Source organism: Arthrobacter ginkgonis (assembly GCF_039540195.1).
Classification (GTDB): domain Bacteria; phylum Actinomycetota; class Actinomycetes; order Actinomycetales; family Micrococcaceae; genus Zafaria; species Zafaria ginkgonis.
Window position 1 is genome coordinate 208,299 of the sequence record NZ_BAABEO010000011.1, and the last position, 54,467, is coordinate 262,765.

At 70.3% G+C, this 54,467-nt stretch carries 42 protein-coding genes, 2 pseudogenes and 1 riboswitch; of the genes and pseudogenes, 22 read left to right on the forward strand and 22 right to left on the reverse strand.

Features of this window, described 5'->3' with window-relative positions:
• Positions 1-167: 167 nt before the first annotated feature.
• Positions 168-1,250, forward strand: a complete 1,083-nt coding sequence (locus ABD912_RS09470; RefSeq protein WP_345150304.1) for an LLM class flavin-dependent oxidoreductase — start codon at positions 168-170, stop codon at positions 1,248-1,250.
• Positions 1,251-1,459: 209 nt separating this feature from the next.
• Here ABD912_RS09470 and ABD912_RS09475 read toward each other — a convergent pair whose 3' ends face one another.
• Positions 1,460-2,650 (reverse strand): NAD(P)-dependent malic enzyme, encoded by a 1,191-nt coding sequence (locus ABD912_RS09475; protein ID WP_345150306.1) that lies wholly within the window; start codon positions 2,648-2,650, stop codon positions 1,460-1,462.
• A gap of 367 nt (positions 2,651-3,017) precedes the next feature.
• On the opposite strand from ABD912_RS09475, the gene ABD912_RS09480 reads away from it, so the two are divergent.
• Positions 3,018-3,440, forward strand: coding sequence for a helix-turn-helix domain-containing protein (locus ABD912_RS09480; protein ID WP_345150308.1), 423 nt, complete (start codon positions 3,018-3,020; stop codon positions 3,438-3,440).
• Between the two features lie 21 nt (positions 3,441-3,461).
• On the opposite strand, the gene ABD912_RS09485 is transcribed toward ABD912_RS09480, so the two are convergent.
• Entirely contained in the window at positions 3,462-5,375 is a 1,914-nt protein-coding gene (locus ABD912_RS09485) for an alpha/beta hydrolase fold domain-containing protein (RefSeq protein WP_345150310.1), read from the reverse strand.
• A 148-nt stretch (positions 5,376-5,523) separates the two neighbouring features.
• Here ABD912_RS09485 and ABD912_RS09490 point away from each other — a divergent pair, with 148 nt between their 5' ends.
• Both ABD912_RS09490 and aroD read left to right on the forward strand, forming a co-directional pair.
• On the forward strand, positions 5,524-6,888 hold the full coding sequence (locus ABD912_RS09490; protein ID WP_345150312.1) for an MFS transporter: 1,365 nt from the start codon (positions 5,524-5,526) through the stop codon (positions 6,886-6,888).
• A 117-nt stretch (positions 6,889-7,005) separates the two neighbouring features.
• A complete protein-coding gene (gene aroD, locus ABD912_RS09495; RefSeq protein WP_345150313.1) occupies positions 7,006-7,797 on the forward strand; it encodes a type I 3-dehydroquinate dehydratase in 792 nt (263 codons plus the stop codon).
• 16 nt (positions 7,798-7,813) lie between these two features.
• On the opposite strand, the gene ABD912_RS09500 is transcribed toward aroD, so the two are convergent.
• From ABD912_RS09500 to ABD912_RS09520, 5 genes are all read right to left on the reverse strand, one after another.
• Entirely contained in the window at positions 7,814-9,241 is a 1,428-nt protein-coding gene (locus ABD912_RS09500; protein ID WP_345150314.1) for an aspartate ammonia-lyase, read from the reverse strand.
• Between the two features lie 45 nt (positions 9,242-9,286).
• Positions 9,287-10,462, reverse strand: a complete 1,176-nt coding sequence (locus tag ABD912_RS09505; protein ID WP_345150315.1) for a M20 family metallopeptidase — start codon at positions 10,460-10,462, stop codon at positions 9,287-9,289.
• Positions 10,452-11,123, reverse strand: a complete 672-nt coding sequence (locus ABD912_RS09510; protein WP_345150316.1) for a DUF1028 domain-containing protein — start codon at positions 11,121-11,123, stop codon at positions 10,452-10,454. Before ABD912_RS09510 ends, ABD912_RS09505 begins: the two co-directional genes overlap by 11 nt.
• Entirely contained in the window at positions 11,120-11,539 is a 420-nt protein-coding gene (locus ABD912_RS09515; RefSeq protein WP_345150317.1) for a RidA family protein, read from the reverse strand. Before ABD912_RS09515 ends, ABD912_RS09510 begins: the two co-directional genes overlap by 4 nt.
• Positions 11,540-11,624: 85 nt before the next feature.
• Positions 11,625-12,926, reverse strand: coding sequence for a flavin-containing monooxygenase (locus ABD912_RS09520; protein ID WP_345150319.1), 1,302 nt, complete (start codon positions 12,924-12,926; stop codon positions 11,625-11,627).
• Between the two features lie 115 nt (positions 12,927-13,041).
• On the opposite strand from ABD912_RS09520, the gene ABD912_RS09525 reads away from it, so the two are divergent.
• Positions 13,042-13,965 carry a LysR substrate-binding domain-containing protein gene (locus ABD912_RS09525; RefSeq protein WP_345150320.1) on the forward strand — a complete coding sequence of 308 codons (924 nt, stop codon included), beginning with the start codon at positions 13,042-13,044 and terminating at the stop codon, positions 13,963-13,965.
• On the opposite strand, the gene ABD912_RS09530 is transcribed toward ABD912_RS09525, so the two are convergent.
• Together ABD912_RS09530 and ABD912_RS09535 are read right to left on the reverse strand one after the other, a co-directional pair.
• Positions 13,962-14,573 (reverse strand): TetR/AcrR family transcriptional regulator, encoded by a 612-nt coding sequence (locus ABD912_RS09530; protein ID WP_345150321.1) that lies wholly within the window; start codon positions 14,571-14,573, stop codon positions 13,962-13,964. The genes ABD912_RS09525 and ABD912_RS09530 overlap by 4 nt on opposite strands.
• A 95-nt stretch (positions 14,574-14,668) precedes the next feature.
• Positions 14,669-16,612 (reverse strand): primary-amine oxidase, encoded by a 1,944-nt coding sequence (locus ABD912_RS09535; protein ID WP_345150323.1) that lies wholly within the window; start codon positions 16,610-16,612, stop codon positions 14,669-14,671.
• A gap of 598 nt (positions 16,613-17,210) precedes the next feature.
• Between ABD912_RS09535 and ABD912_RS09540 the strand changes: the two are divergent.
• The 4 genes and pseudogenes from ABD912_RS09540 (at position 17,211) to ABD912_RS09555 (ending at position 23,603) form a co-directional block, all read left to right on the forward strand.
• Positions 17,211-18,700: pseudogene (locus ABD912_RS09540) on the forward strand (aldehyde dehydrogenase family protein).
• Positions 18,701-18,940: 240 nt separating this feature from the next.
• Positions 18,941-20,434, forward strand: coding sequence for an APC family permease (locus ABD912_RS09545; protein ID WP_345150324.1), 1,494 nt, complete (start codon positions 18,941-18,943; stop codon positions 20,432-20,434).
• Positions 20,435-20,476: 42 nt separating this feature from the next.
• Positions 20,477-21,883 (forward strand): purine-cytosine permease family protein, encoded by a 1,407-nt coding sequence (locus tag ABD912_RS09550; protein ID WP_345150325.1) that lies wholly within the window; start codon positions 20,477-20,479, stop codon positions 21,881-21,883.
• On the forward strand, positions 21,873-23,603 hold the full coding sequence (locus ABD912_RS09555; RefSeq protein ID WP_345150326.1) for an amidohydrolase: 1,731 nt from the start codon (positions 21,873-21,875) through the stop codon (positions 23,601-23,603). The genes ABD912_RS09550 and ABD912_RS09555 overlap by 11 nt, the downstream gene beginning before the upstream one ends.
• Positions 23,604-23,664: 61 nt before the next feature.
• On the opposite strand, the gene ABD912_RS09560 is transcribed toward ABD912_RS09555, so the two are convergent.
• Positions 23,665-24,648, reverse strand: coding sequence for a LacI family DNA-binding transcriptional regulator (locus tag ABD912_RS09560; RefSeq protein WP_345150327.1), 984 nt, complete (start codon positions 24,646-24,648; stop codon positions 23,665-23,667).
• Positions 24,649-24,943: 295 nt separating this feature from the next.
• Between ABD912_RS09560 and ABD912_RS09565 the strand changes: the two genes are divergently transcribed.
• From ABD912_RS09565 to ABD912_RS09590, 6 genes are all read left to right on the forward strand, one after another.
• Positions 24,944-25,816: a shikimate dehydrogenase gene (locus tag ABD912_RS09565; RefSeq protein ID WP_345150328.1), complete on the forward strand. Its 873-nt coding sequence runs from the start codon at positions 24,944-24,946 to the stop codon at positions 25,814-25,816.
• A 3-nt stretch (positions 25,817-25,819) separates the two neighbouring features.
• Complete coding sequence (locus ABD912_RS09570) at positions 25,820-27,673, forward strand: bifunctional sugar phosphate isomerase/epimerase/4-hydroxyphenylpyruvate dioxygenase family protein (protein WP_345150329.1); 1,854 nt, start codon at positions 25,820-25,822, stop codon at positions 27,671-27,673.
• 114 nt (positions 27,674-27,787) lie between these two features.
• The gene (locus ABD912_RS09575; RefSeq protein ID WP_345150330.1) at positions 27,788-28,456 is read left to right on the forward strand and encodes a GerMN domain-containing protein; all 669 of its coding nucleotides are present in this window, start codon (positions 27,788-27,790) and stop codon (positions 28,454-28,456) included.
• A 131-nt stretch (positions 28,457-28,587) separates the two neighbouring features.
• On the forward strand, positions 28,588-29,871 hold the full coding sequence (locus ABD912_RS09580; protein WP_345150331.1) for an aminotransferase-like domain-containing protein: 1,284 nt from the start codon (positions 28,588-28,590) through the stop codon (positions 29,869-29,871).
• A 179-nt stretch (positions 29,872-30,050) separates the two neighbouring features.
• Entirely contained in the window at positions 30,051-30,653 is a 603-nt protein-coding gene (locus ABD912_RS09585) for an NAD(P)-dependent oxidoreductase (RefSeq protein ID WP_345150333.1), read from the forward strand.
• Positions 30,654-30,777: 124 nt separating this feature from the next.
• Positions 30,778-31,392, forward strand: coding sequence for a flavin reductase family protein (locus ABD912_RS09590; RefSeq protein ID WP_345150334.1), 615 nt, complete (start codon positions 30,778-30,780; stop codon positions 31,390-31,392).
• A gap of 103 nt (positions 31,393-31,495) precedes the next feature.
• Here ABD912_RS09590 and catA read toward each other — a convergent pair whose 3' ends face one another.
• The 8 genes from catA to ABD912_RS09630 all read right to left on the reverse strand — a co-directional run bounded on the left by catA (position 31,496) and on the right by ABD912_RS09630 (position 40,124).
• The gene (gene catA / locus ABD912_RS09595) at positions 31,496-32,365 is read right to left on the reverse strand and encodes a catechol 1,2-dioxygenase (RefSeq protein ID WP_345150335.1); all 870 of its coding nucleotides are present in this window, start codon (positions 32,363-32,365) and stop codon (positions 31,496-31,498) included.
• A gap of 159 nt (positions 32,366-32,524) precedes the next feature.
• The gene (catC, locus tag ABD912_RS09600) at positions 32,525-32,803 is read right to left on the reverse strand and encodes a muconolactone Delta-isomerase (protein WP_345150336.1); all 279 of its coding nucleotides are present in this window, start codon (positions 32,801-32,803) and stop codon (positions 32,525-32,527) included.
• Positions 32,804-32,920: 117 nt separating this feature from the next.
• The gene (locus ABD912_RS09605) at positions 32,921-34,024 is read right to left on the reverse strand and encodes a mandelate racemase/muconate lactonizing enzyme family protein (protein ID WP_345150338.1); all 1,104 of its coding nucleotides are present in this window, start codon (positions 34,022-34,024) and stop codon (positions 32,921-32,923) included.
• Positions 34,021-34,914 (reverse strand): LysR substrate-binding domain-containing protein, encoded by an 894-nt coding sequence (locus ABD912_RS09610; protein WP_345150339.1) that lies wholly within the window; start codon positions 34,912-34,914, stop codon positions 34,021-34,023. The genes ABD912_RS09605 and ABD912_RS09610 overlap by 4 nt, the downstream gene beginning before the upstream one ends.
• Positions 34,915-35,195: 281 nt before the next feature.
• Positions 35,196-36,668: a dihydrolipoamide acetyltransferase family protein gene (locus tag ABD912_RS09615; protein ID WP_345150340.1), complete on the reverse strand. Its 1,473-nt coding sequence runs from the start codon at positions 36,666-36,668 to the stop codon at positions 35,196-35,198.
• Positions 36,669-36,677: 9 nt separating this feature from the next.
• Entirely contained in the window at positions 36,678-37,652 is a 975-nt protein-coding gene (locus tag ABD912_RS09620; RefSeq protein WP_345150342.1) for an alpha-ketoacid dehydrogenase subunit beta, read from the reverse strand.
• Entirely contained in the window at positions 37,649-38,770 is a 1,122-nt protein-coding gene (gene pdhA / locus ABD912_RS09625) for a pyruvate dehydrogenase (acetyl-transferring) E1 component subunit alpha (RefSeq protein WP_345150373.1), read from the reverse strand. Before pdhA ends, ABD912_RS09620 begins: the two co-directional genes overlap by 4 nt.
• 232 nt (positions 38,771-39,002) lie before the next feature.
• Positions 39,003-40,124: a histidinol-phosphate transaminase gene (locus ABD912_RS09630; RefSeq protein WP_345150343.1), complete on the reverse strand. Its 1,122-nt coding sequence runs from the start codon at positions 40,122-40,124 to the stop codon at positions 39,003-39,005.
• A gap of 189 nt (positions 40,125-40,313) precedes the next feature.
• On the opposite strand from ABD912_RS09630, the gene ABD912_RS09635 reads away from it, so the two are divergent.
• The 4 genes from ABD912_RS09635 (at position 40,314) to ABD912_RS09650 (ending at position 45,992) form a co-directional block, all read left to right on the forward strand.
• On the forward strand, positions 40,314-41,723 hold the full coding sequence (locus ABD912_RS09635) for an MFS transporter (protein ID WP_425548042.1): 1,410 nt from the start codon (positions 40,314-40,316) through the stop codon (positions 41,721-41,723).
• 3 nt (positions 41,724-41,726) lie between these two features.
• Positions 41,727-44,003 carry a molybdopterin oxidoreductase family protein gene (locus tag ABD912_RS09640; protein ID WP_345150345.1) on the forward strand — a complete coding sequence of 759 codons (2,277 nt, stop codon included), beginning with the start codon at positions 41,727-41,729 and terminating at the stop codon, positions 44,001-44,003.
• Entirely contained in the window at positions 44,000-45,520 is a 1,521-nt protein-coding gene (locus tag ABD912_RS09645) for an FAD-dependent oxidoreductase (protein ID WP_345150347.1), read from the forward strand. The genes ABD912_RS09640 and ABD912_RS09645 overlap by 4 nt, the downstream gene beginning before the upstream one ends.
• A gap of 61 nt (positions 45,521-45,581) precedes the next feature.
• Positions 45,582-45,992: a phage holin family protein gene (locus ABD912_RS09650; protein ID WP_345150349.1), complete on the forward strand. Its 411-nt coding sequence runs from the start codon at positions 45,582-45,584 to the stop codon at positions 45,990-45,992.
• A gap of 126 nt (positions 45,993-46,118) precedes the next feature.
• Here the strand turns inward: ABD912_RS09650 and ABD912_RS09655 are convergent, their stop codons facing one another.
• The 4 genes from ABD912_RS09655 to ABD912_RS09670 form a co-directional block, all read right to left on the reverse strand.
• Positions 46,119-46,484: a cupin domain-containing protein gene (locus ABD912_RS09655; RefSeq protein WP_345150351.1), complete on the reverse strand. Its 366-nt coding sequence runs from the start codon at positions 46,482-46,484 to the stop codon at positions 46,119-46,121.
• Positions 46,481-47,752 carry a flavin monoamine oxidase family protein gene (locus ABD912_RS09660; protein ID WP_345150353.1) on the reverse strand — a complete coding sequence of 424 codons (1,272 nt, stop codon included), beginning with the start codon at positions 47,750-47,752 and terminating at the stop codon, positions 46,481-46,483. The genes ABD912_RS09655 and ABD912_RS09660 overlap by 4 nt, the downstream gene beginning before the upstream one ends.
• A gap of 21 nt (positions 47,753-47,773) precedes the next feature.
• Positions 47,774-49,144, reverse strand: coding sequence for an MFS transporter (locus tag ABD912_RS09665; RefSeq protein ID WP_345150355.1), 1,371 nt, complete (start codon positions 49,142-49,144; stop codon positions 47,774-47,776).
• A 231-nt stretch (positions 49,145-49,375) separates the two neighbouring features.
• On the reverse strand, positions 49,376-50,848 hold the full coding sequence (locus ABD912_RS09670) for a PucR family transcriptional regulator (RefSeq protein WP_345150357.1): 1,473 nt from the start codon (positions 50,846-50,848) through the stop codon (positions 49,376-49,378).
• A 244-nt stretch (positions 50,849-51,092) separates the two neighbouring features.
• Positions 51,093-51,188, forward strand: a riboswitch (glycine riboswitch).
• A gap of 149 nt (positions 51,189-51,337) precedes the next feature.
• On the opposite strand from ABD912_RS09670, the gene gcvT reads away from it, so the two are divergent.
• The 3 genes and pseudogenes from gcvT to ABD912_RS09685 form a co-directional block, all read left to right on the forward strand.
• Entirely contained in the window at positions 51,338-52,480 is a 1,143-nt protein-coding gene (gene gcvT, locus ABD912_RS09675) for a glycine cleavage system aminomethyltransferase GcvT (RefSeq protein ID WP_345150358.1), read from the forward strand.
• 109 nt (positions 52,481-52,589) lie between these two features.
• Positions 52,590-54,035, forward strand: a complete 1,446-nt coding sequence (locus tag ABD912_RS09680) for an L-serine ammonia-lyase (protein ID WP_345150359.1) — start codon at positions 52,590-52,592, stop codon at positions 54,033-54,035.
• 82 nt (positions 54,036-54,117) lie between these two features.
• Positions 54,118-54,467, forward strand: a pseudogene (locus ABD912_RS09685) (lipoyl synthase); the annotation flags it as partial.

The window sequence follows — 54,467 nt, forward strand, 5'->3', positions numbered from 1 at the left end:
GTCGTCGTTTCGGCGCCCCACGCAGAGCCTTCACACGCAAGGCCATCCCACTTACCGGAACACCCGAGCACCGTCCCGCGTACACCGCGGCTAGGCTGGCGGGCGAACCTCCACCACGCAGCGCTATGCTTGAAGGAACAACTAACAGCTTCCGAAGGATCCCCGTGATGGCACCGAACCCCTGCACGCTGGAACGCTCCCCCGCCGCGCGGGACCGGCACCACCGGCCGGGGAAGCCGTTCCGGCTCGGGTTCTTCACCCACGCCGCCCACCGTCCCGGCCAGCGCACCGCGGAGCTGTACGCGCAGCTGGTGGACACGGTGGTCGCGGCGGAGGAACTCGGCTACCAGAGCGCGTGGATCGGCCAGCACCACTTCGGCCTGGGCAACGGTTCCCTGCCCTCCCCGCTGGTCCTGATGTCCCACTTGGCGGCCCGCACCAAGACCATCCACCTCGGCACGGCCGTGACCACCCTGCCGCTGGAGGACCCGATCCGGCTGGCCGAGGACGCCGCCGTGCTGGACAGCCTCTCCGGCGGGCGGGTCCACCTGGGCCTGGGCAGCGCCGGCGGGGACCGCGCCTCCTTCCCCGCGTTCGGGCGCGCGCACGCGGACCGGCGCAGCATTTACGCCCGCAACCTGTCCGTCCTGCACCGCCTCCTCGACGGCGGGGCGGTGGGCGGCCCGGAGAACCCGGTGGGGCTCTTCCCGCCCGCGCCGGGGCTGCGCGGCCGGCTGTGGCAGGCGGCCGGCACCGTGGAGCGCGCCCGCCAGGCGGCCCGCGACGGGGACGGGCTGATGATCGGCTCGCTCCACGACCGTCCGGCCGAGGACCAGCTGCCGCGCGTGCTCGCCTACCTGGACGAGTGGGAGGCGGCGCAGGGCCCGGGGCGCGCCCCGCGCATCGCCGCCATGCGTTTCGCCTACTGGGGCCGCGACAAGGAGGACGTGCTGCGCCAGGTCGGACCCGAACTGGCCCGCCGGCAGGCCGGATCCGGGGCGGTGGACCCGCGGCTGCCGGGCCTGGATCCGCGGGCGTACCTGGAGCGCCTGGCCTGCTTCGGCTCCCCGGAGGACGTCACGGCCGGCTTCCTGGCCGACCCGGCGCTGCTGGGGTACGTCACCGACTTCCTGCCCAGCGTGGGCCTCTACCCGGCGGCCGGGGACGGGACGCCGGGCGCGGACCTGGACATCGCCCGACTGGCACGCTTCGCCCGGGACATCGCCCCGTCCCTGGGCTGGGGCGCGTAGGAATCCCTTCCCGGCGCGCTTTCCCCGTTCCGCATGCTCCTGCGTCGCGTGCATGGCGACGCGTCGGCCGTTATCGACGCACGGGCATGCATCCGGCGCACGGCACGGCTCTGCACACATCGCGGAGGACAGCACGACGCCGGCCGGTTCCGTCCACGGGGAACGGAACCGGCCGGCGTCGTACGTGTGCGGCTTGCGCGTGCGGTTCGCTAGGCCTTGGACGCCTCACCGACGGCGGCGGCCACGGCCCCGGCAACGCGCGGGTCCAGCGGGGAGGGCACGATGTACTCGGCGCCCAGTTCGCTCGCGTCGACCAGCGAGGCGATCGCGGTGGCCGCGGCGATCTTCATCTCCGGGGTGATCCGGCGGGCCCCGGCATCCAGCGCACCGCGGAAGATGCCCGGGAAGGCCAGCACGTTGTTGATCTGGTTCGGGAAGTCCGAACGCCCGGTGGCCACCACGGTCGCGTACTCGCGGGCGGTCTCCGGCATGACTTCCGGGTCCGGGTTGGACAGGGCGAAGATGATCGCGCCCTCGTTCATGCCGGCCAGGTGGTCCACCTCGACCTTCGAGGAGGAGACGCCGATGAACACGTCCGCGCCCTCGAGGGCCTCGCGGGTGCCACCCATGAGGTCGTCCTTGTTGGTCTTGGCCGCGTACTTGGCCTTGATGGCGTTCAGGTCGTCGCGGTTGCGGTGGATGATGCCCTTGGAATCGAGCAGCAGCACGTCGCCCAGGCCGGAGTTGATCAGGATCTCGGCGATCGCGATGCCGGCGGCGCCCGCGCCGGAGATGACGGCGCGCATCTCGGAGAAGTCCTTGCCGACCACCTTCGCGGCGTTGGTCAGCGCGGCGAGGACCACGACGGCGGTGCCGTGCTGGTCATCGTGCATCACCGGGCAGTCGAGGGCCTCGATCAGGCGCTCCTCCAGTTCGAAGCAGCGCGGGGCGGAGATGTCCTCCAGGTTGACCGCACCGAAGCTGGGGCGCAGGCGCACCAGGGTCTCGATGATCTCGTCGACGTCGGTGGTGTTCAGCACCAGCGGGATGGAGTCCAGGCCGCCGAAGTTCTTGAACAGGGCGGACTTGCCCTCCATGACCGGCAGCGACGCGGCCGCGCCGATGTCGCCCAGGCCCAGCACCGCGGTGCCGTCGGAGACGACCGCGACCAGGCGGGAGGCCCAGGTGTGGGTGGCGTGCATTTCCGGGTGCTCGGCGATGGCGCGGGAAACCTGGGCCACTCCCGGGGTGTAGGCGATGGAGAGGGCCCGCTTGGAGTCCAGCGGCATGGTGCAGGCCACGGAGAGCTTGCCGCCCTCGTGTGCGGCGAAGATTTCCTCGGTGGTGATTGCGGTCGAGTCGAGGCCGGAAGCGGAGTTAATGGGGGTGTCGATAGACATGGCTGTCTCCTGGAGAAAGTTTCTGAGGACGGTACAGGCATGACCGGAAACCGGTGCACTGATCCCCGTGGCGAATGCGATGGAAAATGCATGCCGGATGGAAAATGCGCGGTCCCGAGGAAATGGCGGCACCCCAAAGGGGATGCGGGCATCCTTGCCTGGCCCTGCGCGAGCCCTCCCGGGGTGAAGGAGGCTACGGCAGATGCAGTGGTCAGTACTTTCTTTAGACCGTGGGTACAACGCTAAACCATTAACCACCCCGGCGCCACCCGCGGGCGAACCGTACTGCCAGGCAGAATCCGCTGGACAATCCCCGTTTCGGCCGGCGGAACGCCGAAATCCCGCGGTTCTGCGGCATGATGGTGCCATGCCTTCGGAGACCACCGCGCTCGCCAAAACGACCCACCACGAGGCCCTTTCCGCCGCCGACGCCTCCCGGCTCGCGGCCGCCCTGGAGGATTCCCGGGATACCACCGTTTTCGTCAACGGCACCTCGGTGCGCCTGCCGGAGGGGGCGACCGCCGCCGTCCTGGACCTTCTGGCGCGGCTGGCCGCCGGCGAGGCCGTCACCGTCAGCACGGCCGAGCGGCTGCTCAACACCTCCCAGGCCGCCCAGCTGGCCGGGGTGTCCGTGACCTACATGCGCCGGCTCACCGACTCCGGCACGGTCCCCGTCGAGTACCGGGGCACGCACCGGCGCATCCGCCCCGCCGACGTCCTCGCGTGGGTCGAGGCCCGCAACGCGGCACGCGCGGCCGCACCCGGCCCCGACGCGGCCGCGGAGGCGTAGCCGGGGCCACGGGCCCGTTAGTTACGGCCGGGCCGCGGCCGCCGTGCGGGACTCCGTTTTGCGCTCCGTCCTGGGTGCCAGTACCCGGCGCAGGTCCTCGACCATCAGGGCCGCGGCCGAATCCGCCCGCGCGGAGACGTTGCCGTAGCTGAAGAAGCCGTGGGTGAGCCCTGGGAAGGCGCGCAGGATTACCGGCGCGCCGGCGGCGTTCAGGGCCTCCGCGAAGCGCACGTTGTCCGCATACAGGAAGTCGTTGGTGCCCACGCCGATGACGGTCGGCGGGAAGTCCGCCAGGTTGGGCGCCAGCACCGGGGAAACCCGCGGATCCTCCCGCTGCCCGGGGGTGTTGCCGGGACCGAGGTAGGCCGCGGCATGGTCGCCGGGCGTGGTGCGAAAGTCCGTGGCCGGATAGATCAGCAGCAGCGCGGCAACGTCCATCCCCTCGGCCAGCAGCAGGGAGGCCGCGGCCGCCGCGAGGTTGCCGCCGGCGCTGTCGCCGGCGAGGACCAGCTTCGAGGCGTCGCCCCCGAAACGGTCGATGTTCGCCACCACCCAGCGGATCGCCTCCACCACGTCCCCGAACCCGGCAGGGAAGCGGTGCTCGGGGGCCAGCCGGTAGTCGACCTGCACCACGTGGGCGGGCAGGCGGGCGGCGATGCGGCTGGCGTTGGCCTCGTGCGAGTCCAGGTCGCCGATGATCCAGCCTCCGCCGTGGATGTAGACGACGGTCGTGTCCGCCTCGGCGAACGGGCGCTGGAAGCGCAGCGGAACCGGGCCGTTGGGGCCCTCGATGCTCCCGTCCAGGACCTCGGCGACGTCGAAGAACTGCGGCGGGTAGAACCGCTCGCGCGCCAGCACTCCACGGGCGCGGGCTTCGGGTCCGGTGCGCAGCGTGCCGTCCGGGCGGTTCAGGAGGGGCGCGATCCGCGAGGCACCCAGGCGGGCCTCCAGCGCGGCAGTCTCGGGTTCGACGGCGGTCCGCTCGCCGCCGAGCATCTCGCGGCGCAGGAAATCCAGGGACTTCGCCAGCACCAGCGGCAGGGACTGCGCCCCGTCGAAGACGTGCCCGCCGGGGACCTCGAGCAGTTCGGTGGCCACCTCCGCCTCCCGCAGCGCGCGGTGCAGGAGGCGGCTCTGCTCCGCGGGGATCTGCTCGTCGTCCAGCCCGTGCGCGATGAAGGTCGGCGACAGCCCGGCGGTGACATGGGTCAGCGGGGACAGGGCGCGCAGGTCCCACACCGGATCGGCGGCGAGCACGGAGATGGGGTCGTTCGCGGTGGCGACGACCTCGTCGCTGGTTGCCGCGACGGGGCCGGCGAGCGCCTCCAGGTCCGAGGGGCCGTACCAGTCGACGACGGCCTGGACGGCCTCGGACTGGGGAAAGTCGGACCCCGGGCCGTACTCCCCCACCCCACGCTCTCCGACGCCGCACTCTCCGACACCACCGTGTAGCGGCGGCAGCCATCCGGCCAGCAGGGCCAGGTGCGCCCCCGCGGACTCGCCCCACAGCGCCACCTTGCCGGCGTCGAGGCCGAAGCGGTCGGCGTGGGCGCGCAGCCACCGGACGGCGGCGCGCACGTCGTGGACGGCCGCCGGCTGGGGCGCTTCCCGCACCAGCCGGTAGTCGATCTTGGCCACGGCGAAGCCGGCCTCGACGATGGAATCGACCACGCGATGCCGGTGGAGGTTCGGGGCCTGGCGGCGGCGGGAGCCGAACATCCAGCCTCCGCCGTGGATCCACACCACCAGCGGAACCGGCTTGTCCGACGGGGGCACCAGCAGGTCAAGGAACTGCGGGCGGTAGCCCGCCTCCGCCGCATAGACCATGGAGTCCCACAGGCGCACGCCGCCGTCGAGCCGGACCGGATCCGGCTGCACAAAGGCGGCGGTTCCATCGGACAAGGGTCCCGGCTCGGGGCTCCACAACTGCGGCACGTCGTCTCCTCATTCGCTGCGGGGTTTTCCTGACATTTTCTGCAAGCGCTTGCAAGTGATTGCACTCACAGTCTAATGTGATGCAACGGCAAATCAAACCGGCCCGGCGACTCCCCCGCCGGCCGGCCGACTTCCCCCAGGAGACACCATGCAGTTGAGCACCTCCCCGGCATTGGCGCCGGGCTCCGCGGCCCCGGTCGCGACGCCTCCCTCGGGCTCCCCCGGGGCCGGGCAGAAGAACATGGGCAAGCGCGCCGCGCTGAGCGCCTTCTTCGGCAGCCTGGTGGAGTACTACGACTTCATGCTGTTCGCCAGCGCCTCGGCCCTGATCTTCGGCCCGGTCTTCTTCGCCCCGCTGGGCAGCCTGGGCGCCATGCTGGCCTCGCTGGGCACCTTCGGCGTCGCCTACCTGGCCCGCCCGGTCGGAGCCGTGCTTTTCGGAACCTTCGGCGACAAGGTCGGCCGCAAACGCGCCCTGATGTGGTCCCTGAACCTCATGGGGGTCGCCACCGTGGTCATCGGCCTGCTGCCGGGCTACGGCACCATCGGCATCGCGGCCCCGATCCTGCTGGTCCTGATGCGCCTGCTCCAGGGCCTGTCCGCCGGCGGCGAGCAGGCGGGCTCCAACTCGCTGACCGTTGAGCACGCCCCCGAAGGAAAGCGCGGCCTGTACGCCTCCTGGACCATGATGGGCACCACCGCGGGCAACCTCCTGGGCGCCGTCGCGTTCATGCTGGTCGCCCTGATGCCGCACGACATCCTGCTGTCCTGGGGCTGGCGCGTCCCGTTCCTCATCGCCGCCCCGATGATGCTGGTGGCCGCCCTGATCCGCCGCAGCGTGGAGGAGACCGAGTCCTTCAAGGAAAACCAGCGCACCAACCAGAGCCCCAACGTTCCGCTCAAGGAAGTCTTCGTCCACCACTGGCGCTCGGTCCTGCGCGTCATCGGCTGCTGCCTGCTGGCCGTCATGGGCACCATCGTCAGCGTCTACGGCCTCTCCTACGCCGCCGGCGACCACGTCGGGATGAACCCGAGCACCTACCTGCTGGCCATCACCTTGGGCAATGTGGCGATGATGGTGGCGCTGCCGCTATGGGCCAAGTTCTCCGACCGCGTCGGGCGCCGCCCGGTCTTCGCCACCTCGATGATCGTCGCCGGCCTGCTGATCTTCCCGTTCCTGCTGGCCGTGTCCACGGGCAACTTCTGGCTGGTCCTCATCGCCGCGGTGATCGTCAGCGTTGTCGGTGGCGCCGCCAACGGCATCCAGTCCTCGCTCTACACCGAGATGTTCCCCTCCCGGGTCCGCTACACCGGCGTCGCCATCGGCACCCAGATCGGCTACATGGTCGGCGGCTTCGCCCCGGCGATCGCCAAGACCCTCGAGGGCGAAGGCTCCACCGGCTGGGTCCCCGTCGCCGTCTTCGCCTGCACGGCCCTGGTCGTCTCCGGTGTCTGCTCCCTCCTGGGCAAGGAGACCAGCAAGCTGAACCTGAAGCAGCTGGACGTCCGCTAACCCGCCCCCTTTCAAGCTTCACCGCTTCACCGCTTCACAGGCAGGCGGCCTCCCCGGCGGGGAGGCCGCCTGTCCGCTGACCACCATTGCCGCCGCCCCGGATCCAAGGAGAACCCCATGCCCGCTCCCATCACGCCAGTCCACGTCAAGGGCACGCCCATCGGTGAGGGAAGACCTAAGATCGTCGTCTCCGTCACCGGCCGCACCACCGCGGCCCTGCTGGAGCAGGTCGACGCCCTCGCCGGGCACGGCGTGGACATCGTCGAATGGCGCGTCGACCACTTCGGGGCGCTCGCGGACCTCGAGTCCGTGCTGGCGGCCGGGCGGGAACTGGCCGCGCGGCTGGCGGACATCCCGCTGCTGTTCACCTGCCGCACCTCTGCGGAGGGTGGCGCGGCGGAGATCTCCGCGGCGGCCTACGCGACGCTCAACGCGACCCTTGCCGCCTCCGGGCTGGTGGATTTGGTGGACGTGGAGTACGAGCGCGACGGCGCCGCCGTCGAACGCGTCCTCGCCGCGGCCCGCGCGCACGGCGTCCCGGTGGTCGCCTCCTACCACGACTTCGGCAAGACGCCGGCCCGCGGGGAGATCGTCGCGCGGCTGTGCGCCATGCAGGAGGCCGGGTTCGACGTCTGCAAGATCGCCGTGATGCCGCGTTCGGCGGCGGACGTGCTCACGCTGCTGGACGCCACCCGGACCATGCACGAGGACCATGCGGACCGGCCCCTCATCACGATGTCCATGGGGCCGCTGGGCCTGGTGTCGCGCCTGGCCGGCGGGCTGGTCGGCTCGGCGGCGACCTTCGGGATGGTGGGCGAGGCGTCCGCGCCGGGGCAGGCGCCGGTGGACGAGCTGTCCGCGGCGCTGCGCCTGCTCGACGCCGGGTCGGCCGTTCCGGCACGCGGCTAGCGGCGGGCGCCCGGCCTCACCCTCCGGGGTGCTTCGGGGCTCCGGCCAGGGTGCCCGGCGCCAGGGCGTGCGCCAGACTCTGGGGATCGAGCAGGCCGCTGTCCGCGACGAGGTCCATGATGCTCCGCCGACTGGCCAGCGCCTCCTTCGCAAGCTCGGCCGCGGCCCCGTAGCCGATCAGGGGTGCCAGCCCCGTGACCACGCTGATCGATTCGGCCATCCGTTGCTGCAGCACCGGGAGGTTGGCTTCGATCCCGTCGACGCAGTGGGTTCGGAGTTGGCGGCAGGCCGCGGTGAGCCAGGCGATCGATTCAAGCAGCGCGTCGGCCATGACCGGTTCGAACGCGTTCAGCTGCAGCTGGCCGGACTCCACGGCCATGGTCACCGTCGCGTCGGTGCCCACGATGCGGAAGGCCACCTGGTTGACCATTTCCGGGATGACCGGATTCACCTTGCCGGGCATGATCGAGGATCCGGCCTGCACCGCGGGAAGGAAGATCTCGGCGAAGCCGGTTTGCGGGCCGGAGGAGAGCAGGCGCAAGTCGTTGCAGATCTTCGAGAGCTTGACCGCCGCGCGCTTGAGGACCCCGGAGACCAGCAGGAAGACGCCCGTGTCGCCGGTGGCCTCGACCAGATCGGATGCCGAGACCAGATGGAGGCCCGTCACCGTGTTCAGCTCGGCGATCACCGACCGCGCGTACCCCGGCGGAGCCGTGATCCCCGTGCCGATGGCTGTGGCCCCGAGATTCGACTCGCTCAGGTGCGGCCGCAGCTCCTCGATCCGGCGCCTGTCCTCGCGCAGGGTCTCGGCAAAGGCCCCGAATTCCTGCCCCAGGGTCATGGGGACCGCGTCCTGGAGCTGGGTGCGGCCGACCTTCACGATGCCGTCGAAAGAGGCGGCCTTCGCGGAGAAGGAGTCGCTGAGCCTGGCGTGCTCGGCGCAGAGCTCCGCGAGGTCCCGGAGCAAGGCGATCTTGATGGCGGTTGGGTAGACGTCATTGGTGGACTGGCTCCGGTTCACGTCATCGATGGGATGCAGGGCGCGGTAGTGCCCCCTCTCGTGGCCCAGCAGCTCCAGGGCCCGGTTGGCGATCACCTCGTTGACGTTCATGTTGGTGCTTGTCCCCGCGCCGCCTTGGATCCGGTCCACGACCAGCTGGTCCGCGAACCGGCCGTCCATCACTTCCCGCGCGGCCGCCTGGATGGCCGCGGACTTGGCCGGGCTGAGCAGTCCGAGTTCCTCGTTGGCACGGGCGGCGGCGCACTTCACCGCCCCCAGGCCCCACACGAGTGAGCGCAGCGTGCCGATGCTGCGGCCGCTGACCTGGAAGTTCTCCACGGCGCGGAGGGTGCTGATTCCCCAGTAGGCGTCCGCGGGAACGTGGCGCGCGCCAAGACTGTCGCGCTCCAAACGGGCGCCGGGGGGTGTGGGTTCGTTGTCCATGGTCCTGTTTCTCGGAGGCGAGTGGTCTGTTCGGCGGAGGACTGGCTAGGCCAGGTAGTCGAGGGCGGTGAGCGCGAGGGCGGCGGCGCCGTCGTGGATGGCGCGGTTCGCCGCTTCGCCAACGCAGTGGGCCGCGAATTCCGGCTGGTGGTTGGCAGCGGGGTAGCAGTCAAGGCCGATGTAGGGATGGATGGCGGGAACGATTTGGGACACGTTGCCCATGTCCGTCGAGGCCCGGTTCATGGTCGCCTGCTCGGGCGGGGCATCGAAACTCCTCCCCAGGGATTCCGCGTGCCGCACATAGAGCTCCAGCGCGCGCAGGTCGGTGCGGAACTCGGAGTAGGGCTCGGACTCGGGCTGGATTTCCAGCTCGCACCCGCTGGCCAGCGCTCCGGCCTCGAAGCACCGGTAGACGCGCTTCTCGAGTCCTTCCAGCTCCGCTAGCGTCTCGGCGCGAACGTACCATCGGCCCTCGGTCCGCTCCGGAATGGCATTGGGCGCCTCCCCTCCGCGGGTTTGGATTCCGTGCACGCGGGTCCCGGCCGGCAGCTGTTGCCGAAGCAGGCCAAGGGCCACCTGGGCGACGACAAAGGCGTCGTTGGCGTTGACTCCCTGTTCCGGGTAGGCCGCCGCGTGGGCGGCCTTTCCGCGAAACTCCACGTGGCTATGAGAGACCGCGTAGGGCCGCGCCTCGGCCGCGTCAACGGGGCTGGGGTGGGCCATCAGGGCCAGGTCCAGGCCGGTGAAGGCCCCGCGCTTGAGCAGTTCGATCTTGCCGCCCCCGCCTTCCTCGGCGGGCGTTCCGTACAGCTCCACGGTCAGGTCCCGCTCGTCGGCGAACCGCGCCAGGGCCAGGGCCGCACCGCAGGAGATTGCGGCAATGATGTTGTGACCGCACGCGTGGCCCAGGCCGGGCAGGGCGTCGTACTCGGCCATCAGCCCGATCCGCCTGCTGCCGGTGCCGAACACCGCCCGCAGGGCCGTGGGGAAGCCCAGGTAGGAGCGTTCGATCCGGAATCCCCGCTGCTCCAGCAGCTGCGCGGTCCATTCGGCGGCCCGGTGCTCCTGCCAGCCGAGTTCGGGGTGGGCGTGCAGCCGTTCGGAGTAGGCCACCAGCTCGGCCTGCTCTTGGTCCACGGTGGCCAGGACCCGCTCCCGCGGGGTGGCGGACGGCCCGGCCGCCACCCCGCCTGCGGTGGTCCGCACCGCCTCAGCGCCCATCGCCGGGCACTCCGTAGCCGGCCGAGGCGGCCGGGTCCAGGCCGCGCACCACGTAGTCCTGGCGCTGGGGCAGCCACACCTCCAGGACGCGGGCCAGCTCCTCCACCGGGTCCTCGTGCCAGTCCACGCGCAAATCGGTGTCGCGCCAGCCGTGGCCGGAGACGACGCTGATCCCGGCCGAGTACACCGGGCCGGCCTCGCCGCCGGCGGCGAGGCCGGCCCGCAGGGCGGTGAGCAGCCGCTGCTCCAGCTCGCCCTCCGCCTGTTCGAACGCGTCGCACAGGGCCTGGGGCACCCCGGGGTTGGCGAGCATGTTTCCGGCGGCCACGCTGTGGGCGCCGCGGCCCTCGCCGAACACCCCCAGGGTGTGCGCGCCGTGGAAGACGGCGGTGCCCCCGCGGGCGTCGAGCACAACGAGCTGGCGGTAGTCCGCCGCCGGGGCGGTGTCCACGACGGCGTCGAGCGCCTCGCGCGCCGAGCCGCCGGCCTCGAGCCGGTCCAGCAGGGCCCCGCCCAGCCGCGGGTCGGTGATGTTCTGCGAACTGACGGCGCCGGCGCCGTCGCGCAAGTGGGCGCAGCGGGCGGCAACGGCGGGCGAGGAGGAGGACACCGCGATGCCGAAGCGTCCCTGTCCGTCGGTCGCTGCGATGCTGAACGTCATGCCGTCTCCCCGGACAGCACGGCCGTGGCGTCGATCTCCACGAGCCACTCCGGGCGCGCGAGGGCCTGCACGACGATGCCGGTCGAGACGGGGAACACTCCCTTGAGCCACCGGCCCATGGTGCGGTAGACGGTTTCGCGGTACCGGGGGTCGATGAGGTAGACGGTGACCTTGACGATGTCCTCAAGGCTGCTTCCGGCTTCCTTCAGCAGCAGGTCGATGTTCGCCATGGCCTTCTCGGTCTGGGCCTCGACGTCGCCGATGCCCACGGATTCGCGGGTGTCCAGGTCCTGGCCGATCTGGCCGCGGAGGTAGACGACGCCGTTGGCCACGACGGCCTGGCAGAGGTCGTTGTCGAGGTTCTGTTCCGGGTAGGTGTCCTTGGTGTTGAACGGACGGATGCGGGTGTGTTTCATCAGCGGGATTTTCCTGTTCTGGAGTGGGTGGATGCTTGGGCCTCGGCGCGCTCGCCGAGGCATGGCGTTCAGGAGGCGGTGGCGTTCAGGAAGCGGGGGCAGCGGACAGTTGCGCCTCCCGGGCCGGCCGGGTGGCGCCGTCGGGCCCGTAGTCGAGGTATCCCCGCTGGATCTTGATGTGGTCGGCCAGGTACTTGGCGTCGTGCCAGACCCCCCAGATGAAGCTTGAGCCGCGGCGCGACTGCCAGGGCAGTCCCAGGAAGTAGACGCCGGGCTCGGACGCCACGCCGCGCTGGTGCTTCGGCCGGCCGTTCGGGTCGAACGTGTCGACCTGCAGCCAGCCGTAGTCGACGGCGAAGCCGGTTGCCCAGACGATCGAGGCGACCCCGGCGCCGGCGAGGTCGAGTTCGAGCAGCGGGTTCGTCACGCACTCCGGGTCGGGCCCCAGGATGTGGGCCTCCGGCTCCTCTGGAAGGTCGAGGCCGTTGCGCTCGATGTAGGCGTCGGCCTCCTGAAGCAGCGCGAGGTAGTTGGCGTCGCCCCTGGCGATGTTGCCGCCGAGGTCCGGCGCGAAGCGCAGGGTCCCGTTCCGGTAGGACTCGGCCCGGCCGACGAGCCGGATACCGCTCTCGGCGAGGGCGCGGAAGTCGACAGTGTGGCCGCCGTTGGCTCCGCTCACCGCGATCGTGACGTGCTCGGCGCCCTGCGGCGGGGCGGATGCCTCCCACTTGTTGAGGACGCCGAGCCACCAGCAGAAGTCGCGCCCGCGGTAAGCGCGCGGCGGCCGGTCGTGCGGGCCGACCGCGAGGTAGACCTGCCGGCCCGACTTCCGGATTTCTTCGGCGATCTGCACCCCGGAGGATCCGGCGCCGACCACCAGGACGGGGCCTTCGGGAAGCTGCTGCGGGTTGCGGTAGGAGCTGGAGTGGATCTGCCGGATGCCCGCCTGGTCCGGAACCAGGGCCGGGATGACCGGGCGCTGGAAGGGGCCCGTCGCGGCCACCACGTAGCGGGCGTCGATGGTTCCTTCCGACGTCTCCACGCGGAAGCCGGGCCGGCCGATGTTCTTGCGCACTGAAGTCACTTCCACGCCGCATCGGATCGGCGCGTTGAACTTCTCCGCGTATTCCTCGAAGTAGTCCGCCACCTGCTCTTTGGAGGCGAAGGCGTCGGGGGCGACGTCGCTGAACTCCAGGCCCGGGAAGCGGTCGTGCCAGGCCGGCCCGTTCGCCACCAGGGAGTCCCAGCGCCCCGAGCGCCACCGCTCGGCGATGCGGTCGCGCTCCAGGACCAGATGCGGCACCCCGGCCTTGCTGAGGTGCTCGCTCATCGCCACCCCGGCCTGGCCGGCGCCGACGATGACGACTTCGGTTTCTTCGTTCGACATCCCTGTCTCCATTCCGTCTCGGAGGTCTTGGAATCCAGACTGGTTCGCCCCGCTTGATCTGTAAAGCAGTGGTTTCCGTTCCACTGCATCGAAAAAACAGATGTAGCATGGAGGGATGGACGTCACGCTCACGCAGCTGCGCTACTTCTCCGAGGCCGCGGCCTGCCTTTCCATGACGGGCGCCGCCGAAAGGCTCAACGTGGTCCAGTCGGCCGTTTCCACCGCCGTCTCCCAGCTGGAGCGGCACGTGGGAGCGCAGTTTTTCATCCGCCAGCGTTCCAAGGGGCTGATCCTCACCCCCGCGGGAGAGTCGTTCCTGCGCGACGCCCAGAGCGTCCTCGCGCGGCTGGAAGAGGCGCTGGACCACGCCCGCGGCGAACAGCAGGCGATCGAAGGCAGGGTGCGCCTGGCCTGCTTCAGCACGCTGGCGCCGTTCCTGATGCCCGGTCTCCTGGCACGGCTGCGCACGGAGAACCCGCGGCTGGAGCTCGACGTCACGGAGGCCGACATGGCGGGGTGCGCCGCGGCACTGCTCAACGGGCAGGCCGATCTGGCGCTGTGCTACGACCTGGGCCTTCCGCCGGGGATCACCACCACAACGGTGGCCACCTCCCGCCCGTACCTGGCCCTGCCTCCGGACCACCGGCTGGCCGGACGCGGCACGGCGTCCCTGGCGGAACTGCGCGAGGAGCCGTTCGTGCTGCTTGACCTGCCGCACACGCGCGACCTGATGCTTTCCATCCTCGGCGTGGCCCACGTCCAACCCGACGTCAGGTTCCGCTCCGCCAGCTACGAGACCGTCCGGACCTTCGTCGCCCACGGCCACGGGTACTCCGTCCTGCACCAGCGTCCGCGGCACGGCTGGACCTACGACGGCGGAAAGGTGGCCGTGGTGGAGATCGCCGAGGAGGTCCCGGAACTGCGCACCGTCCTGGCGAGCCTGGCAAGCCAGCGGGCGACGGCGCGCCTGCGTGCCGTGGGACAGGCCGTGCGCCACCTGGTGGCCGATCCGCGGAAGGGTCCGGCCGGGAAGAGCTAGGGGGCCGCCGGGCTTCCGACGCCGAGCCTGGAGATGCTGCGGTGCAGCAACAGCCGCTGCCGCGATCCGCTCAGTGCGCCCGGGTCCAGCATCGAGGTGACGTGCAGCCCGATCATTAGGTTGAGCAGTTCCTCGGCCACCGCGTCGGGATCCGGGATCGGGGCGCATTCCCCGTCCACCTCGGCCTGGGCGAGGCAGGCGAGGATTTCCGAGCGCCAGTGTTCCAGCGCCGCCCGCCCGACGTCCCGCAGGGACTCCTCGGTCTGCGCACGCTGCCAGAAGGCGACGGCCACCCTGGCCTCGACGGTGGTGACCGGGTCGGCGGGGATGATCTCCAGGCAGAGCGCGTTCAGGGCGCCGATCCCGCGCTTTCCGGCACGCGACGCCGCGATGCGGTCGTTGGTGTTGTCGCAGATGAGCCGGTAGGCGGCCAGGAGCAGGGCGTCCTTGTTCGGAAAGTAGTGGGCCAGCACGCCCGGGCCCGCATACCCGCACGCATGGGCGATGTCACGCATGCTGGCGTTCTCGATCCCCTGTTCGGCGATGAGCCGCCAGGTGGTCTCGATGATGGTGCGGCGGCGTTCCCCATGGTCGACAAGGCGGGGCATGTGACTCCTCGGAAAAGGCCACGCTGGCGGCCTGCGGTGAGTGGACTGGCGGCGTCGGGCCCTTACGGACCCGACGCCGCCACGTTACCCGGGAATCAGTGGCAGCCGCCCCCGGCGTCGCAGTGGCGCGCAGTGTTCGCCGGGACGTTCAGGGCGGGGTTGCCGTCGAAGAAGCCGTGGGGCTTGAGCATGAAGCCGACCGTGTCCACCGGCATGATGGGCCAGTCCTCCGGGCGCGGGAAGTGCGTGAGGCCGAAGGAATGCCACACCACGATGTCCTGCCCGTCGATGTCCCGGTCCTGGGCGACGTAGGCCGGCAGGCCCGCCCCGCCCGGGTGCTGGTTGACCAGGTCGCCCGCGGCGTAGAGTTCGCCCTCCGCGTGCCGGGTGACCCACAGGTGGTGCCGGGCAAAGGCGGCGCGGGCGGCGATGGAGGAATCGTCCGCCATCGCCAGGGTGGGGCCGGCCTGCGGGTAGAGCGTGTAGCCGACCGGGTGGCCGACGTGGTTCAGCGAACCCGGGTTGCTGATCTGCCACACCCGGCCGACGGCGGCGTCCGCGTCGCGGACGGCCTGCGACTCGCGCGCGAGCAGGGTGCGCTTCTGCGTGAAGGCGTTCCCGTGCGGGTTGTTCCGGTCCTTGGGCAGGCGCACCATGTCCAGTTCCTCGACCCGGTTCTCCGTGCCGTCGACCATCATGTCCAGCCGGGCGCTGAAGAGGTGCTGGTGGTAGGGGGCGCCGAGGCCGGGGGCGATCTCGGAGGCGTAGGGATATTCGCTGTCCGGCAGGGCGGCCGTGAAGACGATGCCGGTGGCCTTGGCCTCGAACTCGATCGTCCCGTCCAGGTAGAGGTACCAGTAGAAGCCGTAGTCGTAGTTGCCGACGGTGGTGAAGAAGGAGACAACGAGCCTGCGGTTGCGGCGCACCTCGTTCGAGCCCGCCCACTCGTCGGTGTGCTTCCACAGGATGCCGGCGTCTTCCTCGTGGATGCAGATGCCGTTTTCGATGGTGCGGGGGTTGCCGAAATCGTCGGCGACCACGGGAGAGAGGTAGGTGATCTCCCCGAGGCAGTCGCAGCCCAGGCGCAGGGAGTTGGCGTCGCGGCCCACCAGGTATTCGCCGGAGTCGAAGTAGTTCTGCCAGCTGCGCACCGGGGCCGGGTCGCCGTAGGGCACCACCATCTCGGAAATCGAAGCGCGGTGGACCAGCGGCCGGCGGCGGCCGGCGTGGGTGTGGTGGAGCTGGTGCAGGACCAGGCCTTCCCGGGCGTCGAAACCGATGCGCAGGTCCCAGCCCGCCCACGTCAGGAGGTTGCCCTCCATGGAGAAGCTGGGGCCCTCGGGCTGGATGACCTCGATGGGCTTGAGATCGGTGCGCAGCTCGCCGTGGATGGCCGGGTCCGTGTAGTTGCCGTTCACCTGCGGGACGGGAACGGGCCCGAGGTCGATGAGCCGGTCGACGCGGCCCCGTTCCATGTCGACGAAGGCCACCAGCCCGTCGATCGGATGGGCCCAGGCATGGTCGGCCGGACCGTCCTGGCGGAAGCCGAGGCCCCGGAGCAGGCGCTTGCCCTCCTCGTTGGGGTACTCGAAGACTCCCGCGGAAAGGGGAGCCACGCGGACCTGTTCGGGCGTCAGCCCCCGGCTGGCCAGCGCGCCTTGCCAGCCGGCGTCGGCGGCAAGGATCCGCTCGATCTGCTCGAATTCCTCCAGCAGGACGGGCACCTGCCCGTCGACGGCCGGGTCCAGTTCCCGGGAGTCCAGCACGGCGGCCGAGGACAGCGAAACCGTCACGTCCAGCGAACGGCCCAGGGTCGCGTCCCAGAGCATGACCCGCACCTTCCGGTCGGGGTTTCGGGATCCCGCGCCGTAAAGCTCGGCCTTGGACGGCTCCAGCAGGCCGAGATAGGCGAACCTCGTCGATTCCAGGACCAGCCCCGCCTCCTCGAGAATGCGCCGGGCTTCCCTGATTTCGGAGCCCGAAAGCTGGTTCAGCGGGTGCAGGGTTTCAACTTCGGGGGAACGCGTCTCTAGTGTCATGGCACTTCCTGTCGGGAATTTTTGGTGATACAACTGTTCAACCAAGATGATGTTAGCCAAGTCACGGGTCGCCGTAAAGGGCCGATCGGGCCAGGCCGGCGTCGTCACCCGTCCGCAACGAGGAGTGACGTGATGGCCGCAAAAGGCTCCGGGGGAAACCCCTGCGGGCTTGCGCTCCCGGCCCTGGTGCTCATCGGGTCGGCCGCCCACGTGGGCGCCGCGGCGGCAGCCGGGGGCGCGATGGCCTGGGGCATGGGGGGCATGGCCCTCGCCTGTCTGACGTGCCTGATCCACCTGCGGACTGGGGGCCGGGGCGGTTCCTGCGCCGCGACCCACTTGCTGTTCATGTCCGCCGGCATGGTCCTGGTGCACATGGCGTGGCTGACGCTGCACGGCGGGCACGCCGGACACCATGAAGCGCTGCCGGGCCCGCTGCCAGCCGCGGCCACGCACTCACAAACACTGCACGCCCAGGCGATGCTCGCCGTCGTGGCCGTCGAAGTGTTCTGCATGGCCGGCGCCGCCGGCCTGCTCCGCCGGGCCCGAACGGGCGCCCGGGGAGCAAGCCCGACCCATCCCCACCCAGAGGAGAACCACCATGACCATCGGAGAGACCTTGACCCCATGGACCGAAAGGGCCAGCAGGCTCCGCCCCGATGGCCGCTCGCTCATCGGCGGCGAGCGCACGTCCGCGCTGTCCGGTAGGACGCGCCCCACCACCAACCCGGCGACCGGATCGGCCCTTGCGGAACTGGCCGCCTGCGGGGCCGAAGACGTCGACCGGGCGGTGGCCGCCGCGCGCCGGGCCCAGCCCGCCTGGGCGGCGATGGGCGCGGAGGGGCGAAAGGAGGCCCTGCTCGGCTGGGCCGCGGTGCTGGAGCAGCACTCGATGGAGCTCGCCCTGCTGGAGAGCCTCGACAGCGGACGCCCCGTTCTCCAAACCAGCACGGTCGACGTGCCCGGGGCCATCTCGTGCCTGCGGTGGTATGCCGAGGCCGCCGACAAGCTGGCCGGGGAGCTTCCCGCGGTGCCGCCGGGCGCCGTCGCCCAGGTCAGCCGGGAACCCTTGGGCGTCGTGGCGGCGATCGTGCCTTGGAACTTCCCGCTGGAGATCGCGGCGTGGAAGCTGGGCCCCGCCCTGGCCTCCGGCAATACGGTGGTCCTCAAGCCGGCCGAGCAGACCTCCCTGAGCACGCTGCGCGCGGCGGAGCTCGCGGTCGAGGCCGGCCTGCCGGCGGGGGTCCTCAACGTGGTCACCGGTTCGGGACGCGAGGTGGGGACCGCCTTGGCCCACCACATGGACGTCGATGCGCTGGCCTTCACCGGCTCCACGGGCGTGAGCCGCACCCTGCTGGAGGCATCCGGGCGCAGCAACCTCAAGCGCCTCAGCCTCGAGGCGGGGGCAAGAGCTCGAACATCGTCTTTGCCGATACCGGCGACCTCGCGGCGGCCGCCGCGAAGGCAGCGTTCGGCGCCTACTACAACAACGGCCAGGTCTGCTCGGCGAACTCCCGCATCCTGGTCGAGCGGCCCATCTACGACGACTTCGTGCAGCTCCTGGCCGAGGCGGCGGCGGGCTACCGGCCGGCCGACCCGCTCGCGGGGGTTGCAGGGAACGGGGCCCTGATCTCCACCGCCCACGCCGACGCCGTTTCAGCATGGGTCCCGCGCGGCGCCGCGGACGGCACGGTCCTGTTCGGCGGGAACCGGGTGGAGATTTCCGGCTCCAACGCCTACCTCGAGCCGACGCTGATCGCCGGCCTGCCCGCGGACCACGCCGTCCACCGGGAGGAGATCTTCGGTCCCGTCGCCGTTGTGCATCCCTTCGACGCCGAAAGCGAAGCGGTGGCGCTGGCCAACGCGACGGACTACGGGCTGGCGGCCTCGGTGTGGACGTCCAGCCTGGGGCGCGCCCACCGGGTCGCGGGCGGCCTGGTGGCCGGCACCGTCTCGGTGAACACGGTGGACGCGCTGGGGAACACCACGCCCTTCGGGGGGTTCCGGCAGTCCGGGTTCGGCAGGGACCTGTCCCTGCACGCCTTCGACAACTACACGGCTCCGAAGACGACGTGGATCCAGTTCGGCTGAGCCGGTTCAGGTGATTCGGGCAAGCGGTGGCGCGTCCGGCGGAAGAGGCTTCCGCCGGACGCGCCACCGTCTATTTCATCATCTACAAAACAGATGCAGAGGATCGGAAAACGCTTGTTTACGTGATGCAGGCCACGCTCCTACGCTGACTTCAACGCGGCCAATCCCGCATTCGACCGCCCAAGCGGTCCCCCGTTCGGAGGAGTGACTCACGTGAACAATTCGTTCCAATCGACGGCTTTGGCACAAGAACAAAGCCAGCATCTGCAGAAATCCCTGGGCCGGTTCGACGTCCTGCTGCTCGTGGTGGCGGCCGTTGTCTCCATCGAGGTGCTGGGGCAGGTTTCCGGCTTCGGCGGGGAGACCTTCACCTGGACCCTGATCCTCGCCGTCACCTTCATGATCCCCTACGGCCTGATCTTCGCGGAGACCGGTGGCGCGTTCACCGAGGAGGGAGGGGTCTACGTGTGGACGCGCATGGCCTTCGGCCGGCTCGTGGCCGCCATCGCCGCGCTGTTCACGTGGGTCACCCAGCCCGTCTGGGTGGGCGGCGCCATGGCCTTCGTCGCGGTGGAGACGTGGTCCGAATACGTCTCCCCCGTGGAGCACGGAGGCGTCGGCGACTACCTCTTCAAGCTGGCCTTCATCTGGATCACGGTGACCAGCGCCGTCATCAGCCTCAAACACGGCAAGTGGCTGCCCTCCCTGGGGGCCATCCTGAAGGTGGCCTTCCTGGCGTTCTTCCTCATCGTCACCCTGGTGTACGGCTTCCAGCACGGGTTCAACGGCCTCTCCCTGGGCTTCTTCGCGCCCACGCTCACGGGGTTCCTCGGGGTCACGCCGCTCCTGCTGTTCTCCTTCCTCGGCTTCGAATCCGGCAACAGCGCCGCCGGAGAGATGAAGAACCCCGCCAAGGACGTTCCCGTCTCCGTCGCGCGCTCCTCGATCATTGCCGCGGCCAGCTACCTGCTGCCGATCCTGGCGATCCTGCTGGTGGTGCCCCTGGATGAAATCACCGGCGTCGGCGGCCTCTTCGGCGCCATCGCCACCGTCTACTCCGTCTTCGGACCCGCGGCTGACGCCATGCTGGCGGTGTCCGCCGTCGTCTTCTGCTTCGTCCTGGTGGCCCAGGGAGCCGCGTGGATGATCATCAGCGACCGTATGCAGGCCATGGCCGCGGCGGACGGTTCCTTTTTCGGCGGGTTCTTCGGCCGCTTCCACCCGAAGCTGGGAACCCCGCTCCGGGTCAATGCGCTCTCGGGCATCGTCGCCACCCTGTTCATGCTGGCCGCCATGCAGCTCTCCGGCACCAGCAGCGCCCTGTTCGGAGTGGTCCTGACCATCTCGATTTCCACGTTCCTGCTGAGCTACCTCATCGCCATCCCCGCCGCGGTGCGGCTGCGCACCAAGTACCCCGCGGTGGCCCGCCCCTTCCGGGTGCCGGTCCCCGACGCAGTCTTCACGGGCCTCGGCGCCGTCTGCTTCGCCTGGATCCTGCTGGGTTCCTGGGTGGCGGTCTTCCCCGGCACCCTCGACACCCTTTTCGGGCTGAGCTACGACTTCGAGGAGACCTGGGGCCTGTCCCAAGGAGCCTTCACGGGGTTCGCGCTGGGGACGCTGGGCTGCATCCTGGCCCTCGGCCTGGCCGGGTACGTCAGCGGCCGGCGCGTGCGGGAAGCCACCCCGGCAGACGCCGGGACGACTTCCGCCCCCTCCGATGCCGTGCGCCGGTAGCCCTTCCACCCCAACCCACACCCAGAACGGAAAGGGCCCACGATGGCCGCTAAACAGATCGCGTTCCTTGAGCAGCACCACATCGCGCAGATTCCCCCCGACGAACGGCGCGGTTCCGCCAAAGGCATTTTCGGCCTCTGGTTCGGGGTGAACATGCTGCCGCTCACCGTCGTGACGGGCGCCGTGGCCACGAGTGTCTTCGGGCTCTCCATTGGCTGGAGCATCGTTGCCATTGTGCTGGGCAATGTGACCGGTGGCGTCTTCATGGGCCTCCATGCCGCGCAGGGGCCCCAGCTGGGCGTGCCGCAGATGCTGCAGGCCCGGGCGCAGTTCGGCTACCGGGGCGCAAGCATCGTCACCCTCATTGCCATGGTGATGTTCCTCGGCTTCTTTGCCTCGAACCTCGTCGTGTCCGGCGATTCCATCCATGAAGTCATCCCCGCGATCGATTCCGGCGTCGCGCTGGCTTGCTGCGCGATCGGCGCAACGGCCGTCGCGCTCGTGGGATTCCGGTGGATCACCCGCATCGTCACCGTCTCGGGCATCATCGTCGCCGCCATGGTGCTGCTGTCCTACGCCGTCGTGCTCAGCAACCTCGGGACCGTGGCCGCGGCGAACCAGGGAAGCTTCAGCGTTGCCGGATTCTTCGGCATGTTCGCGGTGGGCGCGGTGTGGCAGTTGGCCTATGCCCCCTACGTTTCGGACTATTCCAGGTACCTGCCGGTCGAGACGGGGTCGCGCCCGGCCTTCTGGGCCACCTACCTCGGCTGCGTTTCCAGCTCGATCCTGGTCATGATTCTTGGAGCCCTCGTCGGACCGCTTGCCACGGACGGCAACGTGATGGGCGCCCTGAACCAGGCCCTCGACGGCTGGGGAGGCCTCGTGCTGCTGGCCTTCGCGGTCTGCGCCGGGCTCGGCAACGCCGCCAACATCTATTCCGGTGTCCTGAGCGCGCTCTCGGTGGTGGACACCCTCCTGCCCAAGCTGAAGATCTCCGTGAGCGCCCGGCTCGTGTTCACCGTGCTCTACGCCGTCACGGCGGTGGCCATCGCCTTCGCCGGCAAGGACGGCTTCCTCCTGTTCTTCAAGGACTTCATTCTGCTTTTGCTGTACGCGCTGGTTCCCTGGTCGGCCATCAACCTCGTTGACTACTACCTGGTGCGCCATGCCAACTACGTCGTCGCGGACATGTTCCGGCGTGATGGAGGCAGCTACGGAACGTGGAACCTGGCAGCCTGCACGTCGTTCGTCGTCGGACTCCTGGTCCAGTGGCCCTTCATGGTCACCACCCTCTACACCGGCCCGCTGGCGGAAAGCCTCGCCTTCGTGGACATTGCCTGGGTCCTCGGACTGATCGTCAGCGGCGGGCTCTACTATGCCTGGACCAAACGCACTGTCGGCGCCAAGGAAATCACCACTCTCGAAGGAATGATGGCCGTTGAGCCCTAACCCACTCCCCCAGTCCCCCGCCTTCATCGTCACGGACGCGTCGCTTTGGGGCGACGAATCCGAAGGCCGCTCCGCGGTGGCGGTCGGCATCGACGGCCGCATCAGTGCCGTCGGCCCCGCCGAAGAGGTCGTGGCCACGGCCGGTTCGGCGACGGACGTCATTTCGCTGGCAGGAGCCAGTCTCTGGCCGGCGTTCCACGACTCCCACGTCCATCCCCTCGCCGGCGGGCTCGAGCTCACCTGGTGCAACCTGAACGACGTCCATGACCTCGCAAAGTACGAAGGCATCGTCCGCGCCTACGCCGACGGCCTGCCGGCGGGACGCTGGCTGCGCGGGGGCGGATGGTTCTCCGACGTTTTCCCCGGGAAGCAACCCCACCGCCGGCTCCTGGACCAGTGGGCACCGAACCATCCCGCCATCCTGACAAGCCACGACAACCATTGCGCCTGGGTCAACTCCGCCGCCCTGCGCCTGGCGGGAATCAACGCGGCGACGGAAGACCCCTTCGGGGCCCGCATCGGCAGGGATCCGGACGGCACGCCCGACGGCCTGCTGTTCGAGGGCGCGATCGACCTGGTCTCCCACCTGCTGCCGGACCCCGCCCCGGCCGAACTCGACGCCGCCTACCTGCTCGCGCAGCAACACCTTCACTCCTTCGGGATTGCGGGATGGCAGGACGCCCTGGTCGGACGCGCGCTGCACCTGCCCGATCCCACCGGCACCTACCGCCGCCTGCAGGCCTCGGGCGCCCTGACGTCCCGCGTCACCGGCGCGCTGTGGTGGGATCGGGAAAAGGGCCTGAAGCAGATCGAGGAATTCAAGGCCTTGCGCGACGGCGCCTGGGGCGACGATGCTGAGGGCGACACTGCTTGGGACGACAAGGTCCGATTCGACACGGTCAAGATCATGCAGGACGGTATCTGCGAATCGTGCACCGGCGCCATGCTGGAGCCCTATGCCGGCGTCGACGGACGGCCGGGCGAGCCCTCCGGGCCGTCAATGATCGATCCTGTTGAGCTCAAGGAGATCGTCACCGCCCTGGACGCCGCCGGCTTCTCGGCCCACTTCCACGGCGTCGGGGACCGGGCGGTCAGGGAGTGCCTTGACGCGGTCGAAGCGGCGCGCCACGGGAACGGGCCGAGTGGGCTGCGGCACCAGATCGCGCACGTGGACGTCGTTGACCCGGCCGACGTGCCCCGCTTCGCCGCGCTGGGCGTGACGGCGAACCTGCAGCCCCTCTGGGCCCGTGCCGACAAGGAGATCATCGAGCGCAAGCTTCCCCTGCTGGGCCTCAAACGCGCAGCCATGCACTTCCCCTTCGGCGCACTGCAGGGTGCCGGCGCCGCGCTCGCCATGGGCAGCGACTGGCCGGTGAGCAGCATGAACCCCCTGTGGGGGATCTACACGGCGGTTACCAGAACCGCGCCGCCCAGCGATCCGCACGGCGTGTTGCCCTCCTCCTACAGCGACCCGATGAACCCGGAGCAGCGCCTGACGCTTTCCCAGGCCCTGGAGGCCTACACCTCCGGTTCGGCACGGGCCAACGGATATGGCGACCGGACGGGAACCATCGCCGTGGGAATGGAGGCGGACCTCATCGCCCTGGACCGGCGCGTGACCGAGGTCGGAGACCTCCCCGGGGCCAGGGTGGCCCGCACGTGGGTCGCGGGGCGGACGGTCCATGCCGCGAGTGCCGCCAAGGCGGCCGCGGGGTCCTAGCTGTACCGTGTCGAGCCGGTCCGACGCCGCCGGGCGGCGTCGGACCGGGAAAGCCGGCGCATTAGCGTGCCGCGGTGCTGCGGCGGACCACCAGGTCCGCTTCCAGTTCCTCCACGATCGGGGTCCGGTCCCGCGGCGAATTCATCAGGTCCCACAGGATGTCCAGGCCCAGGGCCCCGGCCTTCACGATCGGCACCCGGACTGTGGTGAGCCGGGGCTCGCAGTACTCGGCGACCGAACTGTCGTCGATGCCCACGATCGAGTAGTCCTCCGGAATGCGCCGGCCGCACTCCTTCAGCCGGGCCATGCAGCCGAACGCGATCTGGTCGTTGTAGGCGATGACCGCGGTCACGTCCGAGGCCAGCACCAGGTCCGCCGCGCGCCGGCCGGCATTGACCGCGGCCTGGAAGGGCCCGAAGACCTCGACGGAGCAGCCGAATTCCTCGGCCGCGTCCAGCGTCGCCCCGCGGCGCTGGACCGCGACGAAGGACTGCGGAGGCCCGTCGAGGTAGGCGATCCGCCGATGGCCCTGGGCCGCGAGGAGTTCCACGGCCTGTCGGATGCCGTTGTTGGCCGGGGTGCCCACCCCGGAAACCCCCTCGACCAGGCGGCCGATGGTGATGAGCGGGACGTCCGCGGCCAGGGCCCGCACCTCGTCGTCGCCCATGCGGGGCGAGGCAAGGACGATCCCGTCGACCTGCTGGGACATGGCGATCCCCAGGTCGCGCTCCCGGGAGGCGTGCTCGTCGGTGTCCGCCACGAAGACGTTGCACCCCCGCGCCCGGGCATCGGACTGCAGGGACTTCACCAGCGGCGTGAAGTACGGATTGGCGATGTCCGGAACGATGACCCCCAGGTTCCCGGTCCGCTGCCTGGCCAGGCCGCGGGCGATCGGGTTGGGGAGGTAGCGCAGCTCCCGGGCAATTTCCTCGACCCGCTCGCGCACGTCGGCCGCCACCATTTCCGGCCTGCTGAAGACCCGCGAAACGGTGGACGCGGAAACCCCTGCCTTCTGTGCGACGTCTCGGAGGGTGGCTCGGGCCATGGGCTCATCACGCTTTCAAGGTGCAATCGGTTGCAGGCAACTAGACAGTATCAGGGCACCGCTCCCCGGACCTCGCGGGCGCATGGAGCCCTAAAGGCGGGCGCCGTCGGCGCAGGGGCGCACGGGGCTGTGACGGGCGCGTGATTCAAGCTACACTCGGAATACAAGGCATCTGCAACCGCTTTCATTAATTTGCAAGAACGCGGTTGCAGGAGTCTCGCCGGACGGCGGCGCCAGTGCGCCTCCCAGTCCGGTTCCATTCGTCCGGTTCTAGTGGAGTTGGAGATCCCAGAACGTGAGCACCCTCGACGAGTCCTACCTGGTTGGCCTGATCGGCGACGGCGTCATCCCGTCACTCACTCCCCCCATGCACGAGGCCGAGGCCGCCGCCCACCGCCTCCTCTACCTCTACCGGCCGATCGACCTGCTGGAGATCAAGCGCCCGGGCACGGACGTGGGCGAACTGCTGCGAGCCGGCCGCGACCTCGGCTTCAACGCCTTCAACATCACCCACCCGTGCAAGCAGCTGGTGCTCGAACACCTGGACGTCATCGACCCGGACGCCCAGCGGCTCGGGGCCGTGAACACCGTCGTCATCCGCGACGGCGCCTTCCACGGCTACAACACCGACCGCACCGGCTTCGGCCGCGGGCTGAGCAACGGGCTGCCGGAGGCGAAGCTGGACCGCGTGGTGCAGATCGGCGTCGGCGGGGCCGGATCGGCCGTCGCCCACGCGCTGCTCTCGCTGGGCGTGCGGCACCTGGTGCTGGTCGACCTCGACCCCGCACGGGCCGCCGAACGGGCCGAGGCCCTCTCCGAGTTCTTCCCGGACCGGACCATCGAGGGGCGTTCCACGGCCGACGTTCCCGCAGAGCTCGCCGCGGCCGACGGGCTGGTCCACGCCACCCCGGTCGGCATGCACCAGCATCCCGGGCTGCCGATCGACCCCGAACTGCTCGAGCCCCGCCACTGGGTGGCCGACGTCGTCTACCGGCCCGTCGAGACCGAACTGATCAAGGCCGCCCGCGCCCGCGGCTGCGCCACGCTGGACGGCGGCCACATGGCAGTCGGCCAGGCCGTCGACGCCTTCCGGCTGATCACCGGCCTGGAGCCGGACGCCGCGCGCATGCGCGCCCACTTCCTGGACATGCTGGAACGAGGCCTGTAGACCATGCGCACCTCCATCGCCACCGTCTGCATCAGCGGCACGCTCGAGGACAAGATGCTCGCCTGCGCCCGCGCGGGCTTCGACGGGATCGAGATCTTCGAGCAGGACCTGCTGGTCTCCCCGCTCTCCCCGGAGGAGATCCGGGCCCGCGCCGACCGGCTGGGCCTGACCCTGGACCTCTACCAGCCCTTCCGCGACTTCGAGGGCGTCGAGGAGGCGGTCCTGCTGGAGAACCTGCGCCGGGCCGAGGCCAAGTTCCGGCTCATGAACCGCCTGGGCATCGACACCATGCTGCTGTGCTCGAACGTCGGCACGGCCACGATCGACGACGACGGCCTCGCCGCCGAGCAGCTCCGCCGGCTCGGCGACCTCGCGGCGTCCTACGGCGTCCGCATCGCCTACGAGGCCCTGGCCTGGGGGAAGTTCGTCAACACGTACGGGCATTCCTGGGAGATCGTCCGCAAGGTGGACCACCCCGCCGTCGGCCTGTGCCTGGACAGCTTCCACATCCTCTCCCGCGGCGACGATCCCTCGGGCATCGAGGACATTCCGGCCGCGAAGATCTTCTTCGTCCAGCTCGCCGATGCCCCGGTGCTCTCGATGGACATCCTCTCCTGGAGCCGCCACTACCGCGTGTTCCCGGGCGAGGGCGGCTTCGACATGGTCGCATTCATGAAGCACCTGGTCCGCTCCGGGTACGACGGGCCGGTCTCGCTGGAGATCTTCAACGACGTCTTCCGCCAGTCCGACGTCGAACGCACCGCCGTCGACGGCCTGCGCTCGCTGCTGTGGCTGCAGGACCGCGCCGCCGCCGGACTGCACGGTGAAAATCACCCCATGGAGCTGCGCACCATGCCCGACGTCCGGCCCCCGGCGGGCCTGGACTATGCCGAGATCCGCACCGACGAGCCCGAATCCGTGGCCCGGATGCTCGCCCAGTTGGGCTTCGAGTTCTGCGGCCAGCACCGCCGCAAGCCCGTGCAGCTGTGGGCGCAGGGCGGGGTGCGCGTCATCCTCAACGGCCAGCGCGCCGGCGGCGCCGCCCCGGCGATCTCCGGCCTGGGCTTCCAGGTGGAGGACCCGCACGGCGCCGTCGAGCGCGCCGTCGGCCTCAAGGCCACCCCGGTCGCGCGCCACAACACCGCCGACGAGCAGGAACTGCGCGGAGTCAGCGCCCCGGACGGCACCGAGGTGTTCTTCGCCCCGACCGCGCAGCGGCCGGCCTGGGTGGAGGAGTTCGGCGCCGGCGGTTCGGGCGGTCCTGGCGGTTCCGGTAATGCCGGGGACCTGGTGACCCGGGTCGACCACGTGAACCTGGCCCAGCCGTGGCAGTCCTTCGACGAGGCCGTGCTGTTCTACGAGAGCGTGCTGCGCCTGGAGACCCGTCCGGCGACCGAGGTCCCCAGCCCGATGGGCCTGGTGCGCAGCCAGGTCATGCGCACCGCCGACGGTTCCGTGCGGCTGGCCCTGAACATCGTGCCGCACGTCCTGGAGGATGCCGCGTCCGGCCCGCAGTCCTACCCCGAGCACATCGCGTTCCAGGCCTCCGACATCCTGGCGGTCGCCCGCCGGGCCGTCGCAGCGGGCATGAACTTCCTGCAGGTCCCGCAGAACTACTACGAGGACCTCGCGGCCCGCTACCCGCTGGACGCGCCAACGCTGGCCACGCTCCAGGAACTGAACCTGCTCTACGAACGGGACGGGAACGGCGAGTTCCTCCACTTCTACACGGAGACCATCGGGAACCTGTTCCTGGAGGTCGTCGAGCGCCGGCACGGCTACGAGGGCTACGGGGCGCAGAACGCCCCGGTCCGGCTGGCCGCCCAGTACGAGCGCAACCGCCTGCGGCGGCGGTAGGGCGGGGCTTCGGCGGGGCCCTGGCAGGGGCCTCGCCGGAACCATGTCCCCTGACCTTGTGGGGGCGGACCCGAGGGTGTATCGAGAAGGCATCACTCACCCGAGGAGCCCGCCATGACCTCCAGCACTCCCGTCCACCACCGCGCGTTCCATCACTCCGTGTTTCATCAGACCGCGCCGCGCCGCGGAGCCGCCCTCAACGTGGGGGCCATCGGCGCGGCGGCCCTCCTGGCCCTCGCCCTGGCCGGCTGCGGGCCCTCGGGCCCCGGCGGAACCGCCACCAGCCCGGCAACCGGCGGCGCAACCACCAGCGCGGCCGCCCCGGCGACCGGCCCCGCCACCGGCAGTCCGACGCCGTCCTCCACCGAGACCCCGACCACCAGCCCCCTGAGCATCTTCTACGTGGCGGTGGGCGACGCCGGGAAGTCCGGACTGGAGATTGGCTGCGGCGACAGCCTGGTCTCGACGGTCAGCGAACCGGTGGAATACACCGATCCGGTGGAGGCCGCCATCACCCACCTGCTGGCCGACAAGAACCGCGAGTACGGCGAAACGGGCCTGATCAACGCGCTGTATCAGTCGACGCTGCAGTACGTGTCCTCCTCGATCAGGAACGGCACCGTCACCGTGGAGCTCACCGGCCAGCCCGTCTCCGGCGGCACCTGCGACGACCCGCGCATCCAGGCGCAGCTGAAGTACACGGCGCAGGCGGCCGCCAGCGTCAAGGAATCCGTGATCCTGATCGACGGGACCCCGATCGAGGAGTTCATGAGCCAGAAGTAGCGGCTTCGGGGCCCCGGCCCGCAACGGCACACCGCGGCGGCTCGCGCCGTCGCGGACAAGCCACCGAAAAAGACAGGCCAATGGAAAACAAGTGTTGCCCATTGGTGAACTTCCGTTGCTATCATGCGACCATGACGATGCCAGCATTCCCCGCGCAGCCGCTGTCCACCGAAGCGGACCTCTCCATCGCCCGCGCCGAGGCCGCGCACCGGCACGAGCACCTGTTCTCCGACCGGGCCGCCAACATCAAGCAGTCCGCTGTGCGCGACGTCTTCGACATCTCCATGCGCCCCGGCCTGGTCTCCCTCGCCGGCGGCAACCCGTTCCTGCAGTCGCTGCCGCTGGAGAAGCTGGGCACCATGGCCTACAAGCTGATCACCGAGCAGGGCCTCACCGCCCTGCAGTACGGCGGCGGGCAGGGCACCGACCTGCTCCGCGAGCAGATCTGCCGGGTCATGGCGCACGAGGGCATCATGGACGCCCTGCCGGAGCACGTGGTGGTCACCACCGGCTCGCAGTCCGCGCAGGACGTGGCCTGCAAGGTCTTCACCAATCCCGGCGACGTGGTGCTCTGCGAGGACCCGACGTACGTGGGGGCGCTGAACACCTTCGAGTCCTACCAGGTCCGCGCGGAACCGGTCAGGATGGACGGGCACGGACTGGTCCCGGAGGAGCTGGAGGCACGGATCGCGCAGTTGCAGGCGGAGGGCGCGTCCATCAAATTCCTCTACACGATCCCCAGCTTCAACAACCCCTCCGGCATCACGCTGGCCGCGGAGCGCCGGCAGCGCATCGTGGACATCTGCCGCAACGCCGGGATCCTGGTCCTGGAGGACAACCCCTACGGGCTGCTCAAGTTCCAAGGCACCCCGAACGTGCCGCTGCGCGCGGACAACCCGCACGACGTCATCTACCTGGGCTCCTTCTCCAAGATCCTGGCTCCCGGCCTGCGCATCGGGTGGGCGCTGGTGCCCGAGCACCTGCAGCGGCGCTTCTACCTGGCCAGCGAGGCCGTCACCCTCTGCCCGCCGACGCTGAACCAGATGCTGATCAGCCACTACCTGGACGGGCACGACTGGATGGGGCAGATCGCGGCCTACCGCGGGCTCTACGCCGAGCGCTGCGCAGCGCTGCTCGCGGCACTGGCCGAGCACATGCCCGAGGGCGTGGAATGGACGACGCCGGACGGCGGCTTCTTCGTGTGGGTGACGCTTCCGGAGGGGGTGGACACCTACCCGCTGCTGCGTCCGGCGATCGACGCCGGCGTCGTGTTCATCCCCGGCGCCGCGTTCTCCCCCGCCGGCGGGCCCAGCAACAAGCTGCGGCTGGCCTTCAGCGCGGTGGCCGCGGACAAGATCCACGAGGGCGTCCGCCGGCTGGCCCCGGTGCTGCGGGAAGCGATCGCGGCCCGCTAGCCGGCCAGGCTGCGGCCGCCCCTCGGCGCGGACGCGGCGGTCGAGGAGTCCGCCGCGCTTGAGCGTGCGCAGCGTCCGGGTCGGCACCTTCGGCGTCACCCGTGAATACTATTGCGGAGAGCCGGTCCTCCGGCAGCCACACCTCAGCAGAGCAGCATTCCACGGAGAGGGACGTATCCATGAAGATCGCAGTCTACGGAGCCACCGGCATGGTCGGCAGCCAGATCGTCGCCGAGGCCCTGCGGCGCGGGCACCAGGTCACCGCCGTCACCCGCACGGGCTCCGAGGTGGAGGGCGCCGCCGCCCGCGCCGCCGAACTGGGCGACCGCAAGGCCTACAAGGAGATCGCCGGCGGGCACGACGTCGTCGTTTTCGCCATCCCGCCCTCGCGTGCCGGCGAATCCCACGAGCCGTTCGTCTCGGCCCACCAGGACATCGCCGAGACCCTGGTCAAGGCCCGCGTGTTCGTCGTCGGCGGGGCCGGCGCCACCGAGGTCAACGGCGTGCAGCTCAAGGACACCCCGGGGTTCCCGGAGGCCTTCAAGCCCGAGGCCGAGTCCATGAGCCGGGTGCTGGACGCCTACCGCGATGCCTCCGGCGTGAACTGGACGATTCTCGCCCCCGCCCCGATGATCGCCCCGGGAACCCGCACCGGCGAGTACAAGCTGGGCGCCGACTCCCCCGTCGGCGACTCGGTCTCCACCCAGGACTTCGCCGTGGCCGTCCTGGACGAGCTGGAAAACCCGCGGCACGAGAACCGCCGCTTCACGGTCGCGAACTAGCACGCGGGGCAGGCCCTTTCGTGTCGACTTCGTCGCCACGCAGGGACCCGGCTGCCCCGCGCTGGCGGGGAACGGGCCGCCTGCCGCACTGCCGGTGGGCGGCCCGTTGTGCTGTGATGCTTGCATGCGTATCGACTACGACGCCGGATCGCTGGCCACCCGCGACGTCTACCGCCTGCTGACCTCGCTGGTGATCCCGCGGCCGATCGCCTGGGTCTCGACGGTCGACGCGGCGGGCAACCCCAATTTGGCGCCCCACTCGTTCTTCACCGTGGCCTCCGCGGACCCGGGCATCGTGCAGTTCACCTCCGAGACGCGCAAGGACACCCTGCGCAACATCGAGGCCACCGGCGAGTTCGTGGTCAACCTGGCCCCGCGCTCGCTGCTGCGGGAAGTCAACGCCTCCGCCGTCCACTTCCCGCCCGGAACCAGCGAGTTCACCGAGGCCTCCCTCCGCACCGAGGCCAGCGCCGTCGTCGCTCCCCCGCGCGTCGCGGACTCCCCGGCCGTCCTCGAATGCACGCTGCACCAGGTGGTGCCGGTGGGCCGCTCCTTCCTGGTGCTCGGGCTCGTCCGGCACATCGCCGTCGACCAGGCGGTGCTGGACGAACGCGGCCGCCCGGCCGCGGAGCGCCTCGACCCGCTGTCCCGGCTGGGCGGCAGCCTCTACGGCACGCTCGGGGAGGTCCTTCACCTGCGCCGGATCTCGCTGGAGGAGTGGGAGTCGGGGGAACGCTAGCGCGCGGGGCAGGCCGAAGGGCTCACCGCGGCGGGCGAGCCCCGCAACGCACGACGGCGGCACCCGCGCGGGTGCCGCCGTCGTGCTTGTGCGTTCCTGAGGACTAGGCTTCCTCGTCCAGCACGAAGTTGTAGGTGGTCTGCAGGCCCGTGCCGGATTCGGCCGGCTGGACGTCCAGCATCAGTTCCGGCTTCACCGCCGAGGCGATGTCGTCCGCGTTGTGCGGATCACCCGGGAAGTACAGCTGCGCGGTGAGCAGCTCATGGCCCGGGGCGGAGACCTTCAGGTGGATGTGGGCCGGACGCCAGGCGTGCCAGCCGGCGGCGTGGATCAGCTGGCCGCAGGCGCCGTCCGTCGGGATCTGGTACGGAGCGGGCCGCTTGGTGTTGATCTCGAACCGGCCCTCGGCGTCGGCGATGAAGCTGCCGCGCAGGTTCCACTCCGGCAGTCCCGGAGCGAACTGGGAGTAGAAGCCCAGGTCGTCGGCGTGCCAGACCTCGATCTTGGCCCCGGCAAGGGCCTTGCCCTCGGTTCCGGTGACCTGGCCCTGGAAGAGCAGCGGGGCGCCCGGCTCGTCCTCGCGCATGTCGATGGTCGCCGGGCTCTGGTGCTCCGGCGAGCCCGGCACGTAGTACGGGCCCTCGATGGTGCCCTTGTTTCCCTTGCGGTGGGCGTTGGCGACCTCCTCGACGGAGTGCTCCACCCAGACGTCCAGGAACAGCGGCCATTCGCCGTCCTCGCCGACCTTGATCAGCCACGCCTTCAGGGCGTTGTATTCCTCGTAGGACACGCGCTCCTCGAGGACGACGTCGTTCACGGCCTTGATCAGGCGGCTGGCCAGCTGGTTGACGCGCTCCTTCGAGGACTGGACCGCGGCCGTCTTGCCGGACTCGCGGAAGCGCTCGGTGGCCTTGTTGCCGGCCGCCGCGGCGGTGCCTTCGGCCTCGGTCAGGGTTCCCTTGTCGGTGCTCATGTCGACTCCCTTGTCTTTGTGGTCCGTCATGGTGGTCCATGGTGTGATCGCCGGTGTTCCGCGTCACACGGTGGCGTTTGTTCCAATCTAGGGCTCCAATTGCCCCGCGTGAAATACCAATTCACCCGCGATTGAGACGATGCGCATATGGATCGGCGACTAGCGGATCGAGTTGGGGTGCTTGGCCAGCGGCGTGACCTTGACCTTCATGTACGCGTACATCGGGAATCCGCTGAGGATCTGGTGCAGCTCGTCGTTGGAGGCGACATCGAACAGCGAGTAGTTGGCGTATTCGCCGACCACGCGCCAGATCCCGGCGAACCGGCCGTCGTGCTGGAGCGCCTGCGAGTACTCCTTCTCCGCGGCCTGCAGTTCGGCGATCCGCTCGGCGGACAGGTCGGCGGGGAAGGTGACGTCCATGCGGGCGAGGTAGAGCATCGGGTGCCTTTCGGTTGGGTGGGGTGCGCCTCCAGCGGGCGCCGGTCGAATGCCGGACAGCGGAGCCGGTGCCGTGCGCGCACGGCACCGGCCGCCGTCGTCGGGGGTGCGGGACCGCTACCGGTCCAGACGGTACGCCGCGAGCTTGTCCTCGTCCACGTCCGCGCCGACGCCGGGGACCGTGCGCACCCGGATGCGGCCGTCCTGGATGCGGATGGGGTCGGCGAGGAGGTCGTCGGCCATGTCCAGGAAGTTGGAGAGTTCGCCGGCCCGGCGGCTGGTGGCCTCGAAGGCCGCACCGAAGGTGACGGTCGCCAGCGAGCCGACCTGCGTGTCGATCTGGTTGCCCATGGTGACGTCCACGCCCAGCCCCGTGCACAGCCCCAGGATCTGCTGGGCCTCGGTGAAGCCGGAGCGCGCGGTCTTGATGCAGATGGCGTTGCAGCCGCCGGAAAGCAGCTCGCGGGAGACGTCCCCGGCGGTGGGCACGGACTCGTCGCCGACCACCGGGATCGGGGACTTCTCCACGAGGCGGCGCCGGCTCATGGCCTCCTTCGCGTCACAGGGTTCCTCGAGCAGGGACAGGCCCAGCCCCTCCGTCCGGCGCAGCACCTCCAGCGCCTCGTTGGCGGTCCAGCCGCGGTTCGCGTCCAGGTAGATGTCGACGTCGTCGCCGAGACCCTCGCGCAGGACGTGGCAGGCCTCGATGTCCAGCGCCAGCGGGCGGCGGCCCACCTTCAGCTTGAAGGTGGTGATGCCGTAGCGTTCGCCGAAGCTGCGCGCCTCCTCCAGGAGTTCGGCCGCGGGGCGGAAGCCGAGCATGTGGGACACCCGCATCGAATCGGTGAAGCCGCCCAGGAGCTTGTGGACGGGGGTTTGCAGGGCCTTGCCGAGCAGGTCCCAGAGGGCGATGTCGACGGCGCCCTTGGCCACCTGGTTGTTGATGGTGCGGTTCATGACGGCGTGGATCTTGGAGCGGTCGAACGGGTCCAGGCCGGTGATCTGGGGGCTGAAGATGTCCTCGATGACCGCGGCGATGGACTTCTGCGTCTCCCCGTAGGTGTACGGCCGGGGCGGGGCGTCGGCCTGGCCGACGAGCCCGTCGTCCGTGTGGACGCGCACCAGGACGTGGTCGGCCGTGGCGACCTCCCCGGAGGCGAACTTCAGCGGGTGGGTGTACGGGATCGCATAGGGGATCGCCTCGATCCGTTCGATCTTCATTGGGCGTCCTTCCGGTGGCTGGGGAGGGTATCGAAGAGGGCGACGAAGTTGTCGACGAGCGCGGAGCGGTTGTCCTTGCGCCAGGCGACGGCCAGTCCGACGACGGGCGCGTCCTCCAGCGGGCGGAACACGATGCCTTCGAGCCCGAACATGCGCCGTGCGGCCGGAACCAGGGCGATGCCGAGCCCGGCGGCGACGAAGGAGAGCAGCGTGGAGGTTTCCTGCGCCTCCTGGATCACGTTGGGGCGGAATCCGGCCTGCCGGCAGGCCTCGTGGAAGACGGTGTTGACCACGGAGAATCCGGGATAGGCGACGAACCGCTCCCCCGCGAGGTCGGCGACGGAGAGGCGTTCGCGCGCGGCCAGCGGCAAGTCCGCCGGCAGCGCGGCCACCAGTTCGTCCTGCTCCAGGAACTTCAGCTCCAGGCCGGCCGAGCTGACCGGGGGCCGCAGCACGGCGACGTCGAGCTTGTGCTCCTCGAGCGCGAGTTCCATCTGCTGGGTCAGCATCTCGCCCTGCACGTTCAGGCGCAGACCGGGCAGGCGCTCGCTCGCCGCCTGGACGATGGCCGGCATGTGCCGGTAGGTGGCCGTTCCGGCGAAGCCGACCCGCAGCACGCCGGAGGCGCCGAGGCCGATCTGGCGCACGTCCTGCTCAAGGGCCTCGAGGTCCCCGAGCAGGGTGCGGGCGCGCTCAAGCAGCAGCTGCCCGGCGGGCGTGAGGTCCACCTTGCGGGTGGTTCGGACCAGCAGCTGCGTGCCGAGCTGTTCCTCGAGCTGCTTGATCTGCTGCGACAGCGGCGGCTGGGCCATGTGCAGGCGTTGGGCGGCGCGGCCGAAGTGGCGCTCCTCGGCGACGGCGACGAAATAGCGCAGCTGACGGATGTCCATGGTCCATACCTCCCGCGCCCTCGCCGTGGGCCCGGATTAGCCGGGCCGAATCCAGCCTAGGGGGCGCACTTTGACTTGGGAAATATAGAATATCGCCGGATTGAGACGTTCGCCGTCTGAATTCCGGACCGATCAAAGCCGGGGCCCGGGCTGAAGAGAAAGCGCATGCCCGTGCGTCGCGTGCATGGCGACGCGTCGGCCGCATTTGCCGCACGGTCATGCAAGAAGCGCGGACGGGCGCTGTGGGACAAGCGCGCCTGCCCCACAGCGTCCGCGGAAGACTAGTCCAGCAGCAGCGCCGGCTCCTCCATGATCGCGGCGACGTCGGCCATGAACCGGGCGGAGAGGTCCCCGTCCACCACGCGGTGGTCGAAGGAGCCCCCGAGCGTGGTGATCCAGCGCGGGATGACCTCCCCGGAGACCACCCACGGCTTCTGCCGGATGGTGCCGAAGGCGACGATCGCGACCTCGCCCGGGTTGATGATGGGGGTGCCGATGTCGATGCCCAGGGCGCCGATGTTGGTGATCGTCAGCGTGCCGTTCTGCATGTCCGCCGGCCTGGTCTTGCCCTCGCGGGCGGTCAGCGCCAGCTCGTTGAGGGCGATGGCCAGTTCCTTCAGGGACAGGTCCTGCGCGTTTTTCAGGTTCGGCACCAGCAGCCCGCGCGGGGTCGCCGCGGCGATGCCCAGGTTCATGAAGTGCTTGACGTGGACCTCCGCGCCGTTCTCCGTCTCCACCCAGCTCGCGTTCACGCTCGGGTTGCGCGCGGCTGCCCAGATGACCGCCTTGGCCAGGATCAGCAGCGGGGAGACCTTGATGCCCTCGAAGTCGCGGCTCTTCTTGAGCCGCTGCACGAACTCCATGGTGCGCGAGGCGTCCACGTCGACGAAGATGCTCACGTGCGGGGCGGTGAACGCGGATTCGACCATCGCCTTGGCGGTGGCCTTGCGCACGCCCTTGACCGGCAGGCGCTCGATCCGCTGCTCCTGCTCGCCGTGGGACCAGAACGTCGGGGCCGCGGCCTGCTCGGCCTCGCGCTGGGCCTGGTAGGAGATCAGGTCCTCGCGCGTGACCTCGCCGCCGCCGCCGGTGCCGGGCACCTTGCTCAGGTCGATGCCCAATTCCTTGGCGATCTTGCGCACGGGCGGCTTGGCCAGCACGCGGTTGAGGATCGAGGCCATGGCCGGTCCCGCCGAGCGAACGACGGCGGCGGCTCCGGCCGCGCCGGACGCGGCAGGGGACACGGCCGGCGTCGTGGTGGCCGGCGGCGTGGTGGACAGGGTCGCGGCGGCCGGGGCCTTCGCCGCCGGAGCCTTCACGGCCGGTGCCCGCCCGAGGCGGGGACGGCGTCGAACCGGGTCGGCCTTCGGACCGGATCCGACCAGCGGGGCCGCGCCGGCGTCCGCGCCCTCGACGAGCGCGTGGGAGTCGATGACGACGCCGGGTTCCGGGTCGGTGTCGTGCGAGCGGATGGGCGCCGGAGCGGCCGCGGGCTGTGCGGCCGAGGACTGCACTGCCGCCGACTCCGCCACGACGAACAGCGGCTGGCCGACCTCCAGGGTCTGGCCCTCGGCCGCGCACAGCTCGGTCACGGTGCCCGCGAACGGGCTGGGCAGCTCGACCAGCGACTTGGCTGTCTCGATCTCGACGAAGACCTGGTTGATGGCCACGGTGTCCCCGGGCTTCACCTTCCAGGAAACGATTTCCGCCTCGGTGAGGCCCTCGCCGACGTCGGGCAGGTTGAACGTGCTCACGGAATGCTCCTAGTAGGCGAACGAACGGTCGAGGGCGTCGAGCAGCTTGTCGATGTCCGGCAGGTACTGGTCCTCCACCTTGGAGACCGGGTAGGGCATGTGGAAGCCGCCGACGCGGATGGCGGGGGCCTCCATGGACAGGAACGCGCGCTCGGAAACGCGCGCGGCGATCTCCCCGCCGATTCCGCCGAAGGTCGGGGCCTCGTGCGTGACCACCAGGCGGCCGGTCTTCTCCACGGATTCGACGATCGCGTCGAAGTCGATCGGGCTGACCGAGCGCAGGTCGACCACCTCGATGCTGCGTCCGTCCTCCTGGGCGGCCTCGGCGGCGGCCAGCGCGACCGGCACGAGGGGGCCGTAGGTGACGATCGTGGCGTCGCTGCCCGGGCGCACAACCTGCGCGCTGGCGGCCGGTGCGGCGGGGTTCTCGGTGTCGACCTCGCCCTTGAGCCAGTAGCGGCGCTTGGGCTCGAAGAAGATCACCGGGTCCTGGGAGGCGGCCGCCTCCTGGATCATCCAGTAGGCGTCGTGGGCGTTGGACGGGGCCATGATGCGCAGGCCCGCGGTGTGCGCGAAGAGCGCCTCCGGCGATTCGGAGTGGTGCTCGATCGAACCGATGCCGCCGCCGTACGGGATGCGGATGACCACGGGCGCGCCGAAGCGGCCCTCGGAGCGGGCCCGCATCTTGGCCAGCTGGGTGGTGATCTGGTTGAACCCGGGGAACACGAAGCCGTCGAACTGGATCTCCGCGATCGGGGAGTAGCCGCGGATCGCCATGCCGATGCAGGTGCCGATGATGCCGGACTCGGCCAGCGGGGAGTCGACCACGCGGTCCTCGCCGAAGTCGGCCTGCAGGCCCTCGGTGACGCGGTAGACGCCGCCCAGCTTGCCGATGTCCTCGCCGATCAGCAGGGACTTGGGGTTCTCCTCCAGGACCCGGCGCAGGCCGGCCGTGATCGCCTTCGCGATGGTCATCGTGGTCATCGGGCGCCCTCCTGGCTGGCCTCTGCGTGGTTCTGCGCGAACCCGGCCTCGTATTCCTTGTGCCAGCGCAGCTCCTCGGTGATGAGGGGGTGGGCTTCGGCGTAGACGTTGTTGAACGAGTCCTCGAGGGTAGGGTCCGGGAACGCGAGCGCCTCCTCGCGGACGCGCGCGGCCATCTCGTCCCCGGCGCGGGCGACCTCCTCGAAGAACGCGTCGTCGGCGTGGCCTGCCGAGCGCAGGTGCTTCTCCAGGCGGACCAGCGGGTCCCTGGGCTCCCAAGCCTCTTCCTCGGCGGACAGGCGGTACTTGGTGGGGTCGTCCGCCGTGGTGTGTGCGCTCATGCGGTAGGTGAAGGCCTCGATCAGCACCGGTCCCTCGCCGCGGCGGGCGCGCTCGAGCGCCCAGCGAGTGACGGCCAGGACCGCCAGGACGTCGTTGCCGTCCACGCGGATGCCGGGGAATCCGTAGCCCTTGGCCCGATCGGCCAGCGGGATCCGGGACTGCACACGCGTCGGCACCGAGATGGCCCACTGGTTGTTCTGGCAGAAGAACACCACCGGGGACTTGTAGCTGGAGGCGAACACCATGGATTCGTGGACGTCGCCCTCCGAGGAGGCGCCGTCGCCGAAGTAGGCGACGACGGCGGTGCCCTCCCGTTCCAGGCGCGCCCGGTCCCAGCCGGCCTGGTCGCGCTGGATACCCATGGCGTAGCCGGTCGCGTGCGGCACCTGCGCCGCGAGCACCATCGTGTACATGTGGAAGTTGTTCTCCCGCGGGTCCCATCCCCCGTTGGAGATGCCGCGGAAGATGCGCAGCATCTGCGGGAAGTCGACGTCCCGGGTCAGCGCGACGCCGTGCTCCCGGTAGGTGGGGAAGATGTAGTCGTGGGGACGGGTGGCCCGCCCCGAGCCGATCTGCGCGGCCTCCTGCCCGCGCAGCGGGACCCACAGCGCCAGCTGGCCCTGGCGCTGGAGCGCGGTCGCCTCCTGGTCGAAGCGGCGGGTCAGCGCCATGTCGCGGTAGAACCCGCGCAGCATCTGCGCATCAACGTCCGCGACGTAGCCGGAGAAGTCCGGATCCGTGCGCAGGGCGCCGTCTTGGTCGAGCAGCTGCACCATGCCCTGCTTCTCCGTGTCCTGGTTCGCCGCGTCCGTGCCCTCTGCGTTGGGGGAAAGGGCGCCGCTGGGCGCGGCGCTGTCCGGAGCGGCGGAATCCTGCCGGGTGGAGGTCATGCGTCAAAGCCCTTCACTAGGAAATATGCTCCCTGCGGAATGCATTCCTTTGGGGGCATATGTGGGATGCCCCTTTAGCCTATCGGCCTCATTGCACCCCTTTTTGGTTTGGTTGCGACTACTTAAGCCCCGGACCCTTTGGATACTTGCTACAAATTTCCAGGAACCGCGTGTTGGCCTCCGCCTCGCCGATGCTGACCCGGACCCCCTCGTTGGCGAAGGCGCGGACGGACAGCGCGTGCTCATCGGCAAGCCGGGCAAACTCCTGCGCATCCTTCCCCAGGGCCAGCCACACGAAGTTGCCCTCGGCCTCCGGAATCGTCCATCCGAGTGCGCGCAGCCCGGCCACCACGCGGGTGCGCTCGTCTACCAGGCTTTGTACCTTTTCAACAACTTCGTCGTAGTGGGCCAGCGACGCGACGGCCGCATCCTCGGCGACCGAGGAGACCGCGAACGGCGTGGCGACCACGCGCAGGTGCCGGGTGATGTGCTGCTGGGCGACCGAGTAGCCCACGCGCAGGTTGGCCAGGCCGTGGGCCTTGGAGAAGGTGCGCAGCACGGCGACGTTCGGGTGCTTGCGGTACATCTCGATCCCGTCGACGGCCTCTGGATTGCGCACGAACTCCTGGTAGGCCTCGTCGATGACCACCAGCACGTCGCGGGGGACCTTGGCCAGGAAGTCCTCGACCTCGGCCGTGGTCAGCACGGGTCCGGTCGGGTTGTTCGGCGTGCACAGCAGCACCACGGAGGTGCGCTCGTTGACCGCGGCGGCCATCGCGTCCAGGTCGTGCCGGCCCTCGGCGGTCAGCGGGACCTGCACGGACACCGCGCCGGAGGTGCCCACGCAGATCGGGTAGGCCTCGAAGGAGCGCCAGGCGTAGACAACCTCGTCGGGAACGCCGTCGTCGTTCTGCCCGGCGAAGCCGGCAAGGATCTGGGTCAGCGCGCCCAGGCTGCCGGCGCCGGTGACGACGTCGTCGGCCGGGACGTCCAGGAACCCGGCGAGCGCGTTGCGCAGCTTGGTGCTCAGGGGGTCCGGGTAGCGGTTGTAGGCCGTCTGGGCGGCGATCGCGGCAAGGACGGCGGGCACCGGCTGCATCGGGTTCTCGTTCGAGGCGAGCTTGTAGGCGGCCAGCCCCTCCACGGGCGCGGGGGGCTTGCCGGCCGCATACTTCGGCAGGCGCCCCACCACGGGACGGGGCTGCACCTCGGCGGAAGGGGCGGTGTTCTCGATGCTCATAAGGTCTTAGCCTAGCGCCGACGCGCTTGGGGCCGCGCGCCGGGATGCCGGGCCCCGGGACGCGACCTCACAGCATTTCCGGGGTGGCGTGAAGCACGGTTTCGCTAATCGCAACATTCACTGCGCATCGCTGCAACATGCGCTTGGGACTGTAGAGGGGAAACGAACACACGACACCCGGGAGATCGCATGACGACGGATCAGATGCACACAGGCGTCCAGCAGCCACCCGGCGCCCCCGTATCGGCCGGAAACCCGCCGGTGCTCCAGGTGCGCCGCGGTCGGTGGGTCGACAACTGGAACGCCGAAAACAGCGTCTTCTGGGAGGGCGTCGGCCGCGCGACGGCGGCGCTGAACCTCAAATGGTCGATCTTCTGCGAGTTCCTCGGCTTTGTGGTCTGGCAGCTGTGGTCGATCGTTGCGATCAACCTCCCGGCCGCCGGCTTCCAGCTGAGCACCGGCGAGATCTTCTGGCTGATCTCGATGCCCAGCCTCGTCGGCGCGACGCTGCGCATCCCCTACACCTTCATGGTCGCCCGCTTCGGCGGCCGAAACTGGACGATCGTCTCCGCGCTGCTGCTCCTGCTGCCGGCCGGCGGCATGGCCTTGGCCGTCTCCACGCCCACCACCCCCTTCTGGGCGCTGCTGGTGCTGGCCGGAATGGCCGGCTTCGGCGGCGGCAACTTCGCCAGCTCGATGGCCAACATCACCTACTTCTACCCGGCCCGGGAAAAGGGCTGGGCGCTGGGGCTGAACGCAGCGGGCGGCAACCTGGGGGCCGCCGTCGCGCAGCTCGTGGTCCCGGTGGCCATCACCGTCTTCGCCGCCGGCACGCTGAACCTTCCCATGGCCGGGCTGATCTGGATCCCGCTGATCCTGCTGGCCGCCTGGGGCGCCTGGAAGTACATGCACAACCTCAGCCACGCCAAGGGCGACGTCGCCGGATCCCTGGCCGCGCTGCGCGAACCGCACCTGTGGATCATCTCCCTGCTCTACATCGGCACCTTCGGCTCGTTCATCGGCTTCTCCGCCGTCTTCCCCAAGCTGATCAAGGACACCTTCCCCGAGTTCTCCAGCTTCGCCGTCGCCGGGGCAGCCCTGTCGCTGTCCTTCCTCGGCCCGCTGGTGGGCTCCCTGTCCCGCCCGCTGGGCGGCCGCCTGGCGGATCGGATCGGCGGGGCACGGATCACCGTGACGGCGTTCGCCGCCATGGCCACGATCACGGTCGCCGTCATCGCCACGCTGCCGCTGGGCAACTTCTGGCTCTTCCTGTTCCTGTTCATGCTGCTCTTCGCCTCCAGCGGCATCGGCAACGGTTCCACCTACAAGATGATTCCCACGGTCTTCTCCCTGCGCTCGGTGGAGAACGCCGACGCGGTGGGTCCGGAGCGCAAGGCCTCCGCCGCGCTGGGCCTGGTCTCGGCCATCGGCGCCTACGGCGGCTTCCTCATCCCGCAGGTGCTGGGCCTGTCCGCCACCGCCACCGGCGGCTACATCCCGGCGTTCGTCGGGTTCGTCGCGACCTACCTCCTCCTGCTGGGACTGGCCTGGTTCTGCTACCTGCGCCCCGGCACCGTCTTCGCCCGGCAGGGGGTCTAGCCCATGCCCCAGGCCGGCTCCACCCCCGCAAGCACCCCCACCCACTGCCCCTACTGCGCCCTGCAATGCGCCATGTCCGTCTCCCCCGGCCCCGCGGCCGGGGGCCCGGCGGGCGGGTCCCCGGACCGCGGCGCCGGCGTCGAGCCCCGGCAGTTCCCGACCAACGGCGGCGCCCTGTGCCGCAAGGGATGGTCCTCCGCGCAGCTACTGGGCGCCGCGGACCGCATCGTCGAGCCGCTGCTGCGCGGTCCCGACGGGGTGCTGCGGCCGGCGGCCTGGGACGAGGTGCTGGACCTGGTCGCCGCGAAGGTGCGCGCGTTGCGCACCGCCCACGGCGCGGACGCGGTCGCCGTCTTCGGCGCCGGCGGCCTGACCAATGAGAAGGCCTACCAGCTGGGGAAGTTCGCGCGGCTGGCGCTGGGCACGCGGCTGATCGACTACAACGGACGCTTCTGCATGTCCTCGGCCGCGGCGGCCGGCAACCGGTCCTTCGGGCTGGACCGCGGCCTGCCGTTCCCGCTGACCGACCTCGGCGGCGCCGGCGCCATCCTGCTGCTCGGCTCGAACGTCGCCGAGACCATGCCGCCGTTCGTGCGGCACCTGCAGGGCGCCCGCGACGCCGGCGGGCTGATCGTCGTCGACCCCCGCCGCTCCGCCACCGCCCGGCTGTCCGAGGACGGCGCCGGGCTCCACCTGCAGCCGACCCCCGGCACGGACCTGCCGCTGCTGCTCGGCCTGGCGCACGTGGTGCTCGCCGAGGGCCTGGCCGACGAGGACTACCTGGCCCGGCGGACCGTCGGCCGGGACGCCGTCGCCCGTTCCGTCGCCCCCTGGTGGCCCGAACGCGTGCAGGCCACCACCGGCGTTCCCGCCGCCCTGCTGCGCACGGCCGCCCGCCGGCTGGCGGAGACCGCCCGGGCCGCCCGCGCCGGCGGGGCCCCCGTCTACGTGCTGACCGGCCGCGGCGTGGAGCAGCACGTCAACGGCACCGACACCACCACCGCCGCGATCAACCTGGCCCTGCTGCTGGGGCTGCCCGGCACCCGAGCGGGCGGCTTCGGCACCCTCACCGGGCAGGGCAACGGGCAGGGCGGGCGCGAGCACGGCCAGAAGTCGGACCAGCTGCCCGGGTACCGGAAGATCACCGACCCGGCGCACCGGGCCCACGTGGCGGCCGCCTGGGGCGTGGACGAGTCCCTCATCCCCGGCCCGGGCGTGCCCGCCACCGAACTGCTGCACAGCCTGGGGCTGCCCGGCGGCCCGCGGATGCTGTTCGTCCACGGTTCCAACGTGGCGGTCTCCGCGCCCGACGCCGGACGGGTCATCGAGGGGTTGCGCCGGCTCGACTTCCTCGTCGTCGCCGACTTCTTCCTCTCCGAAACCGCGGCCGAGGCGGACGTGGTCCTGCCCGTCCTCCAGTGGGCCGAGGAGGAGGGCACCATGACCAACCTGGAGGGACGCATCCTGCGCCGCCGCCGGGCCGTCACGCCTCCGCCGGGGGCCCGGTCGGAGCTGTGGATCATGGCCGAGCTCGCGCGCCGGCTGGACGCTCCGGGACGGTTCCCGACCGATGCGCGCGAGGTCTTCGAGGAACTGCGCGAAGCCTCCCGCGGCGGGCTCGCCGACTACTCCGGCATCGACTACGCGGCGCTCGACGCCGGGGAAGCGGTCTACTGGCCCTGTCCGGCGGACGCCTCCCCCGCCGCCGGCACGGACGAACACGTTGCGGTGGACAGCCCCACCCTGCACGGGACTCCGCGCCTGTTTCTGGATGGGTTCGCCCACCCGGACGGCAAGGCCCGGATGGTCGCCGTGCGTTTTGGTGCGGCCGCCGAGCAGCTGAACCTGCCGGGCACCCTGACCCTGCTGACCGGACGCCTGCTGGAGCACTACCAGTCGGGCGCCCAGACGCGGCGCGTGCCGGAGTTGAACGCCGCGCAGCCGGAACTGCGCGCCGAACTGCACCCCGCGACCGCGCTGGCCCACGGCATCGCCGACGGCGACCTGGTCCTGCTCTCCAACGGGCGCGGGCGCGTGGTGGCCCGCGCCGCGCTGGACGCCGGGATGCGCACCGACTGCGTCTTCCTTCCCTTCCACTTCGCCGGCGACGCCAGCGCCAACCTCCTGACCTCCTCCGCGACCGACCCAGTGAGTTCCATGCCAGGTTTCAAGAACGCCTCAGTGTCCCTTTCTCCCCTGCCCGTCGGCGCCCTTCCGGACGCCGGGCCTCGCTCTGCCGCGGAGGCCGCGGCCCGCCCGCTGGTGGAGGCCGCACGATGAGCGCGCCCGAGCGGATCGTGGTGCTGGGCTTCGGTCCCGTGGCCGCACGGCTGGTCGAGGACCTCCTGCCCGCGCTCCGCGCCGGCCGGGTCCTGGTGACGGTCGTCGGCGCCGAGGCGCACGCCGCGTACAACCGTGTCCTGATCGCCGACGTGGGCACCGGCCGGACCGCCCCGGAGGCCGTGGCGCTGGCCGACGCGGAGGACCTGGCGGCCGAGGGCGTCGAGGTTCGCCTCGGGACCGCGGCCCGGCGCGTGGACCGCGCCCGCCGCACCGTCCTGCTCTCCGACGGCAGCACGCTGCCCTACGACCGGCTCGTCTTCGCCACCGGCGCCCGTGCGGTGGTGCCGGTGCTGCGCGGGCTGGACTTCTCCCCGCACGGGGAGCCGCACCTGCCCCCGGGCGTGGTGGCGCTGCGCAACCTCGACGACGCCGCGGCACTGCTGCCGGTGGTGCGTTCCGGCGGCCGGGTGGTGGTGCTCGGCGGCGGCATCCTCGGCGTGGAGGCGGCCTTGGCCATCCGGGAGCAGGGCGCCCGCGCCGCGCTGGTGCACCACGGCGGCATCCCGCTGGCCCGCGCCCTGGACCACGACGGCGGCCGGCTGCTCTCCGCCGCGCTCACCGCGGCCGGCGTCGAGGTGGTGCCCCAGGCCAAGGCGGTCGCCGTCCGGCTGGACGAGGGGCGCTTCACGGGGCTGGAACTGGAGGACGGAACCGTGGTGGCAGGGGACCTGCTGGTGCTCTCCGTCGGGGTCCGGGCGCGCGCCGAACTGGCCGAGGGCTGCGGCCTGGCGGTGGATCGCGGAATCGTGGTGGATCCGTTCCTCCGGGCGGACACCGAGGACCGCGTCTTCGCGATCGGCGACTGCGCCGCCGTGGACGGACGCCCGCCCAGCGGGCTGATCGGCCCCGGCTGGACGCAGGCGGCGTGGCTCGCCCGCTACCTGGCGGAGCACCCGGCCCCGAGCTTCCTCGACGGGCCAGAGCCGGCCGCGGGCGAGGTGGAGCCCCCGGCAGCGGAGCGCCCGGGCGTTATCCTGCTCAAGGCCCGCGGGGTCGACGTCGCCGCCGGCGGCGACGTCTCCGCCGGCCCTTGGGACTCCGTTCTGGTGGGCGACGTCCCGCAGCGGGTGGCCGTCTGGGCCGACCCGGCGCAGGGACGGTACTGCAAGATGGCCACGGTCGACGGGGTGCTGGTGGGCTTCGTGGCGGTCGGCATGCCGCGCACCGCGGCGGAGCTCGTCCTGCTCTACGAACGCGGCGCCGAACTGCCAGCCGACCGCTCCACGCTCTTCCGGCTCGACGACGCGGCGATGTCCCTGCCTTCGGCCCCGGCCGGCCCGGACGACGTCCTGTGCCGCTGCAGCGGAGCCACCCACGGCCAGGTCCAGCACGCCGTCGGCGAAGGCTGCTCCACCGTGGAGCAGGTCGGCGCATCCTGCCGCGCCGGCACCGGCTGCGGCGGGTGCCGGGACAAGATCGAGGCCCTGCTGGCCTCCGCGGTCAGCCCCGCCTGAAACCCCGCCCGCCATGGGCCACCGGCCTGACGTGGGCGTCCGCGTCTGGCAGGATAGGCCCATGGTGGGTTTCCTGATTCGCGTCGTCGTCAATGCCGTGGCCCTGGCCGTCGCCGCCTGGCTCATCCCCGGCATCCGGATCGGGTCCGAGGTTGCCGGGGCGGATCCCTCGCTTGCCTTCACGGTGCTCAGCTACCTGTTCGTGGGCCTGCTCTTCGGCCTGGTCAATGCGATCGTGCGGCCCATCGTGTCCCTGCTCGCGCTGCCCATCACCTGCCTGACCCTGGGCCTGTTCGCGATCGTCATCAACGCCGCCATGCTCATGCTGACGTCCTGGATCACCTCGTTCACCCCGGTCGGCTTCCACGTGGACACGTTTTTCTGGGACGCCGTGTTCGGATCGATCGTGATCGCCATCGTCTCGGCGATCATCGGCTGGCTGGTCCCCGACCGGTTCGACCGGGGCGAGTAGGGCGGGCCCCGTTCCGGGGCCGAGTCGGAGCTGAACGAGGCCCCTGCCGCAGGATCATGCGGCAGGGGCCTCGCTGCGGCACGGTGCATCGGAGCGACGCCGGTACCGCGTGCGGGGGCGGAAGGCTCAGGCGCCCGTCGGAACGATGGTGTACGCCTTGGTCAGTTCCTCCTCCACGAGCCATTCGCCGTTCCAGCCGTCGCCCATCGCACAGGCAACGCCCGGCCGCAGTTCGGTGCGTTCCCCGTTGGCGTGGATGAGCGCGCCGCGGCCGGACAGGATCTGGATGAACTCGAGGTAGCCGCTGTGCACCGTGGTGAAGCGCCCGGGCGTGATCCTCCAGTAGCCGACCTCATGCCGGGGGCCTGCATCCAGGACGAAGGTACGCGCGACCGGGGCGCCTTCACTGATCCGGTCGGCCGCGATTTCCACGGCCTCCGGCCAGTCCAGGTCCGCCACGTTGACGTGCGCAAGGGTGTCGTTGGTGATCATGCGCCCACCTCCACGGCCACGGGTGCGCTGATGGCCCCCGTTGCACCAATGGCCTCGGCAGCGCGGCGTCCGGAACGGAGCGCGCCTTCCATGAGACCGACGAAGTCCGGGTCCAGGTATTCGCCGGCGAAATGCACTCGGCCTATGGGGCTTTCCAGGGCGGCCGAATCGGCGGCCTCCCACGCGGCCGGCAGCGCAGCGTAGGCGCCGCGGGCGTACCGGTCCGTGGACCAGGTGGTGACGGTGGCGGTGCCTTCATCCAACTGCAGGTCGGGACGGGATGCCCGGGCGGCAGCCGCCCACTGCTCCGCCGACTCTTCGACGCGGAAGCGGTCCAAGGCCGCACGCGAGCCCATGAAGCCGTTGAGCACGGGGGCGACTTCACCTGTGGCATCGACCGCCGTCCAGGTCCAGAAGCGCCCCGGAACCGACATGACGGCGCTGGTTGGCGCCGGCGCGGCGAGGGGTACGTGGATCTTTGCGGCGTGCCCCTGAATGACCCGGCCGAGCAACGCTTCCCGAGCGTCGGCGGTCGGAACACGGACGGCTCCCGAACGGATGATGCCCAGCGGAAGCGCCACCACGGCCGCATCGTAGCGCTCGGTCCCGGCGGACGTGACGACCTCGACGCCGCCGCGGGTCTCACGCACCTCATGGACCGGGGTATTGAGCCGGATCCGGTCGCCCAGCAGGCCGCTGAGGCCCAACGCGATCGACTGGTTGCCGCCGGCCACGCGCCAACTCGGCTTCTCCGTGAACGAAGCGACCTGGCTCAGCGCGCCAGGGCTCAGCTCGGAGGCGGAGACGGCCGCGGAGATCTCCACCCGGCACCGCAGGGCCTCGGTCAGGTGCTCGTCTTCACGCATGCGGGCCAGGACGTCATCCACCGTGTACTGTCCCTCGAGGGACTGGGCCAGGGCGGTGGCGCGGGCTCCGGCAGCCGCGATGTCTGCCGTGGTGATCTCGGGGTGTTCGGCCAGTTCACGGACGTAGTAGCTCATGCCCGTATCGACCAGGTCCAGGCCCAGGCGTCCGGCGATTTCGCGCAGCTCGTCGTATCCCGAGAGCACGAATTCTGCACCGTGTTCGATGGTGGCCTCGCGGCCGGAGGGGGTGCCCACCCGGGAGGACCATACGCGCCCGCCGACCCGGTCGCGGGCCTCGAGGACGGTTACGTCGCAGCCGGCGTCCATCAGGCGGGTGGCCGCGGACAGACCCGCAAAACCGGCCCCAATGACGGCCACTGAAGTGACTTGGTTCTCTGCCATTATTGTTCGCTTTCCGCCGCGTCAGACGAGGCTGGGATCAGGGGTACGGGTGGAGAGGCTGGAGGTCTCGGCCAAGGAGCGGCCCTTCGTTTCGGGCGCCCAGGCAAGGCAGATGACGAAGGCGAGCACGGTGACGGCGGCGCCGATGAGCAGCGTTGCCTGAAGGCCGATGGTGCTGATACCGATGGGCAGCAGGTAGGTGCCGGTGGCGGCGCCGATGCGGGAAATGCCCACGGCCAGGCCGACGGCGGTCGCGCGCACCTCGGTCGGAAACAGTTCGTTCGGGTAGATCCACTCGAGCACGCTCGGTCCGCCGGAAGACAGGGCGTAGAAGGCGAAGGCAGCGATGACGAACCAGGCCGGGGCATCGGCCCACAGCCCCAGGCCGAGCAGCGCAACGGCCATCAGGGCAAACGGAACCACGGTCATGGGGCGGCGGCCCCAGGTCTCGATCAGCCGCAGCGCGGGGATGACGCCAATGGCGAAGAGGGCGGCGATCACCAGTTCGCCCAGGGTGCCGGCGTCTTCGCCCTTGATGCCTGCGGTGAGGAGAATCAGCGAGCCGAAAGTGTAGAGGGCGTATTGCGGCGTGATCTGGGCGAAGTAGAGCGTGCCGCACATGATGGTGCGCTTGAGATAGCCGCCGGTCACCAGCATGCGCAGATCGGCCAGCCCGGACCGGCGCTGGGACCCGGAGTCCACGGCGGCGGTGGATAGGTCGACGTCCACGCCATAGACCTTGCGGATGACATCCTCCGCTTCCCTCACGCGCCCCTTGCCCACCAGCCAGCGCGGGGATTCGGGAATGCCGCGGCGCATCAGAACGATGATGATGCCCAGGATTGCGCCGCTGAAGAGCATCCAGCGCCAAAGATCGTGGCCTCCGGACAGCGAGACCATCACGAAGCCGACCACAAAGGCGGTCATGGCGCCGAGGGACCAGGCAAGTCCGGAAAGACCAATCATGTAGCCGCGCCGCTTGGCCGGCGTGAACTCCGTCAACAGCGATGTCGCGATGGGGTAGTCCGCGCCGATGGCCAGGCCCAGAATGAAGCGCAGGACGATGAGTTGCCACGCGTCGGTGATGAAGGCGGTGAGCGCACACGAGGCCACCAGGACCGTCAGGTCGAGGGCGTACATCTTCTCCCGGCCAATCCGGTCGGTCAGCGCCCCGAAGAGGGTCGCGCCAAAGAAGATGCCGATCAGGGAGGCGGCGCCGATCAGCCCCATTTGGCCAGGAGTGGCGGGAATGTCTTCGGCGAAGCCAAGCATCGCAACGCCGATCAAGCTAAGCACGTAGCCGTCGAGGAACGGACCGCCGCAACACGCGATAAGCAGTTTGCGGTGGAACTTCGTCGTCGGCGCGTTGTCGATCACGCGGAATGCGTCCACGGGACCCTCCTTCAAGAGATGCAACCTAGGAACTGGAACCGGGCCGTTGATGTGACCCAAGACCCGCATCAACGTTAGGTGGCTCACAGGCGCGCGTTTCACGTACATCAGTACCAAGGGCACGGTTCATTCCGTCTTGAAGTACAGGACGGCCGCCGTGACTTGGGCCGACGTCCCCAGAAGAACCATGAGACGGCCAGGATTTGGGGCAGGCGGGTGGTGCCCCTGGAATCACTCCTGCTTGAGCGCGATCCGGGCTACCCAGAATTCGGCGAGATCGCGCGTCGATTTGAGGCTGCGTCCCGTCAGCTTCTCGATCCGGGCAAGGCGGTAGGCCAGGGTCTGGCGATGGATGCCCAAGGCTTGAGCGGTCGAGGCCCAGTTGCGGTCCTCGTCCAGGTATACGCACAGCGTCTCCAACAGCGGGGCCCCCGCCCCGTTGCCGTCCCGGAGCGGGCCAAGCACGTGCTCAATGACCTCCCTGGCCTCGCTTTCGGACCGCGGGGAAATGGAGAACACCGCTTCGTCGTAGGTGACGGCTTCCTCGGCGCCGTACCTGACCGACTCGTGGGCCCACTGGGCACGCAACGCCGCCTCGCGCACTTCGCCGAGTTGGGAGAACCGCGGCGAGATTCCCGCGCGCACGCCGTGGAGGGCGAAGACGGACCGGGCGGCGTCGAGGTCGGCGGCAGACAGGAGCGAGACGAGGTAGCCCTTGCGGACGGCGCTGGCATGGGCAATGTTGGCCAGCGACAGGGACTCGACAATGCGCTGTTCGTTCTCCGGCAGCATCACGGCGGCCACCAGGTCATCGACCCGCAGCCCCAGCTCCGCGGCATCCTGCTCCAGCCGGGAGAAGTTCGCATCACCGGAGTACGCATCAGTGAGCACCTGACGGCCGCGTCCGGCCGCGGCCAGGGCCACCGCGGCGCGACGGTCCGCCTCCATGGCCACCACCCTGCTCAGATGCACCAGAGTGAACGAGTCGAGCATCGAGCCCTGCCCCTCGTCGACGAGCAATGCCGTCCGCCGGCGCGTCGAAACCTGCCAGACGGAAACGGTTCCGTGCCGCAGCGACCCGACCCGCATGCTGCGCCCCTCCGCCACCCGCCCAAACGCCGCGGCCAGCTCGCGCACTTCCTCTGGCGTTACCTGCAGCCCGCCCGGCAGGACCGTGGCACCGGTCGTGACATCAATGGCGCACAGGGCCACGTGGAAAATCCGGCCCAACTCGCGCATGAACCCCTCCCGGTCCTCATGCGGCTCGAGCACGGCCTGGTACAGCCGGCTGAGCGTGAGGACCTGCTGGGTCTGCGTGGTCGAGTTCGCTGCGGCGACGATCCGCCCGATGCTGGCGAAGGGCACCGTACCGTGGGTGATCATGAGGGGGAAGGCCAGCCGGTCGGCTTCGGCAAGCATCTCCGGCCTCAGCTCGGGAGCCATCTGGTCATCCCCCACCGTCATTCCCGCAAGCCCCGCATGCTCCAGGCGGCGGACAAGCTCGGCCTGCTCCTTGCCGTCTGCGGGAATGCAGAGGCCCACGGTCATCAACAGCTCGTTGGGACCCAACCAGCGGTAGGGCTCGGGCATCTCGCAGCTGTGTGCCCACAACACACGGCGCTCGATCCCGCCCTCGCCGGCGATCAATCGAGTGCCGGCCGCATCCATGGCCAACAAGTCCGCAACCCTCAGGTTTTGCTCCATGCCGATACCTCGTATTTGAGTCTGATTCCCCGTGAACTTCCATACAATTGTCCGTCAAGCTCGATCTCCCCTGGACTACTGATGGGAACCCCGGTTCCCGTACTGGATGCCTCAGCGGCTGAGGTGGCAGTCGCCCTGGTCGAGGAGCCAAGGGTTCCGGTGACGCCAATCCCTTGCCTTGGCCGGGAAAGGGCGTGTAGCGTTTTAGATGGCCACGGGTCTTTGTTGAGCGGTGGCCAGCCAACGATGGGTGGCGGGAGAGTCCCGCCGTTTACGGTGGGCGCCGTAGGAGCAACTCCCTCCCCGGGAATCTCTCAGGCCCCCGTACCGCCACCCGTGGGCAACCCTGGAAAGCGGCCACAAGCCCACCGACGGTGCAAGCGCAGAAAGTCATTGCGCGGAAACTCTCAGGTTCCAAAACAGGGCGGGGAGGAATTTCTTCGGATGCCGCGCCTGTCCAGGGTGCGGCACTAGCCCTTGGAGTTCCCCATGACCGCCACAGACACCACCCCCGTGAGCACCGTTTCCCTCAAACAGACATCGCTGCACGCCGAGCACGCCAAGCTCGGCGCATCCTTCACCGACTTCGGCGGCTGGGACATGCCGCTGAAGTACGGCTCCGAACTGTCCGAGCACCGCGCGGTGCGCGAGGCCGCTGGCCTGTTCGACCTCTCCCACATGGGCGAGGTCTGGGCCGCCGGGCCGGACGCGGCGGCGTTCCTGGACTACGCGCTGGTCGGGAACCTCTCGGCGGTGCAGGTGGGCAAGGCCAAGTACTCCCTGATCTGCACCCCTGCCGGCGGGATCATCGATGACCTGATCGTGTACCGGCTCGCGGAGGACCGGTTCCTGGTGGTCCCCAACGCCGGCAACGCCCCGACCGTCGCCGCCGAACTGGCAGAGCGCGCCGCCGGGTTCGACGTGACAGTCACCGACGCCTCCGCCACCACCTCGCTGGTCGCGGTCCAGGGCCCGGCCGCCGAGGCCATCATGCTGGCCCTGGTCCCGGACGCCGAGGCGGAAAAGGTCACCGGGCTGCGCTACTACGCCTCCGCGGAGGCCACCGTCGCCGGGATCCCCGTGCTGCTGGCCCGCACCGGCTACACCGGCGAGGACGGGTTCGAACTGTTCGTGCCTAACGCCCAGGCTCCTGTCCTCTGGGCCGCGCTGGCTGAGGCCGGGCAGCCGCACGGGCTCAGCCCGGCCGGACTGGCCTGCCGCGACTCGCTGCGCCTGGAGGCCGGGATGCCGCTGTACGGCAACGAACTGTCCCTGGCCACGAACCCCTTCGAGGCCGGCCTGGGCCCGGTGGTCTCCTTCAAGAAGGAGGCCGGATTCGTCGGCCGTGCCGCCCTGGAGGCCGCGAAGGCCGCCGGCCCGGCCCGGACGCTGGTGGGCCTGAAAGGCCTGGGCCGGCGCGCGGCCCGGGCACACTACCCCGTCCTCAACGACGGCGCCGTGGTCGGCGAGGTCACCTCCGGCCAGCCGTCCCCGACCCTGGGATACCCGGTCGCCTTGGCCTACGTCGACGCCGGCCTCGCCGAGCCCGGCACCAGGCTCGAGGTCGACCTGCGCGGTAAGGCCGAACCCTTCGAGGTCGTCGCCCTGCCCTTCTACAAGCGCCAGAAGTAGAACCCCACCCCTCCCGGGCGGCCATGCTCCCCCAGCAGGAGCCACCCGCCACCCAACCCCTGCAGCCCGTCCACACCCCGTGGGCCCACCGCGAATCGAGGCAGTACCCATGGCCATTAGTGTCTTCGACCTTTTCAAGGTCGGCATCGGCCCGTCCAGTTCCCACACGGTGGGACCGATGCGGGCCGCCCGGAGCTTCACGGCGCACCTGGCCCACACCGGCCTGCTCGGCAGGGTGGAAGGGCTGCGGGTGGACCTCTACGGGTCCCTGGCGGCGACCGGCCACGGACACGGCACCTTCACCGCGGTGCTGCTGGGGCTGGAGGGCTTCGACCCGGAAACCGTGCTGCCGGCCGACGCGGAGGAGGCACTGGGCCGCATCGAGGCGACCGGGCTCCTGCGCCTGGGCGCGGAACTGGAGGTCCCGGCCATGGCCGGGGCGAACCCCGCGCCAACGGGTGGGCCGGAGCTGGCCTACGGGGTGAAAGACATGGTCCTGCACCCGCTGACGGTGCTGCCCACCCACACCAACGGGATGCGGTTCGCGGCCTTGGGGCCGAACGGCGAGGAACTCGAGGCCCAAACCTGGTTCTCGGTGGGCGGCGGGTTCGTCATCCGCGAGGGGGCCGAGGACACGGTCCTGGACCGGATCGAATCGGCGATCGCCGTCCAGCCCCACCCGTTCCGCACCGCGGCCGAACTGCTGGGGCACAGCCGTGCCACGGGCCTTCCCATCAGTGGCGTGATGTACGCCAACGAACTCGCCGTCCGCACCGAGGACCAGATCCGCACCGGCCTGGTGCACCTGTGGGACGTGATGGAGGCCTGCAAGAACTCCGCGCTGGCCCGCACCGGCGAGCTGCCCGGAGGCCTGCGGGTGCGCCGCCGGGCGCCTGCCTGGCACGCACGCCTGAGCGGGCAGGATCCGCACCGCGACCCCGTGTTTTGGCAGGAGTGGGTGAACCTGGTGGCCCTGGCCGTGAACGAGGAGAACGCCTCCGGCGGGCGGGTGGTCACCGCTCCCACCAACGGGGCCGCAGGCATCATCCCGGCCGTGCTGTTCTACGCCACGCACTACGCCCCGGGCGCCACCTCGCGCACCCGGGCGGAGCAGGAGGAGGTCGTGGCGCGGTTCCTGCTCGCGGCCGGAGCCGTGGGCGTGCTCTACAAGGAGCAGGCCTCGATCTCCGGGGCCGAGGTCGGCTGCCAGGGCGAGGTCGGCTCCGCGTCCTCCATGGCCGCGGCCGGCCTCGCCGAGATCCTCGGCGGCACCCCGGAGCAGGTGGAGAACGCCGCCGAGATCGCGATGGAACACAACCTCGGCCTGACCTGCGACCCGATCGGCGGACTGGTCCAGGTCCCGTGCATCGAACGCAACGCGATCGCCGCAGCGAAGGCCATCAACGCCGCCAAGATGGCGCTGATGGGCGACGGCCAGCACCGCGTTTCCCTCGACGAGGTCATCATCACCATGCGCGAAACCGGCCGCGACATGAGCGACAAGTACAAGGAAACCGCCCGCGGCGGACTGGCCGTCAACGTCGTCGAATGCTGAACCGCCGTCCCCGACCCAGTGGTTCCGGTTGCCCCGGTTCCTATCCAGCCTGTTCCGCCACCACTTTTGAAGGAGTCCTTCCATGAGCCTGGCCCCCGACGGCCGCCGCCTGTTGCGCATCGAGGCGCGCAACTCCGCCACCCCGGTCGAGCGCAAGCCCGAGTGGATCAAGGCCAAGGTCAACATCGGCCCCGAGTACGTGGAACTGAAGAAGCTGGTCAAGACCGAGGGCCTGCACACCGTGTGCGAGGAGGCCGGCTGCCCGAACATCTTCGAGTGCTGGGAGGACCGCGAGGCCACGTTTTTGATCGGCGGCTCCGAGTGCACCCGACGGTGCGACTTCTGCCAGATCGACACCGGCAAGCCCGCGGCCCTGGACCGGGCCGAACCGTTCAAGGTCGCCCAGTCCGTCAAGCAGATGGGGCTGCGCTA

Coding starts and splice junctions, on each gene's coding strand:
- ABD912_RS09535 (WP_345150323.1), bottom strand. CDS start 16,612: ATGACACTAGAGACGCGTTCCCCCGAAGTTGAAACCCTGCACCCGCTG.
- catA (WP_345150335.1), bottom strand. CDS start 32,365: ATGAGCACCGACAAGGGAACCCTGACCGAGGCCGAAGGCACCGCCGCG.
- ABD912_RS09505 (WP_345150315.1), bottom strand. CDS start 10,462: ATGGGCGCTGAGGCGGTGCGGACCACCGCAGGCGGGGTGGCGGCCGGG.
- ABD912_RS09585 (WP_345150333.1), top strand. CDS start 30,051: ATGAAGATCGCAGTCTACGGAGCCACCGGCATGGTCGGCAGCCAGATC.
- ABD912_RS09680 (WP_345150359.1), top strand. CDS start 52,590: ATGGCCATTAGTGTCTTCGACCTTTTCAAGGTCGGCATCGGCCCGTCC.
- ABD912_RS09660 (WP_345150353.1), bottom strand. CDS start 47,752: ATGGCAGAGAACCAAGTCACTTCAGTGGCCGTCATTGGGGCCGGTTTT.
- ABD912_RS09610 (WP_345150339.1), bottom strand. CDS start 34,914: ATGGACATCCGTCAGCTGCGCTATTTCGTCGCCGTCGCCGAGGAGCGC.
- ABD912_RS09620 (WP_345150342.1), bottom strand. CDS start 37,652: ATGACCACGATGACCATCGCGAAGGCGATCACGGCCGGCCTGCGCCGG.
- ABD912_RS09520 (WP_345150319.1), bottom strand. CDS start 12,926: ATGTCGAACGAAGAAACCGAAGTCGTCATCGTCGGCGCCGGCCAGGCC.
- ABD912_RS09670 (WP_345150357.1), bottom strand. CDS start 50,848: ATGGAGCAAAACCTGAGGGTTGCGGACTTGTTGGCCATGGATGCGGCC.
- ABD912_RS09560 (WP_345150327.1), bottom strand. CDS start 24,648: ATGGCCCGAGCCACCCTCCGAGACGTCGCACAGAAGGCAGGGGTTTCC.
- ABD912_RS09635 (WP_425548042.1), top strand. CDS start 40,314: ATGACGACGGATCAGATGCACACAGGCGTCCAGCAGCCACCCGGCGCC.
- ABD912_RS09490 (WP_345150312.1), top strand. CDS start 5,524: ATGCAGTTGAGCACCTCCCCGGCATTGGCGCCGGGCTCCGCGGCCCCG.
- ABD912_RS09510 (WP_345150316.1), bottom strand. CDS start 11,123: ATGACGTTCAGCATCGCAGCGACCGACGGACAGGGACGCTTCGGCATC.
- ABD912_RS09630 (WP_345150343.1), bottom strand. CDS start 40,124: ATGAGCATCGAGAACACCGCCCCTTCCGCCGAGGTGCAGCCCCGTCCC.
- ABD912_RS09650 (WP_345150349.1), top strand. CDS start 45,582: ATGGTGGGTTTCCTGATTCGCGTCGTCGTCAATGCCGTGGCCCTGGCC.
- catC (WP_345150336.1), bottom strand. CDS start 32,803: ATGCTCTACCTCGCCCGCATGGACGTCACCTTCCCCGCCGACCTGTCC.
- ABD912_RS09530 (WP_345150321.1), bottom strand. CDS start 14,573: ATGCCCCGCCTTGTCGACCATGGGGAACGCCGCCGCACCATCATCGAG.
- ABD912_RS09640 (WP_345150345.1), top strand. CDS start 41,727: ATGCCCCAGGCCGGCTCCACCCCCGCAAGCACCCCCACCCACTGCCCC.
- ABD912_RS09655 (WP_345150351.1), bottom strand. CDS start 46,484: ATGATCACCAACGACACCCTTGCGCACGTCAACGTGGCGGACCTGGAC.
- ABD912_RS09580 (WP_345150331.1), top strand. CDS start 28,588: ATGACGATGCCAGCATTCCCCGCGCAGCCGCTGTCCACCGAAGCGGAC.
- ABD912_RS09515 (WP_345150317.1), bottom strand. CDS start 11,539: ATGAAACACACCCGCATCCGTCCGTTCAACACCAAGGACACCTACCCG.
- ABD912_RS09605 (WP_345150338.1), bottom strand. CDS start 34,024: ATGAAGATCGAACGGATCGAGGCGATCCCCTATGCGATCCCGTACACC.
- ABD912_RS09470 (WP_345150304.1), top strand. CDS start 168: ATGGCACCGAACCCCTGCACGCTGGAACGCTCCCCCGCCGCGCGGGAC.
- gcvT (WP_345150358.1), top strand. CDS start 51,338: ATGACCGCCACAGACACCACCCCCGTGAGCACCGTTTCCCTCAAACAG.
- ABD912_RS09550 (WP_345150325.1), top strand. CDS start 20,477: ATGGCCGCTAAACAGATCGCGTTCCTTGAGCAGCACCACATCGCGCAG.
- aroD (WP_345150313.1), top strand. CDS start 7,006: ATGCCCGCTCCCATCACGCCAGTCCACGTCAAGGGCACGCCCATCGGT.
- ABD912_RS09575 (WP_345150330.1), top strand. CDS start 27,788: ATGACCTCCAGCACTCCCGTCCACCACCGCGCGTTCCATCACTCCGTG.
- ABD912_RS09590 (WP_345150334.1), top strand. CDS start 30,778: ATGCGTATCGACTACGACGCCGGATCGCTGGCCACCCGCGACGTCTAC.
- ABD912_RS09570 (WP_345150329.1), top strand. CDS start 25,820: ATGCGCACCTCCATCGCCACCGTCTGCATCAGCGGCACGCTCGAGGAC.
- ABD912_RS09500 (WP_345150314.1), bottom strand. CDS start 9,241: ATGGACAACGAACCCACACCCCCCGGCGCCCGTTTGGAGCGCGACAGT.
- ABD912_RS09645 (WP_345150347.1), top strand. CDS start 44,000: ATGAGCGCGCCCGAGCGGATCGTGGTGCTGGGCTTCGGTCCCGTGGCC.
- pdhA (WP_345150373.1), bottom strand. CDS start 38,770: ATGGTGCAGCTGCTCGACCAAGACGGCGCCCTGCGCACGGATCCGGAC.
- ABD912_RS09525 (WP_345150320.1), top strand. CDS start 13,042: ATGGACGTCACGCTCACGCAGCTGCGCTACTTCTCCGAGGCCGCGGCC.
- ABD912_RS09475 (WP_345150306.1), bottom strand. CDS start 2,650: ATGTCTATCGACACCCCCATTAACTCCGCTTCCGGCCTCGACTCGACC.
- ABD912_RS09480 (WP_345150308.1), top strand. CDS start 3,018: ATGCCTTCGGAGACCACCGCGCTCGCCAAAACGACCCACCACGAGGCC.